Origin of the sequence: Zhongshania sp., from assembly GCF_029212375.1 — a bacterium.
In the GTDB taxonomy this organism is placed as follows: domain Bacteria; phylum Pseudomonadota; class Gammaproteobacteria; order Pseudomonadales; family Spongiibacteraceae; genus Spongiibacter.
This window is the reverse complement of the sequence record NZ_JARGNU010000023.1, coordinates 1-49,821: the sequence shown is the minus strand read 5'-3', so window position 1 is coordinate 49,821 and position 49,821 is coordinate 1. Positions and strand designations below refer to the sequence as shown.

Sequence of the window (49,821 nt, the reverse complement as noted above, 5' to 3'; positions counted from 1 at the left end):
AGAATTCAGCAATGGCCTGGCCTATAGGTATTTTTCTACAGCCTGAACGCCGCCAGAACGCGCAGCTTTGTAGTTGATTGTTTTGTGGTAGCGTAGCGTTAAGCCACAAAACGAGCAACGGAAAAGCTGTCGCTGTTGCTGGCTTTGTTATACGCGCTCTATATTTTGAAAAGTGCTGCTACGTCCAGACCCTCAACTTTATCTTCTTCAAACTGTAAGTCCAACATATGAATTATCAGGTCAGCCATTTCATCTTTATGAGTCTTTTCCTCGGGGCCATTCATTTTTCGATTTATCGCACCAGCTACCAAGTCGGAAAGTTGAACTAATGGGCTATTCCTCGAAGATATTGTTTCTATCTGAGTGATTTCAACCTCTGCTCCATATTTATCAACATATCCTTTATTTATTCGCCGACGTAATTCGTCTAATGCAATAGCGTCCAAAGACTGCTCATGATCAAGAGTAACTTCGATTTTTTGAGGAAGCCCAATTCGTTTACTTTCTATCTCATGCTCGGCCCCACGCAAAAGCATGTGTTCATGCAGCTTTTCAACTACCTGCTCGATACTCCGCTTTGTTCTCGCCTTCTCAACAGCTATAGATTTGAAACTCAGAAATTCTCTATTTTTTACTATCACACCAAGGTACTTTTTTAATGTATTTTGGTCTTTTTTTCCTAGCTTAGCGAAATGCACTTCTCTTTTCGCCCAGAGAGATTGCTCTTGCCATGATGTAATTGCCTGACTCACGGTAAAAACTGCTCGACCAGTAAGTACCCATACAGAGGATACAACTACGAAATTTTGTGTTTTTCCTGTTTCATCAGCATATACATGAACTAGTCTCCTTGGCTTTGCGTCCTCCAAAACAGCTTCATTCATTTCTTCTTCGTGTTTTCTTCGAAAACGTTTTACTTCCGTATTTGGGGTAAAGACCTTGTACTCATTTTGGATTTTGGCTCTTGCGCGAACGATATAGTGCAGACGCTCTAATCGGAACAGGTCTTTTGGTAGGATTCCGTGGGGGTTATATATGTCCGGCTGGAAGGTCTCCCAGTATTTAAGGGCTAAAGTTATATCGCTATTTCGCGACTCAGGGTAGAGGTTTAGAATGTGTGCCACCTTGGTCTTCTGCTTCGAAAAGTCCCCTCCTGCCAATGACGCGAGCAACTCTTTTTTCTCACGCTCTAGCTTTTCAAGCTTTTTCGGGTCTACTTCTTTTTCATCTTCTTTGGCTTCTTTTTCGCTCAAAATGAGTAACTCCCTTCAATGTTTCGATCACGTATAACGCCTGCATCACGGGTGGCAAAAAGCGCAGCTTTTTGACATCCCGTGCACGCATTTGTGTACGCCCAGCATGGGCATGAACTAATGAGGTGAAAGTCCTCTGTAGGAAGGTCACCATCCTTAGCGATTTATGATCGTTATTAGATGTTAACTACTAGCGAATGGCAAGGGCTTGACCGCGAGGTCTGGTCTGAAGGAAGCCGGACGCAAAACCGCGAGCTGATGAACAAGAACATCATATGAGGCGTAGGCTGGAGGCGAGTTGGCACAAGACAACGAAGCCATGTGATCTAACGGCCACCGTAAATGATGCAGTTGCGCGGGGACAGTTCATGCTCTTATCTGGGGAGATCTGCTTAACAAGCGATCGGTAAACTACCAGTAAGGCTCTGGTTAATAAGTGCCTTGGCTCCACTGAGTGTATCGCCAATGGAGAGCGAACGAGATACAAACCGATAGCGCTGACAGGGGCAACTCTGACGGTGATTAAGCAGAAGTCAGCAGACGGCATAGTAGCCCAACGGTCAGCGTAATGGCTGATACATGGCGAAGGCCTGAACATTGAGAATAAAGGAGGAGCCTTGTCACACTTGAACGCACGAACGCCGTCCGGCGATGACGTGATTCAGCGTAGTGATCAGAAGCCAGCCTTTGGTAACGATCTATTTGAGCGTGTGCTGCAACGTGAGAACCTCTCTGCAGCATGGAAGCGCGTTCAAGCTAATAAAGGAGCTGCGGGCGTTGATGGCATGACTATCGACGAATTTCCCGTATGGGCACGAGCTGGCCACTGGCCTAGGGTAACTACCGAGCTGGCAACAGGTCGGTACAAACCATCACCAGTTCGGCGTGTTGAAATTGATAAGCCCGATGGCGGTACTCGCCAACTGGGAATTCCAACCGTTTGTGACCGAGTGATCCAGCAAGCCATTGCCCAAGTCCTTACGCCCATCTTCGATCCCAGTTTCTCAAGCAATAGCTTTGGATTCCGGCCACATCGAAATGGGCAACAGGCGGTAAAGCAGGTTCGAGACATCATCAAGGAAGGTCGCCGCTTTGCGGTGGATGTCGATCTGTCTAAATTCTTTGACCGAGTCAATCATGATTTACTGATGACGCACCTTGGTGACAAGGTGAAGGACAAGCGTCTACTGAGATTGATTAAGTTGTACCTGCGAGCTGGGTTTGTCGACAACCAGTTCTATGGTGAGAGCCGAGAAGGTGTGCCGCAAGGTGGGCCACTATCGCCACTGCTAGCGAACATCATGCTCGATCCTTTGGACAAAGAACTTGAGAAACGTGGCCACAAGTTCGCCCGCTACGCTGATGACTTTACGATAATAGTAAGAAGTCAGCGAGCCGGTGAACGTGTGCTGCACAGTATCAGCCAGTACCTGCAAAACCGCTTGAAGCTGGTCGTAAATACCGATAAAAGTCGCGTCGTTAAAACCAGTGAGAGTAAGTTCTTGGGGTTTACCTTCAAGGCTGGTCGTATTCAATGGCACTCGAAAACACTGCTAAAATTCAAGCAGCGGATTCGTCTGTTAACGAATCGTAACTGGGGTGTATCGATGAAATATCAGCTCTTCAAAACCAGCCAATTTATACGTGGTTGGATTAATTATTTTGGTATCGCCAACTGTTATCAACTGTGCGTCGACCTAGATCATTGGATTCGGCGCAGAGTACGGATGGCTTATTGGCGGCAGTGGCGAAAGCCACGAACCAAAGTAAGAAACCTGATGAGTCGAGGCGTCCACGTAAAGGCTGCAGTTGCGTGTGGTATTACCAGCAAAGGCCCATGGCGCAGTTCCAAAACACCGGGGATTAATCAGGCATTATCCAATGCCTATTTAAAATCTCAGGGGTTGTACGAATTGCGCGATGGTTGGATCAAGCTTCACCATTCTTAGTGAAACGCCCTGTGCGGATCCGCATGCAGGGTGTTGTGGGGGCTGAGGGTTAGAGACCCTCGGCTACCCGATTAGGCATGAACTCCCGCACAAGACCATAAATACTGGTACATAGTGCAAGAAAGTTTGAAACCAATGCGGGATAGGATGAAATTAACAAATTATGCCCGACCCAACAAAACAAGCAACAGAGCAGCAATATACGGAGGTGCTTGATGTTAATTTGCAAATTACCTATACAGAAAAATGCTAGCGCAAAAGTTGAAAATATAGATGGCAGACCATGCCACGTAAACCAAGACACCAAAGGGATTAACAGGAGCGAGACAAAATAAACTGATTTGAATCTGGGGTGTGCTTCCAGAGGGATGGCTAAGGTTGCCTGCAGCCCAGCAACAGCCATAACCGCCGCGCCAGTATGAGCACCCAATAGCCAAAAGTGCACAAACATACAAATGCAAGCTACCACTTGGCCAAGCAGCAAAAACTTACGGTGCTTGATAAGAGGCCACAACGCATTTGCGATTACCCCCAAAACTCCGAAAGCCGTAGATAACTCCATTTAGCCTAAACTCCGATTATCTTGTGCCAAAAACAGCACCAACCATCTTTTGTGCAATTACGGGCTCGTGATTATATGTGGTTTCAAATGTCTCTGTAACACTGAAACCATACAACTCATACAAATTTTTTGCCGGTTGATTTGAACTTGCAACGTACAAACATGGCTGCCCCTGGATAAGTGATAATAAAAATTCAAGTACCTTTTTTCCTACACCCTTGCCTCTAAACTTGGGATGAACAAAAAGGGCTCGAATTTCGTTGCCACAAACAGCACCATAGCCAGAGATACAGTTGTGATCCTGATACACATATATATCTGATTCCATCAGCCCGCTTAATCTCGCCTCATCATCTTTAAGCGGTAAAAGCGTAAATATCTGATCTTCAAAATTGAGTTCATCAAGTTTTGATCGATCATAAATATCGAATATCGCGGGTAAATCATCTTGTATATATGCTCGGATGCTCATTTTATGCCTAACAGTTTTATTCAGACGACTCAGGCCATATATCACTTTGGCCCCCTTATGAAGGAGCGGGCTTTAATGTTGATTGAAAATTTATTGGGAATTCAATGATGTGACGGCTTCGCTATTAGCGAGCGGCGGTCAAACGAAGACTACTTCCCTTTATTTCTGCCAAACATTCCTTTCCCCTGATCATATCGCAGTTTTTATAAAATTCAATAAGTTAAGTAACTCGCTAAGGTATTAATGGGAAGTGCTCTCTTGTTCACGGGCCTTGACGACCCAACGGCAATATATGTGTATTTATAAGCAGTAAGATTTGGAGTTGTCATGGAAGACATTCGCCCTTTTATTTAGCCCAATTCAGGCCGATTCCTGGACCAATTGCGCTTACACATTCGCCGAAATGGTCTGGCCTACCGAACAGAGCAAACTTACCTGCATTGGGTAAAACGGTTTATTCGGTTTCATGGCCGAAAACATCCCAAAGAACTTTGTATGACTGATGTTGAGGCATTTCTAAGTCATTTAGCAGAACAGCGCTCTTGCTCTACAAATACCCAACGAATCGCCCTCAATGCCTTGGTTTATTTATATAAGCGGTTCATGGGGCTGGATATTGGTGATCTAGCGTTTAAGCCAGCTCAGGGCGCTAGGCGCATCCCTGTGGTCTATAGCCGTGAAGAAGTCTCAGCGATTCTTTCTCATCTTCGGGGTGTTCACCGTTTACAAGTTGAGCTGATGTACGGCTCGGGCTTACGAAAGGCTGAGCTATTGTCACTTCGAATTAAAGATATTGATTTTGGCAGTAACAATATTTTTGTTCGCGGTGGCAAAGACAACAAAGATCGCACCACGATGTTGCCTTTAAGCTTAATTCCCGCGTTAAAGCAGCAGATTGCGCACGTTGAGCGATTGCACGCTCAAGATATTATTGATGGCTATGGTGAAGTTTATTTACCCGACGCCCTTAATCGAAAGTACCCTTCGGCCGCAAAAGAAACTGCGTGGCAATTCCTATTCCCGTCCACTAAAATCGGGAAAGACCCAAGATCTGGCGTTCTTCGACGACACCATTTACACCCATCTGCATTATCTAAGCAAATTCGACAAGCTGTTCTAGCAGCGAAAGTTCATAAACCCGCAAAATCTCATAGCTTTAGGCATAGCTTCGCCACCCATCTACTCGAATCGGGATATGATTTGCGTACCATCCAAGAGTTATTGGGACATTCAGATATAAGCACAACAGAAATATATACCCACGTGGTAAATCGCGGCGGAAAAGGCGTTTTAAGCCCAGCCGATAGTCATTTTGCTTAACTGCTTCAGCGGCATCAATTTCTGAACCAAGTTCAAAATGACGCTAGGCTGGGCATTACAGCGTGTTGAGAGTAGCCGCTAGTCCTTTTTCTCGATTGTTACTTCTATCGATTTGCTGTCACCGGCAAACCATTTTTGAATATACAACGAGCCGACGATGGGCGCCGTGCCTTCATCGAGGACTTCTTTGTATCGAACGCTGTTTTTGGTTTCTTTTTCGTATTCAAACGTGACTACTTTCTTGCTCATAAAATTCTCTTGTTAAGAAGGTTTACGTTATGCGGTGGCAACGCCGTGTAAATCACTCAGCGATTTAACACTATTAGTGGCAGCTCATGGGCCGCCATCGCTTCTTGGGTGATTGTGCTTGCGTCGGCTTTCATGGTCGTTAACAGTTGCGCCCACCCTGCAGGAATTCTCGCTTTAAGTGAACTGAAATCGGCGTATTGAGCGGCAAAGGCGCTCGGCTTGTCGGCATTTATTTGCAGCGCGGCCTCAACATCGCTAGGGATTAAGATTGCATTGCATGTTTCACTCAGCGCAATACCCAAACCGGATAAATCGTAATCGGGAAAGTACACTATAAATTGCCCGCTGGCATGTAATTCAGCCAGCCAAGATTTTACTCCCCGCGCTAGTGCATCGTGGCCTCGATACACCGCAATGGCATTGTGTAAGCTACTGGGCAGCACAAAGTGATGCCAGTGATTCATGGCTTCTAAGTTCTCTACCACCACAATACTTTGCTGGGGCGCTAGAGCGAGATCCTTATAGCGTAAACGCAGTTGGCTGTAGGCTGGTATTTTAATACTCTGCCCCGCCACCAAAACCTCGCTACGGCAGGCAATTTGGATGTAGTTATGGCTGGGGCCGTGTTTGGCGAGCTTTTCATTGGCGGTCAGTTTTGCTGCGCCCACTCTATTCTTGTTTAAAGAATCGGTTTGCAAATCAAAGCCCTTGAGCGACTTTATGCTCAGGTGAAGATTGTCGTAGTCTTCATCGGTGAGATGCAGGTATTTACCGTCGCGCACGCCGATACGTAACAAGCCGTGCGCATTTTGCCACGCGTTTGAGTACGACACCCGCTGCTCTCGCCGCCGGTAGGCGCGCTGCAATACCTCTAGATCTTTGGCATTTAATTCGCTGGGCGATTCAGGCATACCCTGATGTCCGTACTTTGAAAATTGCCGTCGTAAACTTCATGAAAACGTCCCAGCCATTCCAGTTTAAACAGATTGCGCAGTTCGCTATTCATACCCTGATACTCGCCGTAAATATAGTATATCCACGCCTCTAAACTGGTGCCCGTGGGCGCAGCGGCTAAGCTGGCTGACGCCGTTTGGCTTTGGGCTTTTGGGGTTTTGGCGCTGAGTAAATCAGCAAAGAAATTGCGGGCCGCTGCGGTGGTGGCGTCTCTGGCTACCAGCTGGGTTTGCATTTGCGCGTCGTCGATATCCTCGGCTACGGCCACCACGTCTTCATCGGCAACCAGCTGACGGCGCAGGCCTTGGAGCATATCGCTAAGCATAATTTCTTGGTTGGGGTTGCGCACATTGGCGGTATGCGCCAGTAGTAGCGTCGTTGCTAAGCGCGCCGGCGCGGGCAGGTGCATGCTCTCAAACAGATGGTCGAAGCGATAGCCCGGCTGGTGCTGAAAGAAACGCTGCAAGGCCCGAACATTGCGGGCATTGCGCGCCAAGCTTTGAAATTTAAACAAGGAGGCGCGCATACGTACCAGCAAGTCGATAAGTTCTGAGCGCGCACTGCTCACCGCGTCTTGCAATACCACCGCAAATAATTGGCGCAGTTGGCGGTCGCCGCCACAGTCGTCGTACAAGGCCTCGATATTAATGGCAGTGAGGGCTTCCGACAGCCGCTCGGCTTGTTCAATGGCGGTGTTGTTCTCGGCAATTTTGGCTTCGATGGAAACCACATACATAAAATCGTTTTCTACCCGATACCAAAGCCGCCGGGTATTGTCTTTAAGCAGCTCCGCCAGCTCGTAGACTTGCTCGCGAATACTGTATAGCAGCATTTGTATATCGTCGCTGCGGTCGGCGCTGCGCACGGCATTGATGTACATCAGCATTTGCCGACGAATCAAGTCGATGCGGCCGCCAATATCGGCGTCTAAATGGCGTAGTCTTTCCTTTTGGTGGTGACGATCTAGCAATTCCCGCACGGGTTTGGTTAGCCGAACACCGCCGTAAATATCTGGACGCCAGGCAATTTTATTACTAATTAAGCTGTCGATTATCCGGCTAATGTCGGGGCTTTCTGGCAATTCCATGCCAGGGTCAGAATAGCCCTGATCAATTAGCTCGGCATGCTGATAGAGCGCACCAAATAAGCTGCGGGTGCTCATAGCAACGACTCCTGCTCGTGCTCCTCTTGCACATCGATATGCTCGTGGTGCACCACAAAATCGATTACTTCATAGAGCCACGCCCATTTGCCGGTAGCGGTGTAAAAGCCTTCGTTGGGGTGCAGCAAATAGCCGGAATCCACCAGTTTGGCTAAAATACCCCGCAGTTTTCCGGCAAGGCCGCTGGCGGTAGTTTTGAATTTTTGGCTGCGCGCTAGGGCCTCTAACTCTTCAATCGCCGCGGGGGCATCTTCAATGGCACGCAGAATCACGCTTTCGCGCAGGGTGTCGCCGGGCAGTAGCGGACTGTCATTTTTTTGGGCTGAATCGATTAACTGTAAGCAGCGAATAATCGGCTCTAGTTCGTTGATTACCGAGCGCATGGTTTCAACCACGGCGCGCTGAGTTTCGGGCCGCGCCAAACTTTGCATCACCAAATAATAGGTTTCGCCGCCAGGAGAGCACTGCAACTCGCGACCCATCTGGCCGACGTAGTGATTTACCTTGTCGCGGCGGCCGTCGTTTAGTAAAAACTGGAATTGCTCGGGGTTTGAATATTCGCAAATAAACTTGCCAGCCAACAGCGCCTCGACCACTTCGGCAAATAAATCGTTCATTGTGCTGCCTCCAGTGCGGCCTTGCTTAGTACGTCGAGCTTATCTTCGGCAAGGTCTAATTCGATGAGCGGCTTGCCCTGCTCAATCACGTGCTTATAAGTGAAGTGTTTTAGCAGCTGCGGGTCTGAAGACGGAAAACCGCCCAAAATCATCACGCCGTTTTCTCTGAGCATGGTAAATAATAAATCGACGTTCTCGTGGGCCAAGGTGCCCAATTCGTCTAGCGGCCAGTGAATCAACACCTCGCGGTTTGGGCATAACTCCCGCATTAGGCCGACAAAAATTGAGCACAGCGCCAGATACATGAGGCCGGTGGAGCTAAAATCTTCCATTTGCGCTTCATTGCGCACGGTGGCGCACTGGCCGTTTTCGGTGATCGAAATTTCTAAATCGAAAAGCGACTCCAGACTGTCGCTAATCCGGCTTTGGCGCAGACCCATGATCGCGTCCATCATTGCATCGGCAACGTGGGCAGGCGGTAATTCGCCGCTGCGTTCTAACTGCCAATTTACCCAGCTGCGCTGAAAGGCCGCCAAGGCATCCCAATACTCTTGCAGTTCAACCCGCGACGATAATTTAACCTCGATATTACTCAGCGCACTAAAGCGCAGATTATTATCAATGGCTCTACTAACCCGCCGCGATTCAGTTTTAATACTGCTGCGAATACGGCCTAAGCCCGCGTAAATATCGGCCAGCTGATCGCCCATATTTTGGAAAGACGCGAGCAGCGAGCGCTTCATTTGCGGCAGTGCGTCGTCTAGTAAATGTTCGATTACCTTTGGTTTTTGCCGCCAGGCGTCATCACTGTCGGCGAGTAAACCAGACTCATCCCACGCTTGGCTGCACAAGCGCTCCCAGAGAATGGCAATATCACTGTTAGGCGATTTGCTCAGAATTCGCTCGGCGTTGCGAATACCCGCTTGAATACTTTTAATTAACTGCTGTTGGAGCTTCAGCAATTCTGCCGCTTCGTGCAGCAACATATCTGCCGAGGCGGTGCTTGGGGTTTTCGCCATGCTGGCGCGGCCAGTTTGCTGCAATTGCTGACGAAGGCGCTCTAGTAAGTCACGGGCGTGGCGCCGAGCTTCTTCAATACGGGTTTGCTCTGCCCTATTCAATTTTAGAGCGCGATTATGATCGGCCATGGCGCGTTCAAGGCTATCGTTAACCTCCTGCAACTGCGCCTCAGCTTCACGCAAGGCCGTGTTGTAACCCGCCATATTAGGTAGTTTGTGGGTTTTCCACTCTTTATAGCTGTCGATGTCGTTGCGCTTGGCTTTTAGCTCAAGGCAAAAAGCCTGACTCGACTTGGCCGCTGCTGAGGCTTCTTCTACTCTTTTTTCGTCTACGCCTTCGTCGCGCAGGGCGCGGGCCATGTCTTGCTTATTGCGTTTCAGCAGCTCTGCTAATTGACTGTCGCACTCTTTGCGCCGCAGCCGAATCTGATCAATCGCTAAATCTAAACGCGATTTACTCTGTGCAAAATTAGACTGCAAATTAGCCAAGGCTTCGTGATGCTGTTCGTTAAATACCCGCAGCTGCTCGGCTTGGCGCTCTTCCACGCTGGCAAAGGCAGCTTTGGCGTCGTTTAGGCTTTGCTCGGCGAGCAGTTTGCGATTTACTCGAATGTCGCGTTGCTGCTGACGCTCGCGATCTCTGGCATCTTTGGCCGCTTTTAGCTGGCGCGCTAAATTTTGTTGGGTATGGCGCCCCTCTTGAAAGGCGCTATCCGCTTCTTGAACCAGCTTGTTAGCCTTTTGCAGGCCGTTCTCGCAGGCTTCTTCGTCTTTTTTTGCGGACTCAACACGGCGTTTAAGCGCATCTAGATTTTGCTGAAGTTCAGCTTGCGACTGGGCGTAGCTGGGTATTTCGATGGCATCGAGCTTCAGATCCCAACCAAGAAGATGGTGGTTGTCGCCGCTGGTTTTAGTGGGGTGTAAATCCCGACGCTGTAGCAATTCTGGATTAATGACCCGACCAATGCTCTGCGCCCAATCTGGCTGCTGTTCACGCAATACCGACAGCAAGGATTTGTCGTCTGGGCTGTGCAGCGCCAGTTGCTCGCGATATTGTTTTTCAATATCGCTGCGCACATTGGCACTTTGCTGACGCTCACTTTCTGCGTTTTCCCGCGCGCTAATCGCCTGCTCATAACGGTTTTTTAGGCTGTCGAGCTGAGGGGCTTGGTGCTCAAGCGCCAACTCGGCTCGCTCAACGGCTGCTTCGGCAAGCTCTAGGCTTAAACGCTCTTCCTCGCTAAGCGGCGGATTATCGTATTCCGCCTGCGCGGCATTGAGCTTAAGCATTGCGGCGTCGCGCTCTGGCCGCTGATTCGCGGCAAGCTGGCTAAGGTGCTTACTATGATTTTGAAACTCCTCAGTGCGCTCATCCTCATAGTCGGACTTAGCGTGATGAAGCTGCTCACGCTGTATTGCGAGTTCGCCGTCCATATCTGCCGCTTGGCGCTGATGATCACGCTTGGCCTGCTCGCCAAGGCGTTCAAAGCGCTGCACTAAATCCTGCTGCTCAGACAGCAAGCTATCGAGGGTTTCCTTGGCCTGTGCCGCTTGGGTTTCAAAAAATGGCAGCATGGCGTAGTCGGCAATAATCGCCTCTATACCCATTTCGTCCCACGCATCGGCGGCGGCCTGCAAGGTTTCAATGTCGTTATACAGGCTATTGCAGCGCGATTTTAGGTCGTTGCGCTTGGCGCTAAGCTCGCTGGTTTGGCCGTCGTAGCGTTCGTTCTCAATTAGAATTCGCTGCGTGATTTCCTCGAACTCCGCCTCAAGCTCGGATAAGCGCGCCTGAGTCTGCTCTTCGTGAATAAGCAAGCCGCCAATAATCGCGCCGAGCTCTGCGTAGCTAAGGTTTAGCTCGCTGTTTTGATTGATGACTTTGCGCAACTCAGGCAGCTGGCCCTGAAAATCTCGCAGGGTGGAAATACTGAGCACCGACTCTTCGTTTTCTCGGTGCAGGGTAATTTTAGGAAAGCTAATGCCCTCCTCTTCCATGATTCTGGCCAGCATCAGTTTAATGCGGGTGAGCTTATTGTCTTTGCCCAAGGTGGCGTGAACCAGCTTTTCCATATGCTGCATATGGGTTTTCTGGTCGCCCATGCAGTAACGTGCAGCAACGGCGCGCAAGCCCTGTTGGCGAGCGAGCAAGCCGCGGTCGTTTTGAATAACGGCGCGGTAATCCATAATGGTGTCTATTTGGCGATGGGTGAACTCCAGCCCTAAACTCCGCCAATGGCCGCTAATCTCTTGGTTATTAAATAAGCGGCGCTTACCGCCGTCCGCAATAAAGCTAAATTGTTCGATGGCAAAAGGCGCGTGCAAAAACCGATACGAAGGCGTGCGGCCCGAGGAGTGACGATAGACAACCGCGCACACCCTGCCGCTCTCGCGCTCGTACTCAAACACCAAATAGCTGCTCGGGCGCGGCAAATAGTACTCAACAAAGGGCTTTTTGGTAGAGCCCTTGCTGATTAGCTCAGACGGGGTAATCCCCAAGAAAAACGGCAATAGCTTGAGTATGGTAGTTTTACCCGCGCCATTGGTACCCGATAAATTGGCGTTTTCAGAGACATTGATGCGGGTTACTTTGCCGGCAATATGGCCGTCGATCATGATTATTTGTTTAAGACCGTACATGCTGGGGCGTTTGTCCTAGAGTAAAACGCGGATTATAGCAGTAGTGATGCTGTTGGGGGGATCTGCCTGCTGGGCCGACTTAAGCCTATTTCTACAATAATTCAGGCCCTTACAGCGCAATGAATAAGGGCATTCAGCGCTAGAATGCACTAATAGACACCACGCCCCTGAAGACCTAGTGCTGCAAAATGAAGCGAAAAATATATCTATGCCGCCGTACCACCATGCGCCTCTGGCTCGGCACACAAATTTAAGCTATTGCTAATTCCAGACCACGGTAAGTATAAACACCTACCCTGTAAGGCTTAGCGGCGCGTCTACCGATATTAATAAGCCTGACAATAATGACTTTAATTTTAATAAATTATCCTTTGGCACTTAATTTGCTGAATGACCCTCAGCTTACCAAGCTTCGTGTCATAGCAATTTAATTAATTTGAGGAATTAAATATGAAAGCCCATCACCTAGCCTTACTTCTCGCCCTATCCATGAGCAGCGCCAGCCAAGCCCAAGTTGTTGGGCTACTCGGTGGCGGCCTTAGCACTGGCGGCATGCCAAGCTTAAATTTACTAAGCGCGGGTTTACCGATCGACAGCCTCTTGGGCGGCGTAACGCCACTCGCATTAGACGGCGTAGGTACCACCTTGCCGGTGCTAGGTCAATTACTTAGCAACGACCTTGTTGGCGGTCTTCTACCTGTGGTTACAGACCTCACCAGTACCGTCGCTGCCAGTGCAGTTCCAGTAGTCATAGAGCTGGTCAATACCCTCACACCACAATTAGGTTCCTTGCTAGGCAGCGGCGCGTTCGGCGGTGGCCTGCCGCTTGTTCCGGATTTGGCTGGAGAATTAGTACCTGTAGTAATCACTTTGGTGAATACCAGCAGCCCTGTATTAGCTGGCGTACTGTAATTTTGCATAAGCCTTAATGCATATTGATCTGAGAATGAAGGAACAAGTCTTGCGAGCCCTTCATTCTCAATCAAGCGCTAGGATTGCCCTTTCACCCCCTCTAGAACCCAATATACACACACCGCGCCATAGTGGTTTTTAATAACCATGCAATGAAATACGGCGGGGCTTAAACAACAAGCAGAAAATGTGTATTGCCTCTCAGAACCTAACGCTACTCAGCATTCAGGCCACACAATCAAGTAAAGTAGCGGCTTAGCTTGCCCAGCTATATTTTTGCTCGGCATTTTGACGTTTAGAACTGACTCTGAGGCAGCCCTTGAAATACCCTGTAGACCCTTGTTTTCCCCGTGCAGATGAAGATGTTAACTACGCCGGCGAGTTGGCCAAAATACCAGTACGACCTATCTTCATTATGGGCCTGCATCGCTCAGGTACCACTTTTCTATACGACTGCATGGCAAAATCTTTTCCGGTGGCGCATTTAACGCTCTACCATCTAATGTACTTTGATCGACTTTTGCTCAATCACCACCACAACACCGAAGGCCGCGACAAAGATCGGCTTAATCGGTGTTTTAAAGCCATGGGCATCACTGACCGCAATATCGACGGCACAACTATTAATGCCGACGCCGTAGAGGAATACGGATTTTTATTGCGTAAAAAAAGTGGCACGTTCAAGCTGAGCGAACAAAACACCGCCTTATTCAGCCAGCTGTGTCGCAAGTTGATTGCGGTCGAGCCAGGGAGCCAAGCGGTATTATTAAAAAATCCTTGGGACACCGGCAACGCGCAATCTATTTTGGCGCGGTTTCCAGAGGCGCGCTTCGTTTACATACGCCGCGAACCAATCGCCGTCCTCAATAGCATGTTAAACGCCTTACTTGCTTACATTGAAGGGCCGCAAAAATATTTAGAAATGCTTTTAGACACCGGCCATGGCCGTCGCGGCTACCGCGCCGGTTACTGCGCGTGGCAAATACTGCGCGGCTGCCGCGCTGGCTTGGGCAGAAAATTAACCAGCCTCGCGGCCCGGTCACTGCTGGCTAAGGATCTTGCCAAACAAGTGGCCATTTACCGCAGCGAAATTGCGAGTATGCCTAGCAGTCACGCAATCGAGCTCGATTATGCAGAGTTAATAGCCGACCCAAGCGCCGCAATGCAAAAGTTGCAGCCACTGCTTAATATTGATCTGTGCGATACCCCAAATGCCATGACCGTGCGCCAACGTCATAATTTAAACCCTGTTTTAGAGAACTACCAAGCGCAGCTGTCGGCAATGCTAGACGCGGCGGCTCACTCCTAGACAGCACCCGCCCAACCCCAAATCAAACTCGCTATAGCCTCATACAACAAAGCCAAACCGGTAGAGATAACGGTTTGGTTTTGCTCGCAAACTAATTTTCGACTTTTACTCAACATTCATTATTACTAACTGTGGACATAAGCCTATAAATGTAATCTTTATGCAGATGTCTTTCACAGATTTTCTCACTTCTTATTTTTTGTGTAGTAGGTCTAAGCTACTTCCCAAAAGTTCAGTGCCAATTATCATTCATGAGCACTATGTCACACTTAGGTTCGTGTATGCCTCGGTATAAGTACGTATTATTAAGTCACAGCCGAGTGATAGGAAATCGAAGGGAGGCTCGATTCTTATTGGGGCTGTGCAGGCACAGCGATGGGTACGTTGTTTTACTATTAGCAACCAACATCTCACTATGTCACACAACAGTCTCTTTAAGACATTGCACTTCGTGCGCCCTGTTTTACGCCAGCGTAATGGCTAAAACTGGCCACACCACTTCGGTCCCAGACTCAAAATACAGCGTGAAGAGACGGATCCGATGACTGAAAACATCGCTATTAAGGCGCCCATTGCCAAACATCAATCTAAACCAGATCAAGATTATTTAGCGCTAGACGCCAATGCGTTTAAACATCTCGCCAAAGGCCGCCTTTCCGACCGTGCTCACAAGCTAAAATTAGAGCAATGTATTTTACCGCTGGCGCAATCTCAGCGCGGCCTCTGGTTTGGTGAAAAGATCGGCCCCCACGACGCCATTTACAACGTTGCCGAATACTGCGAAATTCAAGGTGAAATGAGCCCAGCTTTATTTCTCGCCGCACTAAAGCAAATCACCGTTGAGGCAGAAACCACCCGTTTAGAAATTCACGACACCACTGAAGGCCCCCGTCAAATTTTATTAGACAGCTACAAGGGCGAATTCCCTTTTATTGATGTGAGCAGTGAAAGCGACCCTCGCGCAGCGGCCAGATCATGGATGATGACCGAGCTAAGTCGCCCAGTTGACTTAGCCTGCGATCCGCTGTGGGTCTGCGCACTACTTAAAATTAATGAACAGTGCTACTACTGGTACCACCGCTGCCATCATGTTGTGCTCGACGGTTTTGGCGCGGGCATAATCGCACGCCGCCTAGCCGATATTTACAACGCTTTACTGGCCCAGCGCGATATTGGCCCCACCCCATTTTTACCCATTGCCCATCAATTAGCGCAAGAAGCTACCTACCGCAGTAGCAGCCGCTTTGACCGCGACCGCGACTACTGGCTAGAACAACTGCAAAGCCTGCCAGAACCTGTATCTCTAACTCGGCACAATGCCAATCGCGCTGGCGGACTGCGGCGCAGCAGTGCAAAAATCTCGGTAGAAAACAGCCGTATTCTCCGCGAACTGGGTAAAAATTCTGAGGGCAGCTTACCTCAGGTGCTAATTTCCCTATTTGCAGCCTATATCTACCGCATGACGGGCGCCGACGATTTGGTGTTTGGTATGCCGGTTTCTGCTCGCGCCAGCAAAGCGATGCGCAGTATTCCAAGCATGATGGCCAATGCGGTCACCATTCGTTTAAGCATGACCCCAGAGCAAACTCTGCCGCAGCTTTTCCAGCAAGTGGCTAAAACAGTGCGCTCCTCGCTGCGTCATCAGCAATACCGCTACGAAGATTTGCGCCGTGAATTGGGCTTATTAGGCCAAGGTCAGCAAATTTCGTGGGTGGGCGTGAACATAGAGCCCTTTGATTACGACTTAGGCTTTGGCGGCCACACCTGCCTAGCTGAAAATCTATGCAACGGCACGGTAGAAGACTTAACGGTATTCATTTACGACCGCGGCGACAATGCCGGTTTGAGCATCGACTTCGATGCCAACCCCGCGCTGTACACCCAACAGGATTTAGACAGCCACCGCGACCGCTTTTGCCGCTTGATCGACTCTGTATTAGCCACGCCCGAGCAGACCATAGCCAAGATTAACCTCTTAGATGGCATCGAACGCCGTCAATTAATGACCGTTTGGAACGACACCGATCAGCCCCTACCCAACACCCACTGGCCGGCACTTTTTGATGCCCAAGTTGTTGAGACACCCTTAGCAACCGCGCTGGTTAGTAACAATACAACACTAAATTACCGCGAATTAAATCAAGAGATAAACCGCCTTGCCCACGTTTTACTGGCCAATAATATTGGCGCCGGAAATATTGTGGCCATCGCCTTGCCCCGCAACGAATGGATGCCCATAGCGCTGCTGGCCATTTTAAAAACCGGCGCAGCGTATCTGCCCCTAGACCCAACTGCGCCCGCTGAGCGACTCGCCTTAGTGCTCGAAGAAGGTAAGCCCGATTTATTATTAAGCACCGCCGACATCGCCGCTGGACTGATTAATGTCACGGCCAAGACCCTGCATATAGAAGCGCTAGCGCTAGGCGATTACCCAAGCCACACGCCGCGTCACAGCGAGTTAAAAGCCAAAATCAAGGGCGACACCCCCGCCTACGTTATTTACACCTCTGGCTCGACTGGTCGCCCCAAGGGCGTGGTCATCGAACATCGCAGCCTGCTTAACTTTTTATTGGCCATGCAAGACAATTTGGCGCTCAGCCCAGCGGATAAATTTTTAGCGCTGACCACCGTCGCCTTCGACATTGCCGCCTTGGAATTATTCCTTCCCCTAATGACCGGCGCCAGTGTGCATATCGCCGACCGCTGCACCGCCAAAGACCCCGCTGCCTTGGCCGCGCTTATTCAGCGCAATGACATTAGCATTATGCAAGCCACACCCTCGCACTGGCAGGCGCTTATCGCCGATCACGCCGAGCAAATTAGTGGTGTGCGGCCGCTGGTTGGCGGTGAAGCGCTACCCGCTCACCTCGCACGCAAAATGCGCAAGCTTGGCCACCCCGTAGTCAATCTTTACGGCCCTACCGAAACCACTATTTGGTCTACCCTGATGGTTTTGGATGGCGACGATCTCGACACGCCGCCAATTGGTCGCCCCATTTGGAACACTAAAATGTATGTGCTCGACCAAGCCATGCAGCCGGTTCCCATTGGCGCTATTGGCGAGTTGTACATTGGCGGCACCGGTGTTGCGCAGGGCTATTTGCATCGCCCAGAGCTTACCGCCGAGCGCTTTTTAAGCAATCCTTTTGGTGAGGGCCGCCTTTATAGAACCGGCGACCTTGCTCGCTGGCGCGCCGATGGCGTGCTCGATTTCCTTGGCCGCAATGATTTTCAAATGAAGATTCGCGGCTTTCGCATTGAAGCGGAAGACGTAGAGGCCAATATCCAGCGCTGCCATGGCGTACGCCAAGCGGTGGTCACGCTTAGCGAAGACCCGCGCGGTGAAAAACGTTTGGCCGCGTACATCGTACCTAGCTTACAAAGTGATGGCTTGTTGCACGATATTGACACCTGTACCTTGCGGGCCGAACTCGAAAAATCACTGCCCGACTATATGATTCCTTCGGTGTTTACCGTAATGGAACATCTGCCCACCAATGTAAACGGCAAGCTCGACCGCAAAGCGCTGCCTCAGCCCCTGTGGCAAATCAGCCGCGAATACATCGCCCCCCGCAATGAGCTTGAAAGTAAACTCGCAAACTTGTGGGCTGAGGTATTTGAAATTGAGCAAGTGGGTATTCACGACAGCTTTTTTGACCTTGGCGGCGACTCGCTCACCGCCGCGCGCATGGTCGCCCGCCTGCGCGAACTGATGCAAAGGGATATTCCCTTGGCAGCCGTATTCGAGGCCAGCACCATTGCCGAACTCGCCCAGCAATTGCAGACCCAGCGCCAAGTGCATCCGCTTAGCCAATTGTTGCCATTAAAAACCACGGGCTTGGCAAATCCGCTGTTTTGTATTCATCCGGTGGTGGGCTTAAGCTGGGCCTACGCTGGCCTGAGTCGCTACTTAGGCACAGAGCAACCCATATATGGTTTGCAGGCCCGTGGACTTGAGCACTTCCAAAAAGACTTACCCGCGAGTATTGGCGAAATTGCCGAGGAATATATTAGCTATATTCGTCGCGTGCAGGCCGCTGGCCCCTATCAGTTATTGGGTTGGTCGATGGGGGGTTTACTTGCCCACGAAGTCGCGCGCCGTCTTGAACTCGGCGGTGAGCAAGTCTCTTTCTTGGCGGTATTAGATGCCTATCCTTACGTCCAAAACGCGTCGCAACAAACCCCGCAGCAAATGGAAGAGCGCCAGTTAGTTCACAGCGCTCTCACGTTTATGGGCTTTGCTGCCAATGCTCTGGGCGAAAAGCCGGCAACTATGAACAATCTCACCGAATTTCTGTGTGATGAATACGATATAGCGAACCTGCCTTTTGTGAAGGAAATGCAGCAAGCCAATAGCGATATCATCGCCAGCGTACGGCGGATTATTGAAAACAATCTCGACTTGTCGCGGCGCTTTGTGCCCGGCAAACTTAAAACCGATATGCTTTTTATTGCCGCCACCCACCCCGCCGAAAATCAAATTAGCGACGTGTTGCACCAAAACCCAGGGGTTTGGCAAAACCATGTTGGCAAGCTTAGCGTTCAGCATATCGACTGCCATCACCAGCAAATGTTTGACGCAGCGCCACTGGAGTTTATTGGCCCGCTCATTGCCAGCGAACTGCAATTAAAAGGCAGCCGGTAATCATTGGCCGTCAAAAGCCGCAGATAAATTAAGGCGAGTGAAACTCGCCTTAAGCAATGCATTTTTGTTTGGACGTTTATGAATATCACTATTTTTAGTGTTGGCACCCAAGGCGATGTAAGGCCTTTCATCGCCCTTGGCCAAGGCCTGCAAAACAAAGGTCACACGGTGCGCATTGCCAGCGGCAAAACCTGCGAAGCACTGGTGCGCGACAATGGTTTGGACTTTGCCGAGCTCAGCGCCGACTTTTTAGAAGTAATGGCCAAAGACCCCCGCGCCCTGCAGCGCGGCCTAAACCCCTTTGCCTTAATGAGCACTGCGCGCCACCACCTTAAAACCATGGCCGCTGACTGGGCGGCGCAGGGCTTAGCGGCAGCCAAAGACGCCGACCTGTTGCTGGGCAATGGCATGGTCGCAGTGTTGGCGAATTCCTTGGCCGAAGCACTGAAGATTCCCATGGTGGAAACGCATCTGCAGCCAGTAACCCCCTGCCCAGATATTCCACCAATGATGATGCCACCGCCAAAGCGGCCCCGCGGTGGCAGGGCAAACATACTGTTATACACGGTGCTGCGCACCGTAACGTGGCAAATGCTGAGTCCGGCCTATGGTATGGTCAGACGCGAACTCGGTCTGAGCGCCCTGCCGTGGTATGGCCCCTATTACCGCATTAGTCATGAAGACCGTCGAATTTTATACGCCTACAGCCCCAGCCTGTTACCCCGTTCCACCGCTTGGCCGCAGGGAATTCAAGTTTGCGGTAATTGGTTTTTCAACGAGGCCAAAACATGGCAGGCGCCAGATGAACTGCAAGCATTTCTCGACGCTGGCGAGCCGCCGGTCTACATCGGCTTTGGCAGCATGCTCGGCGACGATGCCGACGCACTGAGCAAGATTATTTACGAGGGCCTGCGCCGCACTGGCAAGCGCGCCATTATCGCCACCGGCTGGGGCGGCATGACGCCGCCCGACGGTAATCAAAACAATATTCATGTGATTCAATCTGCCCCCCACGACTGGCTGTTCCCCCGCGTTGCAATGGCAATCCACCATGGCGGCGCTGGCACCACAGCGGCCACTATTCGCGCGGGCATTCCCTCGGTAGTCATTCCGTTTTTTGGCGATCAGCCATTTTGGGCGTGGCGACTCGCCGAAAACGGTATTGCGCCGCCGGCGTTAAACAGAAAAGCCCTTAGCCCAGACATACTTGCACAGGCTATTGCGCAGGCCTCGGCAAGCACAATGCAAGACGCTGCGCGCGCCATGGCCAAGTGCATCAATGCCGAAGACGGAGTTGCTCGGGCAATTAGTTTATTAGAAGACTGGGGGTATATTCCGCCGGTTGAAGGTGCAACCACCACCGCAGCGGAGTCGGCGCCAATACCGGCCAAAGAGTCGAGTTTTGCCCAGCCAGCCTAATCACTTCTTTGTTGGCCTATCACCTGCAACAGCAATCATTGGCGCCTCACCATGACATTTATTAGCGAGCTTGCGCCTTTACCTTTTTGTGCTGCGAGCCAAGATAGCATTGGCCTTTGCTGTCAATTCAATAGCGGTTTTTATCGTGATAGTTTATTTGATGAGTTTGCTATCGCCTTTCCCGCAGCGTTGCAACGAGCCAATACGCAGCGCAAGGCCGAATTTTTAGCGGGCCGCTACCTAGCCAAAATGGCGCTGGCGCATCTGCAGCTAACTCCTGTCGAGATTGGTATTGGCCCGCAGCGCAACCCACTGTGGCCAGCAAGCGTTGAGGCCTCTATTAGTCACAGTACAAATCACGCCGTCTGCGTTATGCAACGAACAAATCGCACCACGCACAGCGATGTTGCCGTAGGTCTGGATTTAGAAGCCATTATTGACGGCGCAAGTGCGCAACAGATCCAGAGCAGTATAATTAGCCCCCAAGAACATGAGATGCTCTGTAATCGATTTATAGATGAGCAGCGTGGTCACAACTTTGCATTTGCCTTTACGCTGCTGTTCTCGGCCAAAGAAAGTCTTTTTAAAGCTCTCTACCCCACTGTGGGGCGGTATTTTGATTTTCTCGATGTGGGTCTTAGCGGCATCGACACTGCGGCTAGTCAACTAACATTGCAGTTATTGACAAATCTCAGCCCCAGCCTCTACGCCGGACGTGAAGTGCAGGTGCGTTGGCAATCACACCCCATAGGCCTACTCACCTATATCCTGCCCTAAGGGTGCATTTTGAATTGCGCAAATGCGCCAATAGCCGCCATCGAGATAGGCCAAATTGAGCATGGCGAGTTTTTGCAGGGCGTCGTCAATATCAAAATCGAGTTGGCACTGCCAGCGCTGAGAAAACCACACTTCAATGCGCTGATCCAGTTCTTGTGCGCTCAAGGGCTGCTGGGCGGCCAGCAAAAAATAATAGGCCAGCAGGCTTTCCTTGCACTCAGACTCTTCGGCGTCGTCTAAAAGGCGGTAAATAACACCGGCATTATTGTCTAGTAATTTAAAATAGAGATTCCGCGTTAAGGCTTCGGTAAACCGCAATTTACGATTTTTAAAATTGCTAAATTGCTTCCATAAATAGGCGCCAATCGTCGCCACCCCCGCCAGCAGTACAATCAGCGCCTTGCGGTCTAAGGCCACCGCCTCGTTGTGCCAACCCAGCCAAAACCCCAGTAGCGAGCCAGTTAAAACCAAGGTGGCACCAAGTTTAGTGGTAAGCACAATGCCGCCACTCACCAGCGCCGGTATACCAATCATCAATTTATCACGCAGGCGCATGCCAACTTGGGTGTTGGGAAACAGCATTTCCAAATCGCCTTCCGGCACATTTTGAAACAGCTTGAGCATGGTTGAGCCGGGACGGCAGTCGGGAAATGGGCTGTCTTTATCCATTTCGCTTTTAAACCGCAAATACAAAACCACACGGTCGTAATTGATAAATTCAACGTTTTTTCGCCAAAGATTAAAGGGCCCGCGGACTTCCTCGGTGCGCTCACTAACCCCGCGGGTGTATAGCAAGACCTCGGCAAAATCATCCAAGCTCACCACCAACCTTATATTAAACAAGGAGCTAGAATTCATCGCCCTAGACAAAACCTCTGGCGTGACCTTGTCGTAATTTGCCCGCTCGAGTAATTGCGATATTTGCCGAGCGAGGTCTGCGGTATTATCGCTGTTATCAAGGTGTACCAAGCGCGTATCGGCGTCGGGATCTAGGCTAAAGTAGGCGTCTTTAAGGCGGTGTTTTACTCGATGAAAATCATCGCAAAAATGGCGCTCTATATAGGCAGCACCCATTTGAAATTGCGCCAAGCCAGCGGTGTCTAACTGCGCTTCTTGCAGGCACATTTGCAAAATATCCGCGCGGCGGAAGGGAATAAAGCGGACTAAAGCCAGTTTCGGCATGGCAACAACCTTTTAACGTTATGCTGTAATTAGCAATGTATCCCTGATTAACTTGCACGTTTCCTTTCTCGACATAGCCACGCAGCATAGGCTATTGTTTTTGCGAGGTATATTGTTTTAGCATTTTTGGCCCTAAGGCCCCAACTGAGGTGAATAATGCACGACCACCACCATCACACCGCCTCAGAACGTATTGGCCTAGCCTTTGCGCTAAATTTTGTGTTCACCATTATTGAGTTTATTGGTGGCTATTTAACCAATAGCACTGCAATTATGGCCGACGCGGTTCACGATCTTGGAGATTGCTTAGCCATTGGCTCCGCGTGGGTGTTAAACAAGATCGGCAACAAAGAGGCCAGCCAACTATACAGCTACGGCTACCGGCGCTTCTCCCTGCTTGGCGCGTTAATTAATGGTGTGGTGCTGGTATTAGGCGCAATTTGGATTTTAAGCGAAGCCATACCGCGACTGGCCAACCCAGAAATGCCCGACGCTACCGGTATGCTCGGTTTAGCCATTTTAGGCGTTACCGTAAATGGCTATGCTGCCTACCAGTTGAGCCACGGCAAAACCCTGAACGAACGCATGCTCAACTGGCATTTACTCGAAGACGTGTTGGGCTGGGTCGCCATATTAGTGTTATCGCTTGTGCTAATGGTGGTGGAAATTCCGATACTCGACCCCCTGCTCTCCATCGGCTTTACCCTATTCATTTTATTCAATGTTGTAAAAACCCTGTTAGAAACCCTACGCCTGTTTTTGCAGGCCACACCGGATCAGGCGCTGCGCAGTCAAATCCAAGCCGACCTGCAAGCGATTGACCATGTTAGCGACATTCATCACCTTCACCTCTGGTCACTCGACGGCGAACACCATGTGCTAACCGCCCACTTGCTCCTAAACCAAGATTATTCGCAGCCTGAGCTGGTTGTTTTTAAAGCGAATATCGCCGCCGCCATGGCCAAGTATGAGTTGAGCCACACCACTATAGAGCTGGAGTTTCCCAAGGAAAACTGCCGCGATTTACCTGGCCGCTTTAGCCCCAACCTAAACCACGAGCACCCAAATCACGATCACCATCACTGAGTAGCAACGCCGCTCCCGATCTGTGAATATTTCCCATCGATTTCGGGCTTTGTCAGCGAAAATGATTCGCTAATTTACACTGCATTCGCTAGATTGCGCGCAATCGCTAGCCTGTTTTGTCTAGCGTCTGGCAAGAGGTTTGATACGCCATAATGGATCCCGTCATTTTATTTTTTATCTTTGGTCTCAGTGCCGGTTTGCTGCGTTCAGAGTTGCGACTTCCCCCCGCCATTTACGATCTTGTTAGCATTATGTTGCTGCTGACCATTGGTATGAAAGGCGGTATCGAACTCGCCAAACAGCCCTTCCTTGAATTATTGCCGCAGATGCTAGTGGTTATTGGCCTCGGTATCCTTTTGCCCCTGATTGCCTTCCCTCTCCTGCGCTACCTAGGCCGCTTTAGTCGGGTGGACGCGGCCTCTATTGCCGCGCACTACGGCTCGGTAAGTATGGGCACCTTCGCCGTAGCCGTAGCTTATATGAGCGCAAGGGGAATTTATTACGAGGAGCAAATGCCGCTGTTTGTAGTGATGTTGGAGATTCCCGCGATTCTGGTCGGCATCGTGATCGCCAAGGGCTTTTCTAAGCAAACCAACTGGGCTCAAGTTGGCCACGAAGTGCTACTGGGTAAGAGCATCATTCTAATGATTGGCGGCCTGCTCATTGGCTGGATTGCCGGGGCCGAGCAATTGGCGTCGATCAAACCCCTGTTCTTCGATTTATTCAAAGGCATTTTAGCCCTCTTCCTTTTAGAAATGGGCCTAATCACCTCTAAGCACGTGGGCAGCCTGAAAAAGTACGGCGTTTTCCTGATCGTGTTTGGTATTAGTATGCCGATGCTGTCGGCGGTACTTGGTGCGGCCACCGGCTGTTTACTGGGCTTCTCCGTGGGCGGCACCGCAATGCTGGCCATACTCGCCGCCAGCGCCTCCTATATCGCCGTACCAGCGGCAATGCGGATCTCGGTGCCCGAGGCAAACCCGACCCTGTCATTGGCCGCATCACTGGGCATCACCTTCCCCTTTAATGTGGTGATCGGCATTCCCATTTATTACGCGATGGCGGAATATATTCACGCCTTTTTCGGAGCTTAAGCGATGAGCGACAATATAAAGAAACTGCTAACTATTGTGACTGAAGCGGCGCTTGAAAATATCTTAATCAAGGATATAGAGCGGCTAGGTGCTCAGGGCTACACCATTACCGATGCGCGGGGCAAAGGTGGCCGCGGCGTGCGCAATGCAGCGTGGGATGCCAACGGCAATATTCGCATAGAAGTGGTAAGTGACGCGGCTATCGCCAGCCAGATTGCCAGCCATCTAAAAGAAAGCTACTACGATAACTACGCCATGATTCTGTTTACGAGCGATGTGGAAGTGATTAGACCAGAGAAGTTTTAGCAGATTCGAATTACGCTACGTTAAGCCCTAATACAAACCTGCCGCAAAACGTATTATTTGTGGGGAGGATCGCGGCTCCGCGATCCTCCACTTTTTAAGACAGCAAATCGCCGCGTTCATTGCTCACTTTGGGTTTACGCCAAGCCAGCCTGTATAAGCCGGGCAACACAAACAAAGTGAGCAACGTCGACGAGATAATGCCCCCTATAACAACCGTCGCTAGCGGTCGCTGAACCTCGGCCCCCGTGCTGGTGTTAAGCGCCATCGGCAAAAAGCCAAGCGCCGCCACAAGGGCAACCATCAAGATTGGCCGTAGGCGGAGCATGGCGCCGTCGTGAATCGCTTTTTCTATTGGCGTGCCGCGCTTTAGTTCATCTATAAATGCCGACACCATCATTACCCCGGTTAGCACGGAAACCCCGCACAGGGTAATAAAGCCAACCCCAGCGGTAATAGACAAAGGAATATCCCGTAGCCATAGCGCAATAACTCCGCCAGTTAAGGCCAGCGGCACACCGCTAAACACCAGTGCGGCGTCTTTTGCTGAGCCAAAGGTCATCATCAACAGCGCAAAAATCATCACCAATGTGACCGGCACTAATAGGCTTAAGCGCTGGGATGCGGATTGTAGCTGTTCAAAGGTGCCGCCGTATTCAAGCCAATAGCTCGGTGGAAGCCTTAGCTGTTGCGCAATTTCGCGCTGCACCTCGGCCACAAAGCCGCCTAAATCTCGGCCTTTTACGTTGGCACTAACCACGAGCCGGCGCTTGCCGTTTTCCCTTGATATCTGGTTCGGGCCAGGGGCTAAGTTGAGACTAGCCACTTCTCGCAGCGGCACATACCCGCCTTCGGGCAGTGGTATTGGTAGGCGTTCTAATGCTTGTAAGTCGCCCCTGATCTCTTCGGCCACGCGCACCACAATGGCAAAGCGGCGATCACCTTCAAAAATTAAACCCGCGGCCTCACCGCCGGTCGCGGCGGCAAGCACCGCTTGGACATCGGCCACATTTAAACCATAGCGATAGAGTGCGGCGCGATCAGCCTCAACCGACAGTATTGGCAACCCAGAGACCTGTTCCACTTTCACACCATCTGCGCCGTCGATGCCATTTAATACCGTTGCGATCTCGGCGCCGGTTTTAAGTAGCTGCGTCAAATCATCGCCAAATACCTTTATGCCCACGTCTGAGCGCACACCCGATATCAACTCATTAAAACGCAGTTGAATCGGCTGGCTGATCTCAAAGGCATTGCCCGGCAACAGCGCCAACTGCTCGCCAATATCATTTAGCAATTCAGCCTTGGTTTTAGTCGGATCTGGCCAGTCACTGCGTTCTTTGAGCATTACGTAGCCGTCGGAAATATTTGGCCCCATCGGGTCACTGGCAACTTCAGCGGTGCCGACACGGGAAAAATAGGTTTTCACCTCGGGAATTTCCAGTACCGCTTTTTCCAGCTGAAACTGCATCTCAAGAGACTGGCTTAAGCTGGTGCCAGGAATGCGCAAAGCTTGAATCGCGATATCGCCCTCATCCAGATTGGGAATAAACTCGGTACCCATTCTCGTTGCCAGCACGCTCACCAAGGCCACCAAGATTAAGGCAGAGGATAATACCGCTACGCGAAATTTAATCGCCCAGGCGATGACCGGCGCGTAGATCTGCTTTGAATAACGAACAATGGCATTGTCTTTTTCTTCAATGTGGCCCGTCATAAACAGTGCTACAGCGGCGGGAACAAAGGTCAGCGACAAGACCAAGGCCGATAGCAAAGCCATGATGACCGTCATGGCCATTGGGGTGAACATTTTGCCCTCTACGCCGCTTAAGGCCAAAATCGGTAGGTTCACTAAGATCACCACCAGCACGCTAATCAAGCTCGGTGTAAATACCTCGCGGGTGGCGGCAAACACGGTGTGAAAGCGCTCTTCAAGCTTTAAAATGCGGCCAAGCTCATGTTGCCGTCCCGCTAGGCGCAGAATGCAGTTTTCGACAATAATAACGGCGCCATCCACAATCAAACCGAAATCGAGGGCGCCTAGGCTCATAAGATTGGCGCTCACTTTTGCCTGCACCATGCCTGTCATCAGCATTAACATCGACAGCGGAATGACCATTGCCGTTATTAATGCCGCGCGAATATTACCCAGCATCAGCAATAACACCACAACCACCAATACCGCACCTTCGGCGAGATTGGCCTGCACTGTTGCAATGGTTTTATCAACCAGTACCGTACGGTTATACACTGGCTCGGCAATCACGCCGTCGGGAAGGGTTTTGTTGATCTCCTTTAATTTAGCCGACACCGCTTGGGAAACCGTTCGGCTATTGCCGCCGAGCAGCATCACCGCGGTGCCTAACACCGTCTCTTTGCCATTGAGGGTCGCCGCGCCAGTGCGCAACTCTTTGCCAAAGCCAACGTCGGCTACATCGGCCACGGTTATCGGTATTCCGCCACGGCGGGCAAGGATAATGCGTTTAATTTCGGCAATGTCTGCGACCTGCCCAGGTGCACGAATTAGGTATTGCTCGCCGTTTTTCTCAATATAGCCCGCGCCAACATTGGCGTTATTGGCTTTAAGTGCCTGCACCACGTCATCAAAGCTAAGCTGGTAGGCCAGTAGTTTTGCCGGTTCTGGGCTGATATGAAATTGCTTTTCAAAACCGCCAATGGTGTTCACTTCGGTTACGCCCGCAACTAGGCGCAGCTGTGGCCGAATCACCCAGTCCTGCAAGGTGCGCAGCGCGGTAGCGTCATAAGCTTCACCGCTTGGCTGCACCGCGCCTGGCGTAGCGTGAACCGCATAGTGAAAGATTTCACCGAGGCCGGTGGCCACTGGCCCCATAACGGGTTCAATGCCCGCAGGCATTTCGCTTTTTGCCTGCTGTAGGCGTTCGTTAATTAGATTGCGGGCAAAGTAAATATCGGTGCCCTTTTCAAACACCACCGTTACCTGAGACAGGGCGTAGCGTGAAAGCGAACGGGTGCTTGCTACATTCGGCAATCCGGTGATGGCTAACTCCACCAGATACGTAATGCGCTGTTCTACCTCCAATGGCGAATAGCCTTGGGCCTCGGTATTAATCTGCACTTGCACATTGGTAATGTCGGGTACGGCGTCTATCGGCAGCTGCTGGTAATTCCAAGCGCCTAAGACCGCCGTAGCAAAGACCAGAAACATCACTAGCCAGCGCCGCGCGATAGAAAACTGAATTAATTTATCGATCATAGCGAACTCCTGCTTGCAGTTCGTATGCGTTTTTACCATCACCGCGCCCAGCGCCTTGTGGGCTGGGTGTTAAACCGTGGGCTGATTGCTTTTGATTAGTGTCCATGTTCAGCGTCCTCTTTGCCCAATTCGGATTTCAGTACAAAGCTGTTTTTGCTGACATACACTTCATCAATGCTAAGCCCGCTCAAGGCCTCACTCACCTCACCATCGCTGCGCCCCAGTGTCACAAGTCGGGGTTCAAAGCCCTCCTCGCCCTGCACAAAAATAACCGGCGCATTGTCGATAATTTGAATGGCCTCATTGCGAAGGATCACCGGCGCCGCAATTTCAGCGCGGGTGATTTGCGCCTTAACAAAAATACCAGGTTTCCACTCGCCACCTTGATTATCAATAAGTACCCGCGCAGTAATGGCCTGATTAACACCACTACTTTGCTGGGCAATATAAATAATTTTGCCATCGGCAGTCTGTGTTGAATCAAGGCTAATAATACGAACACTTTGGCCTAGCTTTATGTCGCCAAGGTCTTTTGGGAAAATTGAAAGCTCCACCCAAAGCGTGGAAAAATCCTGCACAACTAACAGTGGCGCATCGCCAGTTTGTTCACCAACATTGGCATTGCGCTGGGTAATCACGCCATTTAGCGCCGACGTGATTGCATAGGTTTTTAAACTCTCGTTGGCCTCCACGGCCACCAGCGTTTCACCTTTGTGAACGGTATCGCCAAGACTTTTATTAAGATCGCGAACAATACCGCGATACCGCGCGTGTACTGACTGCACTCGCTCGGCATTCACCGCAACCACGCCATAAACCGGCAACACCTCACGAATAGTGCCTCCTGTGGCGCTTGTTAGGGAAATGCCCGCGTGCGCTATTTGCGCCTGCGTCAGCGCGATATGACCTTCTTCGCCATGTTCTTCATGCTCGTCGTGGCTAGCCTGCTCACGTTCATTGCCTGCTGCGCAGACCTGAACCGCGAACAACATCATTAACAAGCACGCACTAAGCAGCTTAAAAACGGAATGAGTTTTCAATGTAATTACGTTCATTGGAATGTTCCTGAATAGGTATTGGCTCTGTCGTCATGCGCCTCAGCACGATGGTTTGCGCGCAGCGCCTCTGCGGAAAGGGATTGACCGGTTAGCTGTTCAATCTCGGCGCCATACTGCAAAGCGGCAGCGGCCGCTTCAATCCGTCCGCGCCTTGCCGCCAGTAACTCCTGCCGCGCACTAACGTAGTCGAGATAGCCATAGCGCCCGCCTTCATAAGCCGTTTGGGTCGCGCTTAAAGCCTGTTCAAGTGCTGGAATAATCGTAATGCCTAAGGTCTTAACCGCAACAATCGCTTGTTGTCGGCTATAAAATGCGCGGTACAACTGTGTGTGTAATTCAAGTAGCGCCGCCTCGCGCTGTATCAATATTTGATTTTGCTCGGCGTAGGCCGTTTTGATCGCGCCGGAATTTCGCTTGCCTGAAAACAAGGGCACGCTGAATCCTGCAAGCAACGCCGTGTCGTTATTTGCTTGAACTTGACGCACACCAAATGACCAGCTGATGTCTGCACGAGACTCGGTTCGCGCAAGTCGAAGCTCGGCCTCTTTGAGGCGAGACTCTGCAGCAAAAACTTCAATTGCGGGATTTTTTTCAAGCTTGGTATACAGGCTCTCAAACCCCACATCCGCGCCAAACTGGAATAGATCACCTTGCACAGCATTGAAGTCTGGCGTAGTCGAAGCCCACAGTGCAGCCAAGGCCATCTTCAAATAGGCAAAATGCTGTTGCTCTGCGAGCAAGCTAAGCTTCGCCTGCGCACCAGCCGCCTGCGCACGCTTAACTTCCACCTCCGGCGTTGCGCCCGCCTTAGCCCGCTTAGCGACGACCGCTAGGCTTTGTTCGGCTAGTTCGACGTCTTCTGCTGCTAAGGCGACCTTTTTCTGGGCAGTTAACACCGCAACGTAGCGACGGGTAACTTCGCCCAATAGCGCAAGCGATTCCACCTGCCGCGTGGCCTCCAGCACTGCGTAGCTATTCGACACAAGCCCTTGGCGCGCAGCCCGCTTATCGCCCATTTCGATAACCGAAGACAAGGCGACAGTCAGCTCTGCGGCGTCAACCCCCGCGAACTCGCCAGAGCCACCAAGATTCTCTGCATCTACACCAAGTTCATAAGCTGGGCGCAACTGGGCGGTTTCGGCCTGCCCTTGCAGGGCCGCAGCGCGAAACGGAAAGACTTTTAAACGTGGATTTTGCGCCAGTGAACGCTGCACAGCATCCGCTAAAGACAGCGCCGGTGGCGCTGCACTTAGACCTAAAGAAAAAACAAATAACAAACAGCACAGAATACAGCGGGCGCTTAACACCCGCCGATTCCACACGCCGAAACTCGGCCTTGTGGGCATGGCTAACATAGTTCGATCCTACTTATTTAAGAAAATTAATTCCGTGCATTGCCGCGAAAAGCGCAATACCGGTAAATGACTTAATGAGTAAAATCAGACTATTGGAGGGCGGTAGAGCAAGGAAAACGGGGCCGTAGGAATACTGGCGTGGTAATGACTATGAAATTGATCGTGGTGCAGAAAATCGGGCTCTGCAAGCTTGGCAGACAAGTAGAAATGACCAAGACAGCCATGATGATGGCAATGAGACAAACCGTCTGCGGTAAGATCAAGTTGCGAGGGGGCGGTAGTTTCTAGCGCTGACTCCTCGCCTTTTTCCGACGCGTTGCTATGCGCCTCATCGACAGAAAAATGAACCGTGTCCGCGTGATTTATGGGGTGCACATCGGCCATTGTTGTCAATGACTGCAAAGCAATCAAGACCAACAACAAATAAGACAATGCCTTGTGACGCATAAAATACTAACCCAAAAAATTTAGCGGCGAGGACAAAAGCATAGCATCTTAAGACCTAAATTAAACACCCATTAGGCGATCCAATCTCTGGGTATATAATACGCAGTGCTAAATTCTACTGAGCAACTGCGCTTTTTTAGTATTGAATTCATCTTCAGACAAGGCGCCGGCATCGCGCAATTGCGCCAACTTGCCTAGCAAATCCAAGGTTTGATTTACATCGTAGTTGGTATTGCTGGTATTTGAGTTGTTGCTAGCGGTATTTGAATTGCCGGAGTTTGCATTGCTGTGATTAGCCGGCGGATTATTTTGCGGCGCAGGCTGGCTTGGCGGAGCTTGTTTGAATTCAGTCGGCTGTGCAAAATTTGTCTGGGCTGGGGGCTGCATTCCTGGGCCAGAAATTAAGGGTAGGTTATTGGTGGCAATGTTGCCGAACTGGCTAGTAAACGTTAGCGTTTGATTATTGCCCTGCTGTTGGCTCACCCCGCCAATATTGTGATTAAGGGTGTCGTATACCGAGACTTGACCATTTAATTCCACGGCAAGACGATTGGGGAAAACCGCATAACGGCTGTTATTTTGCGCGCCGCTACTAAACGGACTGCCCAGCTCTGCTGGCCACCACTGATTGCTACCAGGCGTGCCCGCAGGAACAACCGGAAACATCTGATTATTGGCCAGCGCATTCGCCAGCTCACCGCATAAATTATTAACGGTGTTTTTTAGGCCATTATTGAACATATCGCCAACCATGGTCATGCCGCCGCGCATCCACTGCCCCGAGCCACCAAGCTCTGGGCAATTGAATTGCGCCATAGTGCCACCACCGTTATTAACGGCAACAAGCATGTGCACAACTGCGCCATAACTTAGGCCGTAGCGCGAGGCGATACCATTGACGATATTTTCGCCGACATTGCTGAGCTTTTGCATAAAAACATCCTGTTAGATAAAAGGCGTATCTGGCGCCTCGCTGGCAGCAAACTTCGCTAGCAGCAATAATATGCTTTAGGGGGCAGACTTTTAGTATAGCGCTGCAAATATGACACTTATGATTTGGCGGTGCAGTGATAAGAACTAGCCTTGGCAGGGCCTGCGTCAAAAATTGACTTAAAGAGAGCATGACTAAAGAAATGAAATGATAGGCATTTGCTTTACATAAAGCTATAAGCTTTGAACAAATAGTGTTCAATTGAGCATTGTCGCTAGGGCCTCCTCCATACTTACTCGGTTATGCCCCATTACTGAGCAGAATATGAGTCGTTTTAATCCCGCGACGAGGACCGGAAAGCATTGGCATCAATACCCAATTTGCGCAATTTAGCGCGCAGGGTACTCACATTAATCCCTAGACGCTTGGCCGCGCCGAAAGGGCCATCTACTCGGCCCTTGGTGTCGGTGAGCACGTATTGAATATGCGCGGCAATCACCGCCTCTAACGACTCATCTACAGGGTCGCTGACGCTATTCACAAGGTCGGCGGCCTCACTTTTGTTAGGACTTTTGAATTTTGGCGACGGTGCGCCCAGCGCCATCTCTAAATCGAGATACTCGCCATGGCCCAAAATCACCGCGCGCTCCAGCACCGAACCCAACTCCCTAACATTACCAGGCCAACTATAACGCTTTAAATTGCGGACATCCGCTGCCGACAGCGGCGGCACCGGCACTCCCATGCGCATCGCGGCGCGCTGAATAAAGTGTTTGGCGAGGTCTTCTATATCATCTAGTCGCTCATTGAGCGTGGGTAATATGATGGGAAACACCGCGAGGCGATACCACAAGTCCTCACGAAAACTGCCCTCTTGGACCATCTTAGGTAGGTCGCGATGAGTTGCCGCAATTACCCTAACGTCCACATGCACATCGTGTTCACTGCCAACTTTTTGAATAATCCCGTCTTGCAGCACCCGCAGCAAGCGCACCTGGGCGGCGGGTGGCAGCTCGCCGACTTCATCGAGGAAAAGCGTGCCGCCCCCTGCCCGCTCGAACCAGCCGCGGCGGCTGGCAAGCGCGCCGGTGAAACTGCCTTTTTCGTGACCAAATAATTCCGAATCGATTAGCTCTGGCGGCAGCGCGCCGCAGTTAACCCGCAGAAATGGCCCGTTGTGCCGCGCCGAACGCTCATGAACAGCGCGGGCAATGACCTCCTTGCCCGCGCCGGTTTCACCTAATATCAGCACTCCCGCTGGCGTTGGAGCAACTTGGTTAACCCGACGCATCACTTGCTTTAATCCGCCCTCGGCGCCCACGATATTTTCTGAAATAGAGCGCAGCCCCATACGGCTCAGCAAGCTCTGCCGATCAGCCTCGGCTCTGACCCGCAAGCGCTGAATATGAGTGAGTTGCTGATCGTTTTCGATACAGGCCAGCAGCGGTTCGCTAAGCGCGATGAGCTGTTCGCACTGCGCTGGCGTGCACACTGATTTACAAGCCAATACCACAATACCCAGCAACGCCATGTTGCGCCGCAGAGGCATTAACACGGATATTGGCTCACCATAATCTGCCCCCAATAGCACCGCGAGCGCAGCACGATGTTTGGCATCGCTTTGCTCACTTAAGTGTTTGGTGGCACGCTCCCAGCGTTGAATCGTATCTAGCGTCGAGACATCGGTAATCGGGTGTTCATTCACTACGCCAAGCTGGGAGCCATCCCGCCAGCCGCCGCTTAAGCGCCATTCATCGGCGCCGTTAAACGCAAATAAATAAAGTTCATCAATAGCGGCAATTGCACTTAACACCCCGACTAATGACGGCATTAGCTCGCTAAGCGCGGCATGTTTTCCCGCCTCAGTCCACAGCGCAAGAAGGTGTTTGTCGGCTTGAAGGATCATTTTAGGTGTCTTATATGCCATAAATTACGTCAAATATAGCGCATTAAAACACCATATATGACCTTTTATTTTTCACCCTCATTACCAAAAACAATATCTCCTTGTAAAACAATAGGTTAAAAGCAGCAACAAAGCTGGCATAGAGCTTGATAACAAGATTTCAATTGCCATTTTTGCTTTATAGGACTGTAAATGAAAGCGCCACTCCGCACTCGCTTGCTCACATCGCTACTCGTTCCCTTTCTGCTCGCCAGTTTGTTATCGGCCACCACGGCGTATGCCAAAGACTACAGCCTATTAAACGTCTCATACGACCCAACCCGCGAGCTGTATCAAGAGTTTAATGCCGAATTCAGCCGTTATTGGAAAGAAAAGACCGGCGATCATATTGCTATCAAGCAATCCCATGGCGGGTCCGGCAAGCAAGCGCGCTCGGTAATCGATGGCTTGTCAGCCGACGTGGTGACCTTGGCGCTAGCCTACGACATTGACGTAATCGCCCAGAAAACCGGTAAATTACCAGCGAACTGGCAGTCGCAACTCGCCAGCAATAGCGCGCCCTACACCTCGACGATTGTGCTGCTGGTACGCAAAAACAACCCCAAGAAAATCCACGACTGGCCAGATTTAATTAAGGCCGACATTAGTGTGGTTACCCCCAACCCCAAGACCTCGGGGGGCGCGCGCTGGAATTATTTGGCCGCCTACGCCTTTGCCAAACACGCCTACGGCAGCGATGCCGCTGCGGAAGAATTTATCAGCACCTTATTCAAACGGGTTAGCGTATTAGACACCGGAGCAAGAGCGGCAACCACGACCTTCGCCCAACGCGGCATTGGTGACGTGCTCATTACGTGGGAAAACGAAGCGTATTTAGCCCTCAATGAATTTGGCGCCGACAAATTCGAAATTGTATTGCCGTCGCTGTCGATCAAAGCCGAGCCGCCGGTGGCCGTGGTTGCTGCCAATGCTCAAAAGCACGGGGTGGCCGCAATTGCGCAAGCCTACCTGGAGTATTTATACAGCCCTGCAGGGCAAACCATTATTGCCAAGCATTATTTCCGCCCCGCCAAACCGGAGCTAATCACCAGCACGGAGATTCCGCATTTGGCCGAATTAAATTTAGTGAATATCGATCAAGAGTTTGGCGGCTGGGCGCAGGTGCAGGCCAAACACTTTAACGATGGCGGTGTGTTTGACCAGCTCTATCGGCCCCGTCGCTAAGCACTGCGATCTCAACACTCAAAGACTAAGGCTGAAATCAGTATGAAATTTAAAACAAACTCACCGCTGCCTGGCTTTGCGCCAGCGCTGTTTTACACCGTGCTGTATCTCGCCCTCATCGTTGTTATTCCGCTGTCGGGCCTGTTTTTTAAAACAGCTGAACTGGGCCTAGCGCAATTTTGGGATTTAATCTCTGGCGAGCGGGTAACCCACGCCTTGACGATTTCCTTCACCACCGCCTTAGCGGCGGCCATTATCAATGCAGTGTTTGGTTTAATCATTGCGTGGGTGTTTGTGCGTTACGACTTTACTGGCAAGGGATTATTCGATGCCATTATCGACCTGCCCTTCGCCCTGCCAACCGCGGTCGCGGGTATTGCGTTAAGCACGCTTTATTCGGGCAGCGGCTGGCTCGGCAGCCTATTTAACAAAATCGGTATTGAGATCGCATTCACGCCCCTTGGCATTGTGATTGCGCTGACCTTTATCGGCCTGCCCTTTGTGGTGCGCAGTGTTGAACCGGTTTTGCGGGAACTGGAAAAAGAACTCGAAGAGGCCGCCGCCTCACTCGGGGCCAATCGTTGGCAAACCCTGTATCACGTCGTGTTTCCGACCTTGCTACCGGCCTTATTAAGCGGCTTTGCGCTGGCCTTTGCACGTGGCGTTGGCGAATACGGTTCGGTAATTTTTATTGCCGGCAATGTGCCCTATGTGTCCGAAGTTGCGCCCTTACTCATCGTGATCAAATTAGAAGAATACGATTACGCCGGCGCCACTGCCGTGGCCGCCGCCATGTTGCTCATTTCCTTTGTGCTGTTAATTCTGATCAATGCCTTACAAGCGTGGAGTCAGCGCTATAAATCCAGTTCGCAAAATGTCAGCACTACGCCTGTTCAGGAGCATTTAGCATGAACTCATCCCAGCGCATAAATATTACCAAGGCGTCAAGCCACTCGGCCATAAGCGAAGGCAAACTCACGCGCTGGCTGCTGAGCACCGTCGCGCTGAGCTTTTTAATACTATTTTTGCTATTGCCCTTATTTACCGTGTTCGCCGAAGCATTGCGCAATGGCTGGCAGACCTACGGCAAAGCCTTGAGCGATGCCGACGGCCTAGCGGCAATTAAACTTACCGTCATCGCTTCGGCGATAGCCGTACCCTTGAATCTTATTTTTGGCGTAGCGGCGGCGTGGTCAATTGCCAAATTTGAGTTTCGCGGCAAGGTCTTATTAAGCACCTTAATAGACCTGCCGTTCTCGGTGTCGCCAGTGGTAACGGGTTTGATCTTTGTGTTGATGTTTGGTGCCAGCGGCTGGGCGGCGCCCTTACTAAACAACACCGATATTCAAATTTTGTTCGCACTGCCAGGCATTGTGCTGGTTAGTATCTTTGTGACCTTTCCGTTTATTGCTCGGGAGCTAATACCGCTAATGCAGGAACAAGGCAGCGACGAAGAGCAAGCCGCTTTAAGTCTTGGCGCCAATGGCTGGCAAACCTTTTGGCATGTCACCCTGCCCAATATTCGCTGGGGCCTGCTCTACGGCGTGCTGCTCTGTAATGCGCGGGCCATGGGCGAGTTTGGCGCGGTGTCGGTGGTGTCTGGCCATATTCGTGGCGAAACCAATACCCTGCCCTTACACGTAGAGATTCTTTACAACGAATACAATTTTGCCGCCGCCTTTGCCATGGCCTCGATTTTAGCCTGCTTGGCACTTGTTACCTTGGCCATAAAAGCCGTGTTAGAAAAAACCCACGGCCTAAAACATTAATTTTGAATTTATTGGGAAACAAAAAATGGACATTCAATTAAGCGGCATAAGCAAACAGTTTGGCCAATTCAAGGCCCTCGACAGTGTGGGTCTTAATATTCAGTCCGGTGAACTACTCGCGCTGCTCGGGCCATCTGGCTCCGGCAAAACCACCTTGCTGCGCATTATTGCCGGATTAGAAAACGCCGACATTGGCAGTGTTTACTTTGACGGCGTGGACATGGCCAACACCCCGCTGCGTGAGCGGCAAATTGGTTTTGTGTTTCAGCATTACGCCTTGTTCAAGCACATGACCCTGCGCGAAAACGTGAGCTTTGGTCTGCGCGTAAAAACCCGCGCCTTTCGTCGCCCCGCCGCAGCGATTCGGGCACGCGCCGACGAATTGTTAAAGCTAGTGCAATTGGGCGGTTTGGAAGACCGCTACCCCCACCAATTGTCTGGTGGCCAGCGTCAACGGGTGGCCCTTGCCCGTGCCTTGGCTATCGACCCCAAAGTACTTCTCCTCGACGAGCCCTTTGGCGCCCTAGACGCCAAAGTGCGTAAAGAACTGCGCCAGTGGCTGCGCGATTTACACCAGCAAACCGGTGTGACCACTGTGTTCGTTACCCACGATCAAGAAGAGGCGCTGGAATTGGCTGACCGAGTGGTGATTATGCAAAAAGGTAAAATCGCCCAGCTCGGCAGCGTCGATCAAGTCTATGAACAGCCTGCATCGCCGCTGGTGTTCAACTTTTTAGGTGACAGTAATATTATCGCCGCGCAATTGCAGAACGGCGCCGTGTATGTCGGCGACGCCGAAATTGGCGCCTATTCCCCCTCTGCCAATATTGCCGTATTAGATGAGGGCGCCGTTGATGTTTATGTTCGCCCCAGCGATTTACGCATTGCCGACGCCGAGCAAGTGGGCATCGAGGTGGTGGTAAATAGCATTCAACGCACGGGGCCGATTGTGCGCGCCGAGGTCAGTTTTGCGCATAGTACTTTTGGCCAAAGCCATTCTACGCTTCGTGTCGAGCTGCCGCATTTACACCACGATGTGCCCCGCTTTCAGATCGGCGCCACCTTGCGGCTGCGCTTAATGCAATTCAGCGTATTTGCCCCGCAAACGATAACGGCAGTAAGGGAGCAGCTCAGCGCGCCGATACTCATTGGCAGAGAGCGCGAACGCCTCGCCGGATAATTTTTAAAAAAGCCCTTGACCTTGCCATTGTGGTAAGGTCGATGATCAAGCCTCGATCAACGGAGGGCTTAATCATGAGCGTATCTACAAACAACACCCCAAACAGTGTTCAAAATAAAGCAGCTTTGCAATTGTCGATTCAGGGCATGAACTGCGGCGCCTGCGTAGGCAGAATCACTCGGGCGCTCGATGAACTTGACGGTATTGAGGGGGTCGAGATTAATTTGGCCGCTAAATTAGCAAACATCCAATTTAACGACGCCAACATAGATTCTGACACCATCATCGCCGCCATTGCCGAGGCGGGCTATCAGGCTTCACCGCTAGCACTCGGCAATGCTGGGTAAAGGAGCTTGCCATGACCGCAGCCGTATCAAACACGCACCCAGCTCAGCAAGAACTTCGCTTTGGCATAGAAGGTATGAGCTGTGCTTCCTGTGTTAGTCATATTGAAAAAGCCTTAAACGCCGTCGATGGCGTTAGCAAGGTTAGCGTTAATTTGGCCACCGAAACGGCGCAAATTACCCTAGCCAAAGCGGTGCCCAGCGAACAACTGAGCGCCGCCGTTAATAACGCGGGCTACCACGTAAGCACCAGCACGGTTCGCCTTAAGATTGGCGGCATGAGCTGCGCCTCCTGTGTTGGCAGAATAGAAAAAGCCTTGCAAGCAAGCCCTGGTGTGCTTGCGGTGAGCGTGAATTTAGCAACAGAAATCGCCAATATCGAAATTGCTAAAGACGCGATTAGCAACGCCGAATTAATCGCCGCCGTCAGCAATGCGGGTTACCAAGCCACGCTAGACACTGAGCAAGCCAAGGTAAAACCAGACACAAAAACCAGTGCCTCTAGCAAAGAAGCCCGCGCTGTTATTATTGGCGCGATTTTATCGGCGCCCTTATTTTTGCCGATGGTTTTCAGCGTGTTTGGCAGCCAGTGGATGGCGCCGGGCTGGCTGCAATTTTTACTCGCGACACCGGTACAGTTTTGGCTGGGCGCGCGCTTTTACCGCGCTGGCTGGGCCGCAGTTAAAGCCAAAACCGGCAATATGGATTTACTGGTCGCACTCGGCACCAGTGCCGCTTACGGCCTGAGCGTATTTGAATTAATGCGGCCGTATTTTGCGGAGCAAACACATAGCGGCGGCCATGCTAGCGGCCACTATTACTTTGAAGCCTCTGCGGTTGTTATTACCTTGGTGCTATTGGGTAAATGGTTAGAGGGCCGCGCCAAACGCCAAACCACTGCAGCCATTCAGGCCCTGCAATCCCTGCGCCCCGCTACTGCGCGAGTTCGTGGCGAGAACGGTGACAAAGAAGTGGCCGTTGAAAATATCCGCAGCGGCGATTTGGTCATTGTAAAACCCGGCGAACAAATCCCTGTCGACGGCGTGATTAAAGAAGGTGCCAGTCACATCGACGAGTCTATGCTCACCGGCGAGAACCTGCCCGTTAGTAAAGACGTGGGCGATAAGGTCACCGGCGGCGCGATCAATGTCGACGGCGTCTTACTGATTGAAACCACCGCAATCGGCAGCGAATCCACCTTGTCGCGCATTATTCGCATGGTCGAAAATGCCCAAGCCGCCAAAGCGCCGATCCAGCGCTTGGTAGATCAAGTCAGCGCGGTGTTTGTGCCAGTGGTGTTAGTGATTGCCCTCGCCACCTTGGTCACTTGGTGGCTTTATAACGGCGATATTCAAGGCGCGATAATCAATGCCGTGGCGGTATTGGTTATCGCCTGCCCCTGCGCCCTTGGCTTAGCTACACCCACCGCGATCATGGCCGGAACTGGGGTAGCGGCAAAATACGGCATTTTAATTAAGGATGCAGAAGCACTGGAGATCGCTCACAAAACCACCACCGTGATTTTCGATAAAACCGGCACCTTGACCGTGGGCAAACCAAGCCTAACTGCCACCAAGGCCGTGAACGGCGATGAGCGCGAATTAATTCGCCTGGCCGCCGCCGTGCAATCCGGCAGCGATCATCCGCTGGCAAAAGCGGTTATGACCAGGGCTGAAGAACAAGGCATTTCGGTAGCCCAAGCCAGCAATGCCAAAGCATTGGCCGGTCGCGGTGTAAGTGCCCTTGTCGACGGCCAGCAACTAAGCCTCGGCAATACACGCTTAATGAAAGAGCTGAATATTGAGTTTGGCGATTTAGCAAAAACCGCCGAAGACCTAGAAGCGCAAGGCAACACCCTGTCATGGTTGGCGGCTGCAGGCGATACGCCAAAACTCATCGGCTTACTGGCCTTTGGCGACGAGATCAAAGCCTCCGCTGCCCAGGCCATCGCGCAACTGCGCGAGAAGGGAATAGAAACTATTATGCTCACCGGCGACAATCAAGGCAGCGCCAGCGCAGTTGCCCAAAAATTAGGCCTGAGCGATTTTGTCGCCAATGTTTTGCCCGACGACAAGGCAAAGAAAGTTAGCCAACTGCGCAGCGAAGGCCGCGTTGTCGCCATGGTCGGCGACGGCATAAACGATGCCCCCGCCCTCGCCGCGGCCGATATTGGCATTGCCATGGCCACCGGTACGGATGTGGCCATGCATACTGCGGGCATTACTTTAATGCGTGGTGACCCAGCGCTGGTGGCAGATGCGATTGCCATTTCCCAGCGCAGCTACCGTAAAATCAAGCAGAATTTGTTTTGGGCCTTTATTTATAATGCGGTCGGTATACCGCTGGCCGCGTTTGGCTTATTGAACCCCGTTATTGCCGGTGCGGCCATGGCCTTTAGCAGCGTGAGCGTAGTGAGCAATGCCCTGCTCTTAAAACGTTGGAAACCCGATAGCGCGAACAATCCCAGCGAGGACAATTAAAATGAATATCGGTGAAGCCGCCAAAGCCAGCGGCATATCGGCAAAAATGATCCGCCACTACGAGGGGATTGGTCTTATTGAAGAGTCCCGCCGTAGTGCGGCGGGCTATCGCATTTATTCAAACAACGATCTGCACACCCTAAGCTTTATAAAGAGTAGTCGCTCACTGGGATTTTCTTTAGATCAGATCAAACAACTGCTGTCGCAATGGCAAGATCGGGGCCGCGCCAGCAGTGATGTAAAGGCGCTTGCCTTGCAGCATATTAAAGAACTCGATGATAAAATCACTGAACTCAGCGCCATGCGTAATCTTTTGCAAAATTTAGCGACAGAGTGCCACGGTGACAACCGCGCCGAGTGCCCAATACTCCAGGGCTTAGAACAGCAATGTGGTGAAGCAAAAGCCAAAAAGACGTAGTATGAAAAATATCTGAGATTCACTGCATTCCTAAGGCGTCGAACTTCACGCCGAAAAATGAGCCAGATCACTAAGAGATTATTAGCCGTTAAATTATGAAAAAGCTTCTTAACATTCCGCTGCTGAGTCTACTGATACTGATTTATTTCAGTAAGTCAGTGCTGGCTGCGGTGCCGATGTTAGGAATGACCCACGCGGCGAACTACGCACCAATGACGTCTGCTGCAAGTCACTGTGTTAGCGAAAGCCACAGCGAACACAATAGCGAACACAACAGTGCCCAGCATCATTCTAGCCATAGCTCACACGCTGAAAATACCTCAGATATAAGCCTGCACTCAGCGTCTCATGATTCGACCAGCAACAGTGTTCACTGCGACGCCAAGTGCCAGTGCTGTATTGGCAGTTGCGGCACCGTTGCACTGCTCGCCGCAAACCTAGCTAAACAGACCATTAAACCCCATTTCTCTGTAGCCGAGTTTGATCTTCAGCTGCTGCCTCAACACCCCTCCTCGCTGTTTAAACCACCCATTTTTAGTTGATTACAAGACAACTGCGCCTGCCGTTTGGGTAATCACCACCGCGCTAAACGGCCAGCGCTAATAGCAATTAATTATGGAATATGACGATGAAATACAAAATAAATCCCACTATCGCCGCTGGCGACTCGCTTCCACAGCCAAGCGTGTCACGACGTCAGTTTGTAATGGGCGCGGCCAGTGCTGGCGCGCTAATTGGTTTGAGCGGCAGCCCACTGAGCTGGGGCACGGCCAATCTGCCAAAACTTACGGAACGCCAAACCCTCAGCGGCAAACATTTTGATTTAGACATTGGCTACCAGCCGGTTAATTTTACCGGCAAATCCAGAATCGCTACCGCGGTGAATGGCAGCGTGCCCGGCCCCATCTTACGCTGGAAGGAAGGCGACGATATCACCCTGCGGGTGCGCAACCACCTTGCCCACGACAGCTCGATTCACTGGCACGGCATGATTCTGCCGGCAGAAATGGACGGCGTGCCGGGCATGAGTTACGCAGGTATCAAGCCAGGAGAATATTTTGATTACGCCTTTAAAGTGCAGCAAAGCGGCACGTACTGGTATCACAGCCACTCTGGTTTTCAGGAGCAGACCGGTGTTTACGGCGCCATTGTAATCGAACCCAAAGACCCCGACCCGGTGAGTTACGACCGCGACTACGTGGTGCAGCTCTCTGACTGGTCAGATGAGGCACCGGAGGATATTTACGCCAAGCTGAAAAAACGCGGCGATTATTATAATTTTAACGAGCGCACCGCAGGTGATTTATGGCGCGATATTAAAGAAAAGGGTCTGAGCCAAACCTGGTCTGAGCGCAGCATGTGGAACCAAATGCGCATGAGCGAGCGGGATATCGCCGACGTAACTGCATACACCTACACCTACCTAATGAACGGCGCAACGCCGGAACAAGGCTGGACGGGGCTATTTAAACGCGGCGAAAAAATCCGCTTACGCTTTATTAATAGCGCCGCCATGACCATTTTCGATGTGCGTATTCCCAGCCTTAAAATGACCGTGGTCGCCGCCGACGGCCAAAACGTTGAACCCTTCACCATCGATGAATTTCGCATTGGCGTGGCAGAAACCTACGATGTTGTTGTGGAGCCCAATGACGACAGTGCTTACTGCGTATTTGCGCAAAGCATTGACCGCAGCGGCTTTAGCCGCGGCACCCTCAGCCCTAACCCTGCATTGAGTGCGCCCATTCCAAATATGGACCCCGCACCAATCTTAAGCCATCGCGATATGGGCATGGCGATGGCCGGTATGAATCACGGCGGCGAAGGTGCGAGCACGATGACCGGCATGGATCACAGTGGCCATGACATGAGTAGCATGAAAGGCATGGATCACAGTCAACACGATATGGCTGACATGAATATGCCCATGGCAACGCCTTTGGGCAAAGCCGGCTATGGCAGCAATAAGGAAATCACACATGTAAAAACCGAATTTGGCCCCCAGGTTGACGCCCGCGCCAACAGCCCTCAAAACGGACTCGATGATCCAGGTATAGGTCTACGCGACCACCAGCAGCTTTATGGCCGTAAAGTGCTGCGCTATAGCCAGCTCCGCAACTTGTACCCTACCCAAGATCGCCGCGAACCCAGCCGTGAAATTCAGTTGCACCTTACCGGCAATATGCACCGCTATATGTGGTCGGTAAACGGCATTCCCTTTGCCGATGCCAAGCCCCTTGCCCTTAGTTTTGGCGAGCGCGTGCGTATTACCTTGGTGAACGATTCCATGATGACCCACCCGATTCACTTACACGGCGTGTGGAGCGAACTAGAAACCGGCGACCCAGAATACATTCCCCGCAAACACACCATCTTGGTTCAACCGGGCTCTAAAATCAGCTACCTCGTCACCGCCGATGCAATGGGCCGCTGGGCCTACCACTGCCACTTGCTCTACCACATGCCGGGCATGATGCGAGAAGTGCGCATCAGCCATAATGGAGGTGTAGCATGAAAATGACTAAGCGCGGATTCACTGTGAGCCTATTGGCTATCGCCGCAAACAATATGAGCTTCGCCCACGAAGCCGCCGACCCGCTCATTAGCATGGTGTCGATAAACCAATTAGAACAGCGCCTTAACAACGACTCGCAAAGCGACGATCTCGATATTAGCAGCTGGAATGCCGATGTTTGGCTGGGCAAAAACCTAGACAAATTATGGTTAAAAACCGAAGGCGAATTTGTCGACGGTCAGCGCGAAGAATCTGAACTACAAGTGCTTTACAGTCACGCTATTGCCCCCTACTGGGATCTGCAAACCGGTTGGCGTGGCGACTTTAACCAAGATCAAAATCAACATTGGTTTGCAATAGGTTTACAGGGCTTGGCACCGTATTTTTTCGAAATAGACAGCGCGCTGTATTTTGGTGAAGGCGGCCAAACCGCGCTGCGCATCGATGCCGAGTACGAGTTAATGTTCACCCAGAAACTCATCCTCAGCCCCGAGCTCGAAACCACCCTTTATAGCCGAAATGCCCCTAAACATGAGCAAGGCATCGGCCTAGCGAAGATCGACGCTGGCCTGCGCCTGCGCTACGAAATCCGCCGCGAATTCGCGCCTTATATAGGACTTAACTGGGCCAAAAAATACGGCAATACCGCCGACATAAGCAGAAGCAACGGCGGCGATATCGAAACCCTGCAATGGGTAGCCGGTGTTAAAGTTTGGTTTTAAATTGTCAGTTTAGTAACGTGAATTAGCGTCCAATAAAATAAGCCCTAGCAAAATTTGCTAGGGCTTTAACAAATTACCCGCAACTTAAAACTTTCTTGACGCAGCAAAGTTATTTTAAATAGATGGGCACTTGTACTTTTTAATATGACAGGCTGCTGGTGGTAAAAAGCGGACGGTCAAAAACTGTGACCAGGATGGAAATAAGCAGCTTTTTCCTACCGCCCAACGCCAAACGAAGAGGCTAAGTGCGCAGCACTTTGTCCAGCTTACGCGCTCTTTTATGGCTTTGCCTACGCAAAAGAAGGGCTCTGCCCCGTTAATTCAGGTATGGCCCGGTGCGGTTTATATTTTTATGCCTTGTTTATGAACGACGGGGATATTTCTACCGTTTTAGGCTTTACTCATAGTGAGTCCATAGCCTCAATACTTTGATCGCTTTTTCCTCTTCCAACACTTGGTATACCAAGCGATGCTGGATGTTTATTCGGCGAGAATAGGCGCCCGCTAAATCCCCAATTAATTTTTCATAGGGAGGAGGATTTTGATACGGGTTCCTTTCGACAATTTTCAGCAGCTCCTGAGCCTTATCCTTTAGCCCGGACGACGCTAGTTTTCGCGCATCTTTTTGAGCCTGTTTAGTGAAATAAAGCGTCCAGCTCACCAATCAAGGCTCTTACTACACTTGTCGAGTTCGACGTCCATACCTTCTCGGATAGATTCGCGCATACTGGGAATGGAGAGCAGATGAAGTGTCTCATTGACGGCATTCCAGTCGTCTTCCGACAGCAAAACTGCGTTGCCCCTCTTACCAGTAATAATAATAGGTTGGTGACTTGTAGACGTTTCATCTATCAGCGCGTAAAGCTTGGAACGAGCTTCTGTGGCATTAAGTGTGGTCATAGCTTCCTCCATATGGTCGAAGCGTACGCCGTTACGTACGCAGTGTCAATCCAACCTATTGTTCCGCGTACGACCCAGACGTCAGGGAATGCCTGCTTTGTATATGTATTAGAGCATTTCCAATGTCCGCTATTGTGACGCTGAAGCCAGCCACACTGATCGTTAGCAGAGGAACTTCCTGGCTCGCTGAGATGCCAATCTCTAGCTAACCTATGCAGCATGTCCTCGACGATGCGATGAATGTTTTATGAGACTCTCTGCAGGAATTGAAAAAGTTTCATGTAAGCCTTCTATCATTCTGAGCGTAAGTGGGCGTTTACGCGCCAAGATTTCATAGACCCGATTTTTGCGACCAATCACTGGGACAAGGTCCTCCACTGTGAGGCCTTGCTGTTCCATACGAAATTTAATAGCTTCCACTGGATCAGGAAAATCTATTGGGTAGTGTTCTCGTTCATATGCTTCAACAAGCGTCACAAGAACATCCAGCCGATCACCTTCTGGGGTGTCCGCTTCCGCCACCATTAACAACTCAATTTCTTTAAGCGTTGCTTGATAGTCTGTCGGGGTTTTAATTGGACGAATTTCCATGGGTCACCTCAGATTGTCTGTGCATCAATTTCGTCATACTGCTTATGTGTACCAACGAAACGAATGTAAACCACTCTATATGGATAGTTGATCCAAACGACCAGTCGATACTTGTTGCCGGCAATGTTGAACACAACTCTTCCATCTTTGAGAATGCTGGCGCTTGAGAATTTGGCTTTCACCTCATTCGGGGACGACCAATCCGCCTTTAATGTCTCTCTATACCAAGCCATTCCGGGCTCGATTGAATCCCCGTAAGCCGGAGAGATCGCCCAAAAGGCCTTCAAAGTTGAGAGAGCAATAATACGCATGAATATATATTAGTCCCATTTTGGGATCAGTGCAACAGGCACTACGCTTGCGCGTGTATGTCCGCTATTGTGGCGGCCCAGCCTTTACCTCAAGGGAATTAATGCAATTGGGTAAAGATATCTGGGTGTTGCTCTGCAATACGTAGTAAAGCCACCGCAGGGCCTTGAGGCACGCGGCGACCTTGTTCCCAATCCTGCAAAGTACGCATGCTAACTCCTAGCATTCCAGCAAAAGTCGATTGCGACATTCTTAGCTGGGAGCGTATCACTTGCGGCGGTGATGGCTCGGACAACTCGGTAACCTTTAACCGGCCGTCATCCCTTTTATGTGCACGGATTTCGCGAATACCGTCCAATATTTCTAGGCCAATATCTCGTTTAGTCATGATCGATCGCCTCCGCGATTTGTTTTAACACATGGCTTGGAATCGTGGCCCGCTCCGATTTACTATAAATCGTAAGCATCCATATTTCATGATCCTGTGTCTTCCAGTAATAGATAACTCGAACACCGCCACTTTTACCCCCGCCGTCCAGGGCCCAACGTACCTTTCTGACACCACCGGAGCCTCTAACAAGATCGCCAGCATCTGGTTTTTGCATAAGATAAGTCTGCAATGCCTGATACTCCTCGTCACTGAGGTATTTCGGCAGTAGCTTGGTAAAAGTGCTGGCTTCTATAAAAATCATATGTCGCTCATTATACGGCCCTGCCGTATAATATCAAGCGTCGCTGACCCGCATGGACTAGGAACACTCTGCCGCACCTAAATGGCCGGCAAGCTCACACCTCTGTTTGCTCCGCTATTTCCAATGCGTCGTCGAGCTCTATACCTAAATACCGCACTGTACTATCCAGCTTAGAATGACCAAGTAGTAACTGAACTGCACGAAGATTGCGTGTACGCCTATATATTAGGGTAGCCTTAGTACGCCTAATTGAATGAGTCCCGTATGCCGTGCTATCAAGCCCGATCATCGAAACCCAGCGGTGTACTATTCTAGAATACTGGCGAGTAGATAAGTGTTCTGAAGAAGAAATACGCCCTTTAAACAGACCTGTATGTCGTTATGGACATTTACAGCCGAAAAATCGTTGGCTGGCAGGTGCATGACGAGGAGCGCAGCCTCTTGGCGGCGGAATTAATGACCGATATCTGTCAGCGAGAAGGCATCCAACGTCACCAAGTCACACTTCACTCTGACAATGGCAGTCCAATGAAAGGGGCGACAATGCTCGCAACATTGCAGCAGCTGGGGATCATACCGTCGTTCAGCCGGCCATCGGTGAGCAATGACAACCCGTATTCTGAATCTCTGTTTCGCACCTTGAAATATCGCCCCAGCTATCCTGCACACCCGTTTACGGACTTACCTGCTGCGCGGGATTGGGTACATGGCTTTGTCCAATTGTATAACAACGAGCATCGGCATAGCGCCATTAAGTTTGTTACGCCAGTCCAGCGCCATGCAGGAAAAGACGCCCAAATACTGGCTTACCGGAAACAGGTGTACGAACAAGCTCGGTCAGAGAATCCATTGCGTTGGAGCGGCCATATTAGAAACTGGGAACCGATAAAAGACGTTTATCTAAACCCGGAAAAGCCAGAGGTAGTGCGCAAGGAAAACAAGGCGGCATAAATTAATCTGAGGCGACAACTAGCTTGAAAAACGCCGCTATTGGCCACATACCCAAAACTTCGAACCCCAATTACAACTGTTATATTAAATTGCCGTTGATCTGTAAGTCGCGTAACCTTGTATCAAGGCTCTACTGCAAAGAATCTCGCTGCGAATGCCGCGCCGTGCCTCCTTAGGCCGGTGTGCCCTGTGCCTGGCAGGGCTGTGTAACCACGTCAGTGATGCGAGCCTGGCGAGTAGAGCACAAGGGCTACCAGGCGCAGCCCACCTAATAATTGGTAGCCACTTCTTGATCTTCTAATGCAATGACCGATTCTATGGATCTTCCAGAAATTTCTGCCATAAATGCTTTACGATACGGCGCTAAAGCCTTTGATCTTGCTCACTCTGCTTATAATAGCCACAGGGACCAGTGCCTATTCGAGTTTTTCCGTGTCATCGATACGCGTCTGGATACAATGGATAAGACCGGACTCGACAACTTCTATACATATTTGGAAAGTCCAACAGGTAAGCAGCGTATTGGCAGGTATATCGATTGCGCTTTGAACACATATAGCCGACGAGCGCGAACGGCTATCGCTTTGCTTTTAGCTGACTCCCCGTCTCACCGTTTCAAAGAGGCCGAAAAAGCGACTTTTATTAAAGCCATGACTGGTATGGAAGACTCGGTGCTCGACTTCTTTCTCGCTGTGTGCAAGTTACCACGAGATGACACCAAGTATGCTTATCCGCAGGCTATGATCTGCGCTTCCGAAAAAGAAGCATTAGGATTTGACAAGTGGGAAGATGAGGAGATATTCATCAATATCAGCGAACTCATTCGACTTCGCGTGCTCGCGCCCAATCCAAGCACTGTAGGAGTGATTCAGTCTGGAGGGAAAAGCTGGGCTCTATGGTTTGGCGTGACGAATATTTCGTTAAAAATGGTGAAACTTCTCGAAGAATCAGAGCATATGAATGACGTGTATTCTTCATTAGAGCGTTGAAATAAGGAAAAGGTAGGCACGGCGCCATCCACGCCTTGCCTGCTCCGCGCATAGGATTGGCTGCTATGGTGGTAGCTGCTTGCGCGATGAGAGCTTAATTATCTCACAAAAAGTGCATACTGCAAGTCGGTAGGATTGCTGCAAAAATGAAGAAAAGCGCGCAATTATTGAAATCAAGTTCCCGAAGAGTGAAATTAATAAAAATCGGTTTATCTTGCAAAATGCACTGAATTATCTTGGCGCGCTACAGCATACAATTACATAATAAAATCGGTATTGAGTATATAACGATGCTAAATGCCAAAATATAATGCGGGCGCTTTATCATTAATGAAGAATATTGGCGCTTATATTGACGTGTAGGGATTTGTTTTGAGGAATAGAAATTAAAATTCTGAATATTAAATTACATAAGGTAAGATCAAAAAGGCCTGCTTGCGCGCCCTACCCGTCTCAGTGATATCAGCACCAGTCGCCGCTTCTTCCCTAAGCTCAGCTGCCTTTTTACGGGCCATAGCGCCCGATAAAGTTGGATAGCTACCAATACCAACCCAGCTCCATTACCCAGAAGGCTTTTTAAAACGAAACGTCCAAGACTTAACGCCCGAAGGCTTCACCCGAAAATACAGCCCACCACAATCATTCTCACGGTACTCCACCGTCTCAGGTTCTAAGCGCTCCAGCACCGTGTCACTTAACGGCCGACGCTTGATATCAGATCTTCTCACATCCTTGTTCCCCCAGTTCTACTTCCTAAGAAGTGTACATACAGGGATACAAAAACGCGATAGATAGCCGTAGACCAAGCGAGACATATGTAACCGTCCGGCAAACCCACGTTGCCTACGGCTGCCAATTATGCGGCAGTAATTCGCTGATCT

45 protein-coding genes and 1 pseudogene are annotated in these 49,821 nt (G+C 50.8%); 22 read left to right on the top strand and 24 right to left on the bottom strand.

Annotated features, from left to right (window positions below; genetic code table 11):
• Window positions 1-158 precede the first annotated feature (158 nt).
• Complete coding sequence (locus P1U47_RS16995) at window positions 159-1,253, bottom strand: DUF3800 domain-containing protein (protein WP_301030399.1); 1,095 nt, start codon at window positions 1,251-1,253, stop codon at window positions 159-161.
• A 626-nt stretch (window positions 1,254-1,879) separates the two neighbouring features.
• Here P1U47_RS16995 and ltrA point away from each other — a divergent pair.
• Entirely contained in the window at window positions 1,880-3,202 is a 1,323-nt protein-coding gene (gene ltrA, locus P1U47_RS16990) for a group II intron reverse transcriptase/maturase (RefSeq protein ID WP_301030398.1), read from the top strand.
• Window positions 3,203-3,251: 49 nt separating this feature from the next.
• Here the strand turns inward: ltrA and P1U47_RS17620 are convergent, their stop codons facing one another.
• Entirely contained in the window at window positions 3,252-3,764 is a 513-nt protein-coding gene (locus tag P1U47_RS17620) for a YgjV family protein (RefSeq protein ID WP_366943191.1), read from the bottom strand.
• A gap of 16 nt (window positions 3,765-3,780) precedes the next feature.
• Window positions 3,781-4,236: a GNAT family N-acetyltransferase gene (locus P1U47_RS16985; protein ID WP_301030396.1), complete on the bottom strand. Its 456-nt coding sequence runs from the start codon at window positions 4,234-4,236 to the stop codon at window positions 3,781-3,783.
• A 381-nt stretch (window positions 4,237-4,617) separates the two neighbouring features.
• On the opposite strand from P1U47_RS16985, the gene P1U47_RS16980 reads away from it, so the two are divergent.
• A complete protein-coding gene (locus tag P1U47_RS16980) occupies window positions 4,618-5,556 on the top strand; it encodes an integron integrase (protein ID WP_301030395.1) in 939 nt (312 codons plus the stop codon).
• Window positions 5,557-5,634: 78 nt separating this feature from the next.
• On the opposite strand, the gene P1U47_RS16975 is transcribed toward P1U47_RS16980, so the two are convergent.
• Genes P1U47_RS16975 through P1U47_RS16955 form a run of 5 tightly spaced genes read right to left on the bottom strand, consistent with a single transcriptional unit; the run spans window position 5,635 to window position 12,197 of the window.
• Complete coding sequence (locus tag P1U47_RS16975; RefSeq protein ID WP_301030394.1) at window positions 5,635-5,805, bottom strand: hypothetical protein; 171 nt, start codon at window positions 5,803-5,805, stop codon at window positions 5,635-5,637.
• 56 nt (window positions 5,806-5,861) lie between these two features.
• Complete coding sequence (locus P1U47_RS16970) at window positions 5,862-6,716, bottom strand: hypothetical protein (RefSeq protein ID WP_301030393.1); 855 nt, start codon at window positions 6,714-6,716, stop codon at window positions 5,862-5,864.
• Window positions 6,692-7,921: a hypothetical protein gene (locus P1U47_RS16965; RefSeq protein ID WP_301030392.1), complete on the bottom strand. Its 1,230-nt coding sequence runs from the start codon at window positions 7,919-7,921 to the stop codon at window positions 6,692-6,694. The genes P1U47_RS16970 and P1U47_RS16965 overlap by 25 nt, the downstream gene beginning before the upstream one ends.
• The gene (locus tag P1U47_RS16960) at window positions 7,918-8,538 is read right to left on the bottom strand and encodes a hypothetical protein (RefSeq protein WP_301030391.1); all 621 of its coding nucleotides are present in this window, start codon (window positions 8,536-8,538) and stop codon (window positions 7,918-7,920) included. Before P1U47_RS16960 ends, P1U47_RS16965 begins: the two co-directional genes overlap by 4 nt.
• Window positions 8,535-12,197 (bottom strand): ATP-binding protein, encoded by a 3,663-nt coding sequence (locus P1U47_RS16955; RefSeq protein WP_301030389.1) that lies wholly within the window; start codon window positions 12,195-12,197, stop codon window positions 8,535-8,537. The genes P1U47_RS16960 and P1U47_RS16955 overlap by 4 nt, the downstream gene beginning before the upstream one ends.
• A 450-nt stretch (window positions 12,198-12,647) precedes the next feature.
• Between P1U47_RS16955 and P1U47_RS16950 the strand changes: the two genes are divergently transcribed.
• From P1U47_RS16950 to P1U47_RS16930, 5 genes are all read left to right on the top strand, one after another.
• Complete coding sequence (locus P1U47_RS16950) at window positions 12,648-13,109, top strand: hypothetical protein (protein WP_301030387.1); 462 nt, start codon at window positions 12,648-12,650, stop codon at window positions 13,107-13,109.
• A gap of 319 nt (window positions 13,110-13,428) precedes the next feature.
• Window positions 13,429-14,418, top strand: a complete 990-nt coding sequence (locus tag P1U47_RS16945; RefSeq protein WP_301030385.1) for a sulfotransferase — start codon at window positions 13,429-13,431, stop codon at window positions 14,416-14,418.
• A gap of 541 nt (window positions 14,419-14,959) precedes the next feature.
• Window positions 14,960-19,063, top strand: coding sequence for an amino acid adenylation domain-containing protein (locus P1U47_RS16940; RefSeq protein ID WP_301030384.1), 4,104 nt, complete (start codon window positions 14,960-14,962; stop codon window positions 19,061-19,063).
• A 78-nt stretch (window positions 19,064-19,141) separates the two neighbouring features.
• Window positions 19,142-20,482 carry a glycosyltransferase gene (locus tag P1U47_RS16935; RefSeq protein WP_301030383.1) on the top strand — a complete coding sequence of 447 codons (1,341 nt, stop codon included), beginning with the start codon at window positions 19,142-19,144 and terminating at the stop codon, window positions 20,480-20,482.
• Between the two features lie 51 nt (window positions 20,483-20,533).
• Window positions 20,534-21,259, top strand: coding sequence for a 4'-phosphopantetheinyl transferase (locus P1U47_RS16930; protein WP_301030382.1), 726 nt, complete (start codon window positions 20,534-20,536; stop codon window positions 21,257-21,259).
• On the opposite strand, the gene P1U47_RS16925 is transcribed toward P1U47_RS16930, so the two are convergent.
• Entirely contained in the window at window positions 21,236-22,441 is a 1,206-nt protein-coding gene (locus P1U47_RS16925) for a TMEM143 family protein (RefSeq protein WP_301030381.1), read from the bottom strand. The genes P1U47_RS16930 and P1U47_RS16925 overlap by 24 nt on opposite strands.
• Window positions 22,442-22,597: 156 nt before the next feature.
• Here P1U47_RS16925 and P1U47_RS16920 point away from each other — a divergent pair, with 156 nt between their 5' ends.
• The 3 genes from P1U47_RS16920 to P1U47_RS16910 all read left to right on the top strand — a co-directional run bounded on the left by P1U47_RS16920 (window position 22,598) and on the right by P1U47_RS16910 (window position 24,927).
• Entirely contained in the window at window positions 22,598-23,527 is a 930-nt protein-coding gene (locus tag P1U47_RS16920; RefSeq protein ID WP_301030380.1) for a cation diffusion facilitator family transporter, read from the top strand.
• 152 nt (window positions 23,528-23,679) lie between these two features.
• Complete coding sequence (locus tag P1U47_RS16915; RefSeq protein WP_301030379.1) at window positions 23,680-24,621, top strand: sodium-dependent bicarbonate transport family permease; 942 nt, start codon at window positions 23,680-23,682, stop codon at window positions 24,619-24,621.
• Between the two features lie 3 nt (window positions 24,622-24,624).
• Complete coding sequence (locus P1U47_RS16910) at window positions 24,625-24,927, top strand: transcriptional regulator (protein ID WP_301030377.1); 303 nt, start codon at window positions 24,625-24,627, stop codon at window positions 24,925-24,927.
• Between the two features lie 94 nt (window positions 24,928-25,021).
• Here P1U47_RS16910 and P1U47_RS16905 read toward each other — a convergent pair whose 3' ends face one another.
• The 6 genes from P1U47_RS16905 to P1U47_RS16880 all read right to left on the bottom strand — a co-directional run bounded on the left by P1U47_RS16905 (window position 25,022) and on the right by P1U47_RS16880 (window position 33,856).
• A complete protein-coding gene (locus P1U47_RS16905; protein WP_301030376.1) occupies window positions 25,022-28,159 on the bottom strand; it encodes a CusA/CzcA family heavy metal efflux RND transporter in 3,138 nt (1,045 codons plus the stop codon).
• Between the two features lie 95 nt (window positions 28,160-28,254).
• Window positions 28,255-29,214, bottom strand: a complete 960-nt coding sequence (locus P1U47_RS16900; protein WP_301030374.1) for an efflux RND transporter periplasmic adaptor subunit — start codon at window positions 29,212-29,214, stop codon at window positions 28,255-28,257.
• On the bottom strand, window positions 29,211-30,572 hold the full coding sequence (locus P1U47_RS16895; RefSeq protein ID WP_301030372.1) for a TolC family protein: 1,362 nt from the start codon (window positions 30,570-30,572) through the stop codon (window positions 29,211-29,213). Before P1U47_RS16895 ends, P1U47_RS16900 begins: the two co-directional genes overlap by 4 nt.
• An 84-nt stretch (window positions 30,573-30,656) precedes the next feature.
• Complete coding sequence (locus P1U47_RS16890; RefSeq protein WP_301030371.1) at window positions 30,657-31,019, bottom strand: hypothetical protein; 363 nt, start codon at window positions 31,017-31,019, stop codon at window positions 30,657-30,659.
• Window positions 31,020-31,127: 108 nt separating this feature from the next.
• A complete protein-coding gene (locus P1U47_RS16885) occupies window positions 31,128-31,952 on the bottom strand; it encodes an SHOCT domain-containing protein (protein WP_301030369.1) in 825 nt (274 codons plus the stop codon).
• Between the two features lie 332 nt (window positions 31,953-32,284).
• The gene (locus P1U47_RS16880; RefSeq protein ID WP_301030368.1) at window positions 32,285-33,856 is read right to left on the bottom strand and encodes a sigma-54 dependent transcriptional regulator; all 1,572 of its coding nucleotides are present in this window, start codon (window positions 33,854-33,856) and stop codon (window positions 32,285-32,287) included.
• A gap of 192 nt (window positions 33,857-34,048) precedes the next feature.
• Between P1U47_RS16880 and P1U47_RS16875 the strand changes: the two genes are divergently transcribed.
• The 10 genes from P1U47_RS16875 to P1U47_RS16830 all read left to right on the top strand — a co-directional run bounded on the left by P1U47_RS16875 (window position 34,049) and on the right by P1U47_RS16830 (window position 44,508).
• A complete protein-coding gene (locus P1U47_RS16875; protein ID WP_301030366.1) occupies window positions 34,049-35,080 on the top strand; it encodes a sulfate ABC transporter substrate-binding protein in 1,032 nt (343 codons plus the stop codon).
• A gap of 42 nt (window positions 35,081-35,122) precedes the next feature.
• Window positions 35,123-35,992, top strand: a complete 870-nt coding sequence (gene cysT, locus P1U47_RS16870) for a sulfate ABC transporter permease subunit CysT (RefSeq protein ID WP_301030364.1) — start codon at window positions 35,123-35,125, stop codon at window positions 35,990-35,992.
• Window positions 35,989-36,849 (top strand): sulfate ABC transporter permease subunit CysW, encoded by an 861-nt coding sequence (cysW, locus tag P1U47_RS16865; RefSeq protein ID WP_301030362.1) that lies wholly within the window; start codon window positions 35,989-35,991, stop codon window positions 36,847-36,849. The genes cysT and cysW overlap by 4 nt, the downstream gene beginning before the upstream one ends.
• 25 nt (window positions 36,850-36,874) lie before the next feature.
• Complete coding sequence (locus P1U47_RS16860) at window positions 36,875-38,029, top strand: sulfate/molybdate ABC transporter ATP-binding protein (protein ID WP_301030360.1); 1,155 nt, start codon at window positions 36,875-36,877, stop codon at window positions 38,027-38,029.
• 74 nt (window positions 38,030-38,103) lie between these two features.
• A complete protein-coding gene (locus P1U47_RS16855; RefSeq protein ID WP_301030359.1) occupies window positions 38,104-38,376 on the top strand; it encodes a heavy metal-associated domain-containing protein in 273 nt (90 codons plus the stop codon).
• Window positions 38,377-38,387: 11 nt separating this feature from the next.
• The gene (locus P1U47_RS16850; protein ID WP_301030357.1) at window positions 38,388-40,853 is read left to right on the top strand and encodes a heavy metal translocating P-type ATPase; all 2,466 of its coding nucleotides are present in this window, start codon (window positions 38,388-38,390) and stop codon (window positions 40,851-40,853) included.
• A 1-nt stretch (window position 40,854) separates the two neighbouring features.
• Window positions 40,855-41,271 carry a Cu(I)-responsive transcriptional regulator gene (cueR, locus tag P1U47_RS16845; RefSeq protein ID WP_301030355.1) on the top strand — a complete coding sequence of 139 codons (417 nt, stop codon included), beginning with the start codon at window positions 40,855-40,857 and terminating at the stop codon, window positions 41,269-41,271.
• Between the two features lie 95 nt (window positions 41,272-41,366).
• Complete coding sequence (locus P1U47_RS16840) at window positions 41,367-41,813, top strand: hypothetical protein (protein ID WP_301030353.1); 447 nt, start codon at window positions 41,367-41,369, stop codon at window positions 41,811-41,813.
• Window positions 41,814-41,899: 86 nt separating this feature from the next.
• Entirely contained in the window at window positions 41,900-43,786 is a 1,887-nt protein-coding gene (locus tag P1U47_RS16835) for a copper resistance system multicopper oxidase (RefSeq protein ID WP_301030352.1), read from the top strand.
• Window positions 43,783-44,508: a copper resistance protein B gene (locus tag P1U47_RS16830; RefSeq protein ID WP_301030350.1), complete on the top strand. Its 726-nt coding sequence runs from the start codon at window positions 43,783-43,785 to the stop codon at window positions 44,506-44,508. The genes P1U47_RS16835 and P1U47_RS16830 overlap by 4 nt, the downstream gene beginning before the upstream one ends.
• A 397-nt stretch (window positions 44,509-44,905) precedes the next feature.
• Here the strand turns inward: P1U47_RS16830 and P1U47_RS16825 are convergent, their stop codons facing one another.
• The 7 genes from P1U47_RS16825 to P1U47_RS16795 form a co-directional block, all read right to left on the bottom strand.
• Window positions 44,906-45,169, bottom strand: coding sequence for a Txe/YoeB family addiction module toxin (locus P1U47_RS16825; RefSeq protein ID WP_008252539.1), 264 nt, complete (start codon window positions 45,167-45,169; stop codon window positions 44,906-44,908).
• Window positions 45,166-45,408: a type II toxin-antitoxin system Phd/YefM family antitoxin gene (locus P1U47_RS16820; RefSeq protein ID WP_301029032.1), complete on the bottom strand. Its 243-nt coding sequence runs from the start codon at window positions 45,406-45,408 to the stop codon at window positions 45,166-45,168. Before P1U47_RS16820 ends, P1U47_RS16825 begins: the two co-directional genes overlap by 4 nt.
• 210 nt (window positions 45,409-45,618) lie before the next feature.
• On the bottom strand, window positions 45,619-45,999 hold the full coding sequence (locus tag P1U47_RS16815) for a transcriptional regulator (protein WP_301030348.1): 381 nt from the start codon (window positions 45,997-45,999) through the stop codon (window positions 45,619-45,621).
• An 8-nt stretch (window positions 46,000-46,007) separates the two neighbouring features.
• The gene (locus tag P1U47_RS16810) at window positions 46,008-46,310 is read right to left on the bottom strand and encodes a type II toxin-antitoxin system HigB family toxin (protein WP_301030346.1); all 303 of its coding nucleotides are present in this window, start codon (window positions 46,308-46,310) and stop codon (window positions 46,008-46,010) included.
• A gap of 98 nt (window positions 46,311-46,408) precedes the next feature.
• A complete protein-coding gene (locus tag P1U47_RS16805; RefSeq protein ID WP_301030345.1) occupies window positions 46,409-46,696 on the bottom strand; it encodes a helix-turn-helix domain-containing protein in 288 nt (95 codons plus the stop codon).
• Entirely contained in the window at window positions 46,689-47,000 is a 312-nt protein-coding gene (locus P1U47_RS16800) for a type II toxin-antitoxin system RelE/ParE family toxin (RefSeq protein WP_301030344.1), read from the bottom strand. Before P1U47_RS16800 ends, P1U47_RS16805 begins: the two co-directional genes overlap by 8 nt.
• 94 nt (window positions 47,001-47,094) lie before the next feature.
• Complete coding sequence (locus P1U47_RS16795) at window positions 47,095-47,352, bottom strand: tyrosine-type recombinase/integrase (protein WP_301030401.1); 258 nt, start codon at window positions 47,350-47,352, stop codon at window positions 47,095-47,097.
• A gap of 17 nt (window positions 47,353-47,369) precedes the next feature.
• On the opposite strand from P1U47_RS16795, the pseudogene P1U47_RS16790 reads away from it, so the two are divergent.
• Both P1U47_RS16790 and P1U47_RS16785 read left to right on the top strand, forming a co-directional pair.
• Window positions 47,370-47,951, top strand: a pseudogene (locus P1U47_RS16790) (DDE-type integrase/transposase/recombinase); the annotation flags it as partial.
• A gap of 317 nt (window positions 47,952-48,268) precedes the next feature.
• Window positions 48,269-48,940 carry a hypothetical protein gene (locus P1U47_RS16785; RefSeq protein ID WP_301030342.1) on the top strand — a complete coding sequence of 224 codons (672 nt, stop codon included), beginning with the start codon at window positions 48,269-48,271 and terminating at the stop codon, window positions 48,938-48,940.
• Between the two features lie 401 nt (window positions 48,941-49,341).
• Here the strand turns inward: P1U47_RS16785 and P1U47_RS17615 are convergent, their stop codons facing one another.
• Both P1U47_RS17615 and P1U47_RS16780 read right to left on the bottom strand, forming a co-directional pair.
• Window positions 49,342-49,485, bottom strand: coding sequence for a hypothetical protein (locus P1U47_RS17615; protein WP_366943192.1), 144 nt, complete (start codon window positions 49,483-49,485; stop codon window positions 49,342-49,344).
• 15 nt (window positions 49,486-49,500) lie between these two features.
• Window positions 49,501-49,668: an Arm DNA-binding domain-containing protein gene (locus tag P1U47_RS16780; RefSeq protein WP_301030340.1), complete on the bottom strand. Its 168-nt coding sequence runs from the start codon at window positions 49,666-49,668 to the stop codon at window positions 49,501-49,503.
• Window positions 49,669-49,821 lie beyond the last annotated feature (153 nt).

Coding starts and splice junctions, on each gene's coding strand:
- P1U47_RS17620 (WP_366943191.1), bottom strand. CDS start 3,764: ATGGAGTTATCTACGGCTTTCGGAGTTTTGGGGGTAATCGCAAATGCG.
- P1U47_RS16985 (WP_301030396.1), bottom strand. CDS start 4,236: ATGAGCATCCGAGCATATATACAAGATGATTTACCCGCGATATTCGAT.
- P1U47_RS16975 (WP_301030394.1), bottom strand. CDS start 5,805: ATGAGCAAGAAAGTAGTCACGTTTGAATACGAAAAAGAAACCAAAAAC.
- P1U47_RS16970 (WP_301030393.1), bottom strand. CDS start 6,716: ATGCCTGAATCGCCCAGCGAATTAAATGCCAAAGATCTAGAGGTATTG.
- P1U47_RS16965 (WP_301030392.1), bottom strand. CDS start 7,921: ATGAGCACCCGCAGCTTATTTGGTGCGCTCTATCAGCATGCCGAGCTA.
- P1U47_RS16960 (WP_301030391.1), bottom strand. CDS start 8,538: ATGAACGATTTATTTGCCGAAGTGGTCGAGGCGCTGTTGGCTGGCAAG.
- P1U47_RS16955 (WP_301030389.1), bottom strand. CDS start 12,197: ATGTACGGTCTTAAACAAATAATCATGATCGACGGCCATATTGCCGGC.
- P1U47_RS16950 (WP_301030387.1), top strand. CDS start 12,648: ATGAAAGCCCATCACCTAGCCTTACTTCTCGCCCTATCCATGAGCAGC.
- P1U47_RS16940 (WP_301030384.1), top strand. CDS start 14,960: ATGACTGAAAACATCGCTATTAAGGCGCCCATTGCCAAACATCAATCT.
- P1U47_RS16935 (WP_301030383.1), top strand. CDS start 19,142: ATGAATATCACTATTTTTAGTGTTGGCACCCAAGGCGATGTAAGGCCT.
- P1U47_RS16930 (WP_301030382.1), top strand. CDS start 20,534: ATGACATTTATTAGCGAGCTTGCGCCTTTACCTTTTTGTGCTGCGAGC.
- P1U47_RS16925 (WP_301030381.1), bottom strand. CDS start 22,441: ATGCCGAAACTGGCTTTAGTCCGCTTTATTCCCTTCCGCCGCGCGGAT.
- P1U47_RS16920 (WP_301030380.1), top strand. CDS start 22,598: ATGCACGACCACCACCATCACACCGCCTCAGAACGTATTGGCCTAGCC.
- P1U47_RS16915 (WP_301030379.1), top strand. CDS start 23,680: ATGGATCCCGTCATTTTATTTTTTATCTTTGGTCTCAGTGCCGGTTTG.
- P1U47_RS16910 (WP_301030377.1), top strand. CDS start 24,625: ATGAGCGACAATATAAAGAAACTGCTAACTATTGTGACTGAAGCGGCG.
- P1U47_RS16905 (WP_301030376.1), bottom strand. CDS start 28,159: ATGATCGATAAATTAATTCAGTTTTCTATCGCGCGGCGCTGGCTAGTG.
- P1U47_RS16900 (WP_301030374.1), bottom strand. CDS start 29,214: ATGAACGTAATTACATTGAAAACTCATTCCGTTTTTAAGCTGCTTAGT.
- P1U47_RS16895 (WP_301030372.1), bottom strand. CDS start 30,572: ATGTTAGCCATGCCCACAAGGCCGAGTTTCGGCGTGTGGAATCGGCGG.
- P1U47_RS16890 (WP_301030371.1), bottom strand. CDS start 31,019: ATGCGTCACAAGGCATTGTCTTATTTGTTGTTGGTCTTGATTGCTTTG.
- P1U47_RS16885 (WP_301030369.1), bottom strand. CDS start 31,952: ATGCAAAAGCTCAGCAATGTCGGCGAAAATATCGTCAATGGTATCGCC.
- P1U47_RS16880 (WP_301030368.1), bottom strand. CDS start 33,856: ATGATCCTTCAAGCCGACAAACACCTTCTTGCGCTGTGGACTGAGGCG.
- P1U47_RS16875 (WP_301030366.1), top strand. CDS start 34,049: ATGAAAGCGCCACTCCGCACTCGCTTGCTCACATCGCTACTCGTTCCC.
- cysT (WP_301030364.1), top strand. CDS start 35,123: ATGAAATTTAAAACAAACTCACCGCTGCCTGGCTTTGCGCCAGCGCTG.
- cysW (WP_301030362.1), top strand. CDS start 35,989: ATGAACTCATCCCAGCGCATAAATATTACCAAGGCGTCAAGCCACTCG.
- P1U47_RS16860 (WP_301030360.1), top strand. CDS start 36,875: ATGGACATTCAATTAAGCGGCATAAGCAAACAGTTTGGCCAATTCAAG.
- P1U47_RS16855 (WP_301030359.1), top strand. CDS start 38,104: ATGAGCGTATCTACAAACAACACCCCAAACAGTGTTCAAAATAAAGCA.
- P1U47_RS16850 (WP_301030357.1), top strand. CDS start 38,388: ATGACCGCAGCCGTATCAAACACGCACCCAGCTCAGCAAGAACTTCGC.
- cueR (WP_301030355.1), top strand. CDS start 40,855: ATGAATATCGGTGAAGCCGCCAAAGCCAGCGGCATATCGGCAAAAATG.
- P1U47_RS16840 (WP_301030353.1), top strand. CDS start 41,367: ATGAAAAAGCTTCTTAACATTCCGCTGCTGAGTCTACTGATACTGATT.
- P1U47_RS16835 (WP_301030352.1), top strand. CDS start 41,900: ATGAAATACAAAATAAATCCCACTATCGCCGCTGGCGACTCGCTTCCA.
- P1U47_RS16830 (WP_301030350.1), top strand. CDS start 43,783: ATGAAAATGACTAAGCGCGGATTCACTGTGAGCCTATTGGCTATCGCC.
- P1U47_RS16820 (WP_301029032.1), bottom strand. CDS start 45,408: ATGACCACACTTAATGCCACAGAAGCTCGTTCCAAGCTTTACGCGCTG.
- P1U47_RS16815 (WP_301030348.1), bottom strand. CDS start 45,999: ATGGAAATTCGTCCAATTAAAACCCCGACAGACTATCAAGCAACGCTT.
- P1U47_RS16810 (WP_301030346.1), bottom strand. CDS start 46,310: ATGCGTATTATTGCTCTCTCAACTTTGAAGGCCTTTTGGGCGATCTCT.
- P1U47_RS16805 (WP_301030345.1), bottom strand. CDS start 46,696: ATGACTAAACGAGATATTGGCCTAGAAATATTGGACGGTATTCGCGAA.
- P1U47_RS16800 (WP_301030344.1), bottom strand. CDS start 47,000: ATGATTTTTATAGAAGCCAGCACTTTTACCAAGCTACTGCCGAAATAC.
- P1U47_RS16785 (WP_301030342.1), top strand. CDS start 48,269: ATGGATCTTCCAGAAATTTCTGCCATAAATGCTTTACGATACGGCGCT.